Annotated in this window: 60 protein-coding genes, 2 tRNA genes and 1 pseudogene; 29 read left to right on the top strand and 34 right to left on the bottom strand. The window is 44.9% G+C overall.

Annotated elements, in window-relative coordinates; translation table 11 throughout:
- Positions 1-450: gliding motility lipoprotein GldJ (locus WD077_10965; protein ID MEX0967749.1), on the top strand; the 450-nt coding region annotated here is incomplete at its 5' end.
- 111 nt (positions 451-561) lie between these two features.
- On the top strand, positions 562-1,404 hold the full coding sequence (locus WD077_10960) for a porin family protein (protein MEX0967748.1): 843 nt from the start codon (positions 562-564) through the stop codon (positions 1,402-1,404).
- 70 nt (positions 1,405-1,474) lie between these two features.
- Here WD077_10960 and prfB read toward each other — a convergent pair.
- Both prfB and WD077_10950 read right to left on the bottom strand, forming a co-directional pair.
- A protein-coding gene (gene prfB / locus WD077_10955) for a peptide chain release factor 2 (protein MEX0967747.1) occupies positions 1,475-2,579 on the bottom strand; the annotation gives its coding sequence in 2 pieces (ribosomal slippage) (positions 1,475-2,518 and positions 2,520-2,579; 1,104 coding nt in all).
- A gap of 53 nt (positions 2,580-2,632) precedes the next feature.
- Complete coding sequence (locus WD077_10950) at positions 2,633-2,998, bottom strand: YraN family protein (protein MEX0967746.1); 366 nt, start codon at positions 2,996-2,998, stop codon at positions 2,633-2,635.
- Between the two features lie 179 nt (positions 2,999-3,177).
- On the opposite strand from WD077_10950, the gene WD077_10945 reads away from it, so the two are divergent.
- Complete coding sequence (locus WD077_10945) at positions 3,178-4,140, top strand: glycosyltransferase (protein ID MEX0967745.1); 963 nt, start codon at positions 3,178-3,180, stop codon at positions 4,138-4,140.
- Positions 4,141-4,271: 131 nt separating this feature from the next.
- Positions 4,272-5,090, top strand: coding sequence for a glycosyltransferase (locus WD077_10940; protein ID MEX0967744.1), 819 nt, complete (start codon positions 4,272-4,274; stop codon positions 5,088-5,090).
- A gap of 11 nt (positions 5,091-5,101) precedes the next feature.
- Here WD077_10940 and WD077_10935 read toward each other — a convergent pair whose 3' ends face one another.
- From WD077_10935 to WD077_10890, 10 genes are all read right to left on the bottom strand, one after another.
- Positions 5,102-5,809, bottom strand: coding sequence for a DUF4249 family protein (locus WD077_10935; GenBank protein ID MEX0967743.1), 708 nt, complete (start codon positions 5,807-5,809; stop codon positions 5,102-5,104).
- A 56-nt stretch (positions 5,810-5,865) separates the two neighbouring features.
- Positions 5,866-8,157, bottom strand: coding sequence for a TonB-dependent receptor (locus WD077_10930; GenBank protein ID MEX0967742.1), 2,292 nt, complete (start codon positions 8,155-8,157; stop codon positions 5,866-5,868).
- 123 nt (positions 8,158-8,280) lie between these two features.
- Positions 8,281-8,751 carry a 23S rRNA (pseudouridine(1915)-N(3))-methyltransferase RlmH gene (locus WD077_10925; GenBank protein MEX0967741.1) on the bottom strand — a complete coding sequence of 157 codons (471 nt, stop codon included), beginning with the start codon at positions 8,749-8,751 and terminating at the stop codon, positions 8,281-8,283.
- An 8-nt stretch (positions 8,752-8,759) separates the two neighbouring features.
- On the bottom strand, positions 8,760-9,236 hold the full coding sequence (locus WD077_10920) for a nucleoside deaminase (protein ID MEX0967740.1): 477 nt from the start codon (positions 9,234-9,236) through the stop codon (positions 8,760-8,762).
- Positions 9,233-9,748 (bottom strand): PaaI family thioesterase, encoded by a 516-nt coding sequence (locus tag WD077_10915; GenBank protein MEX0967739.1) that lies wholly within the window; start codon positions 9,746-9,748, stop codon positions 9,233-9,235. Before WD077_10915 ends, WD077_10920 begins: the two co-directional genes overlap by 4 nt.
- Entirely contained in the window at positions 9,720-10,529 is an 810-nt protein-coding gene (gene map, locus WD077_10910) for a type I methionyl aminopeptidase (GenBank protein MEX0967738.1), read from the bottom strand. The genes WD077_10915 and map overlap by 29 nt, the downstream gene beginning before the upstream one ends.
- 156 nt (positions 10,530-10,685) lie before the next feature.
- Positions 10,686-11,261 carry a plastocyanin/azurin family copper-binding protein gene (locus WD077_10905; protein MEX0967737.1) on the bottom strand — a complete coding sequence of 192 codons (576 nt, stop codon included), beginning with the start codon at positions 11,259-11,261 and terminating at the stop codon, positions 10,686-10,688.
- A gap of 33 nt (positions 11,262-11,294) precedes the next feature.
- On the bottom strand, positions 11,295-11,597 hold the full coding sequence (trxA, locus tag WD077_10900; protein ID MEX0967736.1) for a thioredoxin: 303 nt from the start codon (positions 11,595-11,597) through the stop codon (positions 11,295-11,297).
- 3 nt (positions 11,598-11,600) lie between these two features.
- Complete coding sequence (gene fabD / locus WD077_10895; protein MEX0967735.1) at positions 11,601-12,479, bottom strand: ACP S-malonyltransferase; 879 nt, start codon at positions 12,477-12,479, stop codon at positions 11,601-11,603.
- Positions 12,480-12,765: 286 nt separating this feature from the next.
- Complete coding sequence (locus WD077_10890; GenBank protein ID MEX0967734.1) at positions 12,766-13,230, bottom strand: hypothetical protein; 465 nt, start codon at positions 13,228-13,230, stop codon at positions 12,766-12,768.
- Between the two features lie 259 nt (positions 13,231-13,489).
- Here WD077_10890 and WD077_10885 point away from each other — a divergent pair, with 259 nt between their 5' ends.
- The gene (locus tag WD077_10885; GenBank protein ID MEX0967733.1) at positions 13,490-13,897 is read left to right on the top strand and encodes a MaoC family dehydratase; all 408 of its coding nucleotides are present in this window, start codon (positions 13,490-13,492) and stop codon (positions 13,895-13,897) included.
- Between the two features lie 60 nt (positions 13,898-13,957).
- On the opposite strand, the gene WD077_10880 is transcribed toward WD077_10885, so the two are convergent.
- From WD077_10880 to WD077_10855, 6 genes are all read right to left on the bottom strand, one after another.
- Positions 13,958-14,527 carry a T9SS type A sorting domain-containing protein gene (locus tag WD077_10880; GenBank protein ID MEX0967732.1) on the bottom strand — a complete coding sequence of 190 codons (570 nt, stop codon included), beginning with the start codon at positions 14,525-14,527 and terminating at the stop codon, positions 13,958-13,960.
- Positions 14,520-15,323, bottom strand: a complete 804-nt coding sequence (locus tag WD077_10875) for a hypothetical protein (GenBank protein MEX0967731.1) — start codon at positions 15,321-15,323, stop codon at positions 14,520-14,522. Before WD077_10875 ends, WD077_10880 begins: the two co-directional genes overlap by 8 nt.
- A 3-nt stretch (positions 15,324-15,326) precedes the next feature.
- Positions 15,327-15,938 carry a T9SS type A sorting domain-containing protein gene (locus tag WD077_10870; protein MEX0967730.1) on the bottom strand — a complete coding sequence of 204 codons (612 nt, stop codon included), beginning with the start codon at positions 15,936-15,938 and terminating at the stop codon, positions 15,327-15,329.
- A 63-nt stretch (positions 15,939-16,001) separates the two neighbouring features.
- Positions 16,002-16,697, bottom strand: a complete 696-nt coding sequence (locus tag WD077_10865) for a hypothetical protein (GenBank protein MEX0967729.1) — start codon at positions 16,695-16,697, stop codon at positions 16,002-16,004.
- Positions 16,698-17,170: 473 nt separating this feature from the next.
- The gene (locus tag WD077_10860) at positions 17,171-17,404 is read right to left on the bottom strand and encodes a hypothetical protein (GenBank protein ID MEX0967728.1); all 234 of its coding nucleotides are present in this window, start codon (positions 17,402-17,404) and stop codon (positions 17,171-17,173) included.
- Between the two features lie 36 nt (positions 17,405-17,440).
- Positions 17,441-17,656 carry a hypothetical protein gene (locus WD077_10855; protein ID MEX0967727.1) on the bottom strand — a complete coding sequence of 72 codons (216 nt, stop codon included), beginning with the start codon at positions 17,654-17,656 and terminating at the stop codon, positions 17,441-17,443.
- Positions 17,657-17,673: 17 nt separating this feature from the next.
- Here WD077_10855 and WD077_10850 point away from each other — a divergent pair, with 17 nt between their 5' ends.
- Together WD077_10850 and WD077_10845 are read left to right on the top strand one after the other, a co-directional pair.
- Positions 17,674-17,919, top strand: coding sequence for an AbrB/MazE/SpoVT family DNA-binding domain-containing protein (locus tag WD077_10850; protein MEX0967726.1), 246 nt, complete (start codon positions 17,674-17,676; stop codon positions 17,917-17,919).
- On the top strand, positions 17,907-18,230 hold the full coding sequence (locus tag WD077_10845) for a type II toxin-antitoxin system PemK/MazF family toxin (protein ID MEX0967725.1): 324 nt from the start codon (positions 17,907-17,909) through the stop codon (positions 18,228-18,230). Before WD077_10850 ends, WD077_10845 begins: the two co-directional genes overlap by 13 nt.
- A 106-nt stretch (positions 18,231-18,336) precedes the next feature.
- Here WD077_10845 and ffh read toward each other — a convergent pair whose 3' ends face one another.
- Together ffh and gcvP are read right to left on the bottom strand one after the other, a co-directional pair.
- On the bottom strand, positions 18,337-19,662 hold the full coding sequence (gene ffh / locus WD077_10840; protein MEX0967724.1) for a signal recognition particle protein: 1,326 nt from the start codon (positions 19,660-19,662) through the stop codon (positions 18,337-18,339).
- A gap of 229 nt (positions 19,663-19,891) precedes the next feature.
- Complete coding sequence (gene gcvP / locus WD077_10835) at positions 19,892-22,771, bottom strand: aminomethyl-transferring glycine dehydrogenase (GenBank protein ID MEX0967723.1); 2,880 nt, start codon at positions 22,769-22,771, stop codon at positions 19,892-19,894.
- Between the two features lie 205 nt (positions 22,772-22,976).
- On the opposite strand from gcvP, the gene WD077_10830 reads away from it, so the two are divergent.
- The gene (locus WD077_10830; protein MEX0967722.1) at positions 22,977-23,471 is read left to right on the top strand and encodes a Uma2 family endonuclease; all 495 of its coding nucleotides are present in this window, start codon (positions 22,977-22,979) and stop codon (positions 23,469-23,471) included.
- Position 23,472: 1 nt separating this feature from the next.
- On the opposite strand, the gene bshB1 is transcribed toward WD077_10830, so the two are convergent.
- A complete protein-coding gene (bshB1, locus tag WD077_10825; GenBank protein ID MEX0967721.1) occupies positions 23,473-24,189 on the bottom strand; it encodes a bacillithiol biosynthesis deacetylase BshB1 in 717 nt (238 codons plus the stop codon).
- Between the two features lie 111 nt (positions 24,190-24,300).
- Here bshB1 and WD077_10820 point away from each other — a divergent pair, with 111 nt between their 5' ends.
- Positions 24,301-24,999, top strand: a complete 699-nt coding sequence (locus WD077_10820) for an MBL fold metallo-hydrolase (protein ID MEX0967720.1) — start codon at positions 24,301-24,303, stop codon at positions 24,997-24,999.
- A 99-nt stretch (positions 25,000-25,098) separates the two neighbouring features.
- Here the strand turns inward: WD077_10820 and WD077_10815 are convergent, their stop codons facing one another.
- On the bottom strand, positions 25,099-26,577 hold the full coding sequence (locus WD077_10815) for a glyceraldehyde-3-phosphate dehydrogenase (GenBank protein MEX0967719.1): 1,479 nt from the start codon (positions 26,575-26,577) through the stop codon (positions 25,099-25,101).
- 170 nt (positions 26,578-26,747) lie between these two features.
- A complete protein-coding gene (locus WD077_10810) occupies positions 26,748-27,593 on the bottom strand; it encodes an MBL fold metallo-hydrolase (GenBank protein ID MEX0967718.1) in 846 nt (281 codons plus the stop codon).
- A 285-nt stretch (positions 27,594-27,878) separates the two neighbouring features.
- Here WD077_10810 and WD077_10805 point away from each other — a divergent pair, with 285 nt between their 5' ends.
- The 6 genes from WD077_10805 to WD077_10780 all read left to right on the top strand — a co-directional run bounded on the left by WD077_10805 (position 27,879) and on the right by WD077_10780 (position 32,543).
- On the top strand, positions 27,879-28,070 hold the full coding sequence (locus tag WD077_10805; protein ID MEX0967717.1) for a cold shock domain-containing protein: 192 nt from the start codon (positions 27,879-27,881) through the stop codon (positions 28,068-28,070).
- A 303-nt stretch (positions 28,071-28,373) separates the two neighbouring features.
- On the top strand, positions 28,374-29,708 hold the full coding sequence (locus WD077_10800) for an LEA type 2 family protein (protein ID MEX0967716.1): 1,335 nt from the start codon (positions 28,374-28,376) through the stop codon (positions 29,706-29,708).
- A 309-nt stretch (positions 29,709-30,017) separates the two neighbouring features.
- Positions 30,018-30,671: an FIST N-terminal domain-containing protein gene (locus WD077_10795; protein MEX0967715.1), complete on the top strand. Its 654-nt coding sequence runs from the start codon at positions 30,018-30,020 to the stop codon at positions 30,669-30,671.
- An 84-nt stretch (positions 30,672-30,755) separates the two neighbouring features.
- Positions 30,756-31,103, top strand: a complete 348-nt coding sequence (locus WD077_10790; protein MEX0967714.1) for an Hpt domain-containing protein — start codon at positions 30,756-30,758, stop codon at positions 31,101-31,103.
- 48 nt (positions 31,104-31,151) lie between these two features.
- Entirely contained in the window at positions 31,152-31,835 is a 684-nt protein-coding gene (ung, locus tag WD077_10785; protein ID MEX0967713.1) for a uracil-DNA glycosylase, read from the top strand.
- 111 nt (positions 31,836-31,946) lie between these two features.
- Entirely contained in the window at positions 31,947-32,543 is a 597-nt protein-coding gene (locus WD077_10780; GenBank protein MEX0967712.1) for an HD domain-containing protein, read from the top strand.
- A 59-nt stretch (positions 32,544-32,602) separates the two neighbouring features.
- Here WD077_10780 and WD077_10775 read toward each other — a convergent pair whose 3' ends face one another.
- Positions 32,603-34,183: a M20/M25/M40 family metallo-hydrolase gene (locus WD077_10775; GenBank protein MEX0967711.1), complete on the bottom strand. Its 1,581-nt coding sequence runs from the start codon at positions 34,181-34,183 to the stop codon at positions 32,603-32,605.
- A 460-nt stretch (positions 34,184-34,643) separates the two neighbouring features.
- Here WD077_10775 and WD077_10770 point away from each other — a divergent pair, with 460 nt between their 5' ends.
- The 3 genes from WD077_10770 (at position 34,644) to WD077_10760 (ending at position 37,044) form a co-directional block, all read left to right on the top strand.
- On the top strand, positions 34,644-36,215 hold the full coding sequence (locus WD077_10770; GenBank protein MEX0967710.1) for an acyl-CoA carboxylase subunit beta: 1,572 nt from the start codon (positions 34,644-34,646) through the stop codon (positions 36,213-36,215).
- A 207-nt stretch (positions 36,216-36,422) separates the two neighbouring features.
- Positions 36,423-36,650 (top strand): hypothetical protein, encoded by a 228-nt coding sequence (locus tag WD077_10765; GenBank protein MEX0967709.1) that lies wholly within the window; start codon positions 36,423-36,425, stop codon positions 36,648-36,650.
- Positions 36,631-37,044: a putative toxin-antitoxin system toxin component, PIN family gene (locus WD077_10760; protein MEX0967708.1), complete on the top strand. Its 414-nt coding sequence runs from the start codon at positions 36,631-36,633 to the stop codon at positions 37,042-37,044. The genes WD077_10765 and WD077_10760 overlap by 20 nt, the downstream gene beginning before the upstream one ends.
- 42 nt (positions 37,045-37,086) lie before the next feature.
- On the opposite strand, the pseudogene WD077_10755 reads toward WD077_10760, so the two are convergent.
- Positions 37,087-37,176 (bottom strand): annotated as a pseudogene (locus tag WD077_10755) (transposase).
- Between the two features lie 405 nt (positions 37,177-37,581).
- Here WD077_10755 and WD077_10750 point away from each other — a divergent pair.
- Positions 37,582-38,121 carry a hypothetical protein gene (locus WD077_10750; GenBank protein ID MEX0967707.1) on the top strand — a complete coding sequence of 180 codons (540 nt, stop codon included), beginning with the start codon at positions 37,582-37,584 and terminating at the stop codon, positions 38,119-38,121.
- Positions 38,122-38,347: 226 nt separating this feature from the next.
- On the opposite strand, the gene WD077_10745 is transcribed toward WD077_10750, so the two are convergent.
- On the bottom strand, positions 38,348-39,196 hold the full coding sequence (locus WD077_10745) for a DUF1571 domain-containing protein (GenBank protein ID MEX0967706.1): 849 nt from the start codon (positions 39,194-39,196) through the stop codon (positions 38,348-38,350).
- A 93-nt stretch (positions 39,197-39,289) separates the two neighbouring features.
- On the opposite strand from WD077_10745, the gene WD077_10740 reads away from it, so the two are divergent.
- The gene (locus WD077_10740; protein MEX0967705.1) at positions 39,290-39,961 is read left to right on the top strand and encodes a DUF2461 domain-containing protein; all 672 of its coding nucleotides are present in this window, start codon (positions 39,290-39,292) and stop codon (positions 39,959-39,961) included.
- 152 nt (positions 39,962-40,113) lie between these two features.
- Here the strand turns inward: WD077_10740 and WD077_10735 are convergent, their stop codons facing one another.
- From WD077_10735 to WD077_10720, 4 genes are read right to left on the bottom strand one after another with little or no spacing between them, the layout of a single operon-like run.
- A complete protein-coding gene (locus WD077_10735; protein MEX0967704.1) occupies positions 40,114-41,196 on the bottom strand; it encodes a DUF1972 domain-containing protein in 1,083 nt (360 codons plus the stop codon).
- Positions 41,193-42,269, bottom strand: coding sequence for a glycosyltransferase (locus WD077_10730; GenBank protein MEX0967703.1), 1,077 nt, complete (start codon positions 42,267-42,269; stop codon positions 41,193-41,195). The genes WD077_10735 and WD077_10730 overlap by 4 nt, the downstream gene beginning before the upstream one ends.
- On the bottom strand, positions 42,266-43,495 hold the full coding sequence (locus WD077_10725; protein ID MEX0967702.1) for a hypothetical protein: 1,230 nt from the start codon (positions 43,493-43,495) through the stop codon (positions 42,266-42,268). Before WD077_10725 ends, WD077_10730 begins: the two co-directional genes overlap by 4 nt.
- Entirely contained in the window at positions 43,464-44,375 is a 912-nt protein-coding gene (locus WD077_10720) for a glycosyltransferase family 2 protein (protein ID MEX0967701.1), read from the bottom strand. The genes WD077_10725 and WD077_10720 overlap by 32 nt, the downstream gene beginning before the upstream one ends.
- A 181-nt stretch (positions 44,376-44,556) precedes the next feature.
- On the opposite strand from WD077_10720, the gene WD077_10715 reads away from it, so the two are divergent.
- Positions 44,557-45,423, top strand: coding sequence for a hypothetical protein (locus WD077_10715; protein ID MEX0967700.1), 867 nt, complete (start codon positions 44,557-44,559; stop codon positions 45,421-45,423).
- Position 45,424: 1 nt separating this feature from the next.
- On the opposite strand, the gene WD077_10710 is transcribed toward WD077_10715, so the two are convergent.
- Entirely contained in the window at positions 45,425-47,356 is a 1,932-nt protein-coding gene (locus tag WD077_10710) for a T9SS type A sorting domain-containing protein (GenBank protein ID MEX0967699.1), read from the bottom strand.
- Positions 47,357-47,537: 181 nt separating this feature from the next.
- Entirely contained in the window at positions 47,538-50,066 is a 2,529-nt protein-coding gene (locus WD077_10705) for an FtsX-like permease family protein (GenBank protein MEX0967698.1), read from the bottom strand.
- Between the two features lie 198 nt (positions 50,067-50,264).
- Here WD077_10705 and WD077_10700 point away from each other — a divergent pair, with 198 nt between their 5' ends.
- The 6 genes from WD077_10700 to WD077_10675 all read left to right on the top strand — a co-directional run bounded on the left by WD077_10700 (position 50,265) and on the right by WD077_10675 (position 53,704).
- Positions 50,265-51,044, top strand: a complete 780-nt coding sequence (locus tag WD077_10700; protein ID MEX0967697.1) for a TatD family hydrolase — start codon at positions 50,265-50,267, stop codon at positions 51,042-51,044.
- Between the two features lie 267 nt (positions 51,045-51,311).
- A tRNA-Ser gene (locus WD077_10695) sits at positions 51,312-51,402 on the top strand.
- A gap of 127 nt (positions 51,403-51,529) precedes the next feature.
- Positions 51,530-52,372, top strand: coding sequence for a MotA/TolQ/ExbB proton channel family protein (locus WD077_10690; protein ID MEX0967696.1), 843 nt, complete (start codon positions 51,530-51,532; stop codon positions 52,370-52,372).
- Entirely contained in the window at positions 52,365-52,691 is a 327-nt protein-coding gene (locus tag WD077_10685; GenBank protein MEX0967695.1) for a hypothetical protein, read from the top strand. Before WD077_10690 ends, WD077_10685 begins: the two co-directional genes overlap by 8 nt.
- On the top strand, positions 52,692-53,234 hold the full coding sequence (locus WD077_10680; protein ID MEX0967694.1) for a biopolymer transporter ExbD: 543 nt from the start codon (positions 52,692-52,694) through the stop codon (positions 53,232-53,234).
- 2 nt (positions 53,235-53,236) lie between these two features.
- Positions 53,237-53,704: a biopolymer transporter ExbD gene (locus tag WD077_10675; protein ID MEX0967693.1), complete on the top strand. Its 468-nt coding sequence runs from the start codon at positions 53,237-53,239 to the stop codon at positions 53,702-53,704.
- Here WD077_10675 and WD077_10670 read toward each other — a convergent pair whose 3' ends face one another.
- Positions 53,705-54,550, bottom strand: a complete 846-nt coding sequence (locus WD077_10670) for a prolyl oligopeptidase family serine peptidase (protein MEX0967692.1) — start codon at positions 54,548-54,550, stop codon at positions 53,705-53,707.
- A gap of 127 nt (positions 54,551-54,677) precedes the next feature.
- Between WD077_10670 and WD077_10665 the strand changes: the two genes are divergently transcribed.
- Positions 54,678-55,652 carry a polyprenyl synthetase family protein gene (locus WD077_10665; GenBank protein MEX0967691.1) on the top strand — a complete coding sequence of 325 codons (975 nt, stop codon included), beginning with the start codon at positions 54,678-54,680 and terminating at the stop codon, positions 55,650-55,652.
- Between the two features lie 7 nt (positions 55,653-55,659).
- On the opposite strand, the gene gap is transcribed toward WD077_10665, so the two are convergent.
- Positions 55,660-56,682, bottom strand: coding sequence for a type I glyceraldehyde-3-phosphate dehydrogenase (gene gap, locus WD077_10660; GenBank protein MEX0967690.1), 1,023 nt, complete (start codon positions 56,680-56,682; stop codon positions 55,660-55,662).
- Positions 56,683-56,820: 138 nt separating this feature from the next.
- On the opposite strand from gap, the gene WD077_10655 reads away from it, so the two are divergent.
- Positions 56,821-56,892: transfer RNA gene (locus WD077_10655), tRNA-Glu, on the top strand.
- The last annotated feature ends 163 nt before the right edge of the window (positions 56,893-57,055 follow it).

Below are 57,055 nucleotides of genomic sequence, written 5' to 3'. Positions count from 1 at the left end.
TGCAATGTAAGAGAATGGGTTATTGATGTTTACCGGCCACTTTACTTAGAAGATTTTCAGGACTTTAATTCATTCCGAGGTAATAATTTTCAGGTTCAGGAAAAAGACCCGGACGGATATTTAGTTGAGAAAGATAGCCTGGGACGTATCGTTTATCGCGATGTAACAATTGAGGAAAACGTAAACAGGCGTAACTATAAAGAAGCCGATAACAAAGGCTACATTGATCCAATGAGTTACAATAACGGTGAGCAGGGCTACGACTTCGGAGTTGCTTCTCTTGTAAATAATGAAGCCCGTGTATATAAAGGTGGCTCATGGAGAGACCGTGCATATTGGATAGCTCCTGGCGCCCGCAGATTTTTGGATCAGGAACAATCGCTGTCTACCCTGGGTTTCCGCTGTGCAATGACTCGTGTAGGCAGCCAGGCTGAATTCAAGCAGAAATAATAAATGACAATGGGAACTGCTTCCATTATATGATTCAACAGCCCTTCTCTCTTGAAGGGCTGTTTTCGTTAAATCTCTTATCTTTCGCCCCAAGTATTTTAAACTTAATTAATGATTGAAAAAATGATGACCCGGAGCAATAAAATGAAATCTGGATTTCTTTACTTTTTAGGTTGTTCACTTACCCTGTTGCTTACAATCCCTCAAAATCTAAATGCTCAATATTATCAGGGCTTGCAGGGCGGAATGAATATTTCAACTTTAATGGGGGGTGACCCACCCTTTCCTAATCCTGATTTTAAGCTTGGTCTCAATGGAGGCTTAGTCTTTGGCCTTGAGTTCTCTGATAAATTTGCCCTGGAAGCCGATTTGGGTATAATTACAAAGGGAGCAAATCAAGATTATACAGAGCCGCTGAGCGATGAACTCGAAATGCGGGTTGAATCTGAACTTAACCTGATTTATGGTCAGGGAGATCTGATTGCTAAATTCTCAACTCCGATAGACCGGATAGGCGTTATACCTTACGGGCCGTTTACCAGAAGAGTATTTTTAGATTTTTTCATAGGTGGCTACGGCTCCTATTTTCTCAGCGGAAATCTAAATAACCAGTATTCTGTATTTAATGCAGATTCTTTGATTAGCGACATGTCCTACGATTCCACAGAAGCTTTTAAATCAAATCAGGAACTCGGGCTTACTTCTATTGATTTCGGTGCCGTTGCAGGATTTGGAATTAAGATCAAGGTAGGGAAAGAAGAGAAAGGACGAATTTTCGCCAATTTCCGTTATGCTTTTGGAATGTACTCAATTGACAATTTACGCTGGCAAAGACTAGAATTCAACGATAAAGGTGACCCAATAATCGTGAGAAGTTCACTTACAAACCAGAGTATCATATTTTCGGTTGGCTATGCCTATTCATTTAAAGGAGGGCCGAACCGGATACAGTAAACTCCGGTTTTACGAATCTCAAAATACGAAGGTGGTTTCTACTATGGAATCACCTTTTTTTATGCTTTTTTCAGGATTGTGCTTCCGGCTTGCTGCCGGAATGTTCCATCAGGAAGATCTTTATGAATTCATCAAGACCACCATCCATTACCCCCTGCACATCAGAAGTTTCGTGGCCTGTACGCAGGTCTTTCACAAGCTTATACGGGTGAATTACATAATTCCGTATTTGAGAACCCCACTCAATTTTCTTCTTGGTTTTCTCCACCTTATCCTTCTCTTCATTCTGTTTCCGCAGTTCCATTTCGTAGAGCCGTGATTTCAGCAATGCCATCGCTTTATCTTTATTCTTTCCCTGCGAACGTTCCTGCTGGCATTCGACAATTATCCCCGAAGGCTCATGCTTTAACCTTACGGCAGTCTCCACCTTGTTCACGTTCTGTCCGCCTGCTCCTCCTGATCTGAATGTATCCCAACTAATATCAGCCGGATTGATCTCTATATCAATCGTATCATCAACCAATGGATAGACAAACACCGAAGCAAAGGAAGTATGCCTTCGGGCATTGGAATCGAAAGGTGAGATTCGTACGAGGCGATGCACACCTGATTCCGACTTCAGATGTCCAAAAGCAAAGGCACCCTCAAATTCCAGCGTTACCGATTTTATACCTGCCTCATCCCCTTCCTGGATATCAATTTCCTTTACTTTATAATCATTTTTTTCGCCCCACATAATGTACATGCGCATCAGCATGGCTGCCCAATCCTGGCTTTCAGTACCTCCTGCACCGGCATTAATATTCATTACGGCATCCATTTCATCGCCTTCTTCACCCAGCATGTTGCGGAATTCGAGCGCCTCAAGTTCGTGCAACATCTTTTGATATTGCTTCATCACTTCCTCCTCACTGGCCTCATCTTCCTGATAGAACTCATAGAGAACACCAAGATCATCAGCCATTGTCTGCAGTCTGTTAAAGCTGCCAGACCACATTTTCAGGGATTTAATTTGCTTGAGTACGACTTGAGCCGATTTCGGATCATTCCAGAAATCGGGCGCTACCGTGAGCTTTTCCAGCTCTTTAATCTGAGATTCTTTTCCAGCGATGTCAAAGATACCTCCTCAGGGACACGATCCGGTCCCTTGCATCGCGAAGCTGCTCTGTTGTTATCATAGCTGCAAAATTATCCAATATTTACCCCTTGCGCAATGCGGTTTCTCCTTTCATCCGCCAGGATAAAATGCATCCTCTATATGGTATATCTCTGAATTGCGACCCCGATACAAAATGGAAATCACATCAAAGCGAATTTCATTCTTCAGGCCATTGGAGAGAATATACTCCTCGGCCACCTCTCCAATCACCTCCTGTTTACGATCGTTCACCGCTTCCTCCGGGAATCCATGAACGTGGCTCCTTCGTGCCTTCACCTCCACAAAAATGATAAGGTCGTCCTTTTGGCAAATAATGTCCACTTCCGTTCTTCCAAAGCGAAAATTGGTAGTGCGAATTGTATAGCCTTTACGCACAAGGAAATCAATCGCCAGCCTCTCCCCGTCCCTGCCGGTATCCAAGTGATCTTTCTTCATCCTAAAATGTTCATGGAAGCACAAGATAGCAGAAAAAGAAATAGATTTGAAACCATCTCACCACAAGCGGGAGTAGCTTTTCACCCGAATAATAATCTTAATAATTTTAAGACGAGTTCCTGCAGCGTATTAAAATTTCTGATTCTTTTCTTTGCTTGCCGAAGTTTAATATTGTCCAAGTGAAAATACTTATAATATATAACGGAAAAATTCCGGTGCTACATTATGGCGGCACTCAGCGTGTGCTATGGTCTGAGGGAAAAGACTTGACAGCTTTGGGGCATAACGTTGTTTATCTTGCGGGAAAGGGTTCTGAATGCCCATTTGCCGAAGTAAGGATATATGATCCATCATTGCCGCTGAATAATCAAATTCCTCCAGATGTAGATGTAATACATTCCCATGTATTATTGAATACGCCAATCACGGAAAAACCGGTCATGTTCACCATTCATGGAAATGGTAAACCGAATGAAACATTTGATATTAATGCAGTCTTTGTTTCGCGAAATCATGCTGAACGACATGGATCAAACCAATTTGTTCCAAATGGACTTGATTTTAATCTGCTGGGAAAGGTGAATTTATCAACTCCCCGACAACATCTGCTCTTTTTAGGAAAAGCAAGTAGACGAGAAAAAAATCTAAGGGGCTGCATTAAATTAGCAAGAAGAGCGGATAAGAAACTCGCTGTAATCGGAGGAAGGGGATTTGACATTTGGGGCAGAACAAAATACTATGGAATGATAGGAGGCCATAAAAAGAATGAAGTCCTACAGAAAACCGATGCTCTTCTCTTCCCCGTCAGGTGGCATGAGCCTCAAGGATTAGCTATTTTAGAAAGCCTTTATTTCGGCTGTCCGGTATTTGGTACAACCTATGGCTCCCTGCCGGAGATTGTTCACGATGAAGTTGGCTTTCTTTCCAACAGCTACTCAGAGCTAGTCGAAGCCATAAAAAATAGTGGTGAATTTGATCGTAAAAAATGCCATGAATACATTGTAGAAAAATTTAATTCAATGAGAATGACCAAAAAATATATTTCTCTGTTTGAAAAGATCATAGCAGGAAAAACTCTTAACACCCAACTACCTAAAGCACTAATTCAAAAAAAGCAAGAGCTGCTTCCTATCCTGGATTAAGGAGGGTATGACAGAGTTGGCAGCCTTATCTTTCGCTTAAAACATATATCTTGAATCAATCAAAATTTTCTTAACTTAGATAGATTTAAAATTACAACTTTTAAAAACTTAAAATCATCAAGCCTAAATAGATGATCAGTATCATCACTTCTGTCCATAATCAGCTTGGAATGAATAAGCTGTTCCTTGAGAATCTCAGAGAGAAAACCAAACTTCCTTTTGAGCTTATTGTAGTAGATAATAACTCTACAGATGGCTCCAGGGAATATTTTACAGCAAATGCCGATAAAATAATTACAAACAATGCTAACTATAGCTATCCGCACTGTCAGAATCAAGGAATTGCAGTAGCTCAGTTTAACCATCTCGCATTTTTCAACAATGACATCATTGTAACCCGAAATTGGGATACTCGGATACTTAAGCTAATGGAGGATAACCAAATTGAAGTGGCTTCTTTTGCCACCAACGATCATTTGGAATCAAAAGAGGCCCATAAAATAATGAGCAGGAGATGGAAGCGTTCTAAAAATCCGATTCATAAAACCCTCGGTACAGGCTATCCTATGCTGAAATTAATGCTATGGTTAATGTATCGCGACCTCGATAAATTTGGAGAGCAACGCTTTGAAAAATTTGGCTATAATACCATAGAAGGCTATAGTGGCTCTTGCATTATAATGAAAAAGAATGTGCTTGATAAAATTGGCCACTGGGACAATCGGATATTGGGCAGCGACTTTGATCTTTTCAACCGGGTAAAAGTGAGATCTATTGAAAAAGGAGACATCAAACCAATTCAGCTTGCTATGGGTATTTATATACACCATTTCCAACGTTTAACACTGCGGTCAAATCGTGAACCCTTTGCAGATCAGGATAATTTTATTACCCTAGAAGAAAAATGGGGAGACCGTACAGCAACATTAAGAAGCGACATTATTGGGTAAAATTAAAATCTTCACTCTACCACTATAATTCTTAAGCTTAAGGAATAACCGGTAAAAATCCCGGTACCCCCAACTATATTTGATTGTAAAAAAGGAGGCTCTGTTATAGGTCGGTTATTTGACTCTTGCGCCATTTTATAGCTTCTTATGAACTCGTAATATTCCTTCGATATGGAGCTTACTTCAACGCCCAGTTCATCCCCCTTCTCATATCGGAAAGGAGACACATAAGGAGTGGAACTTCCATTATATTCTCCTTTAGAAAAATAGTCAATATGGCTTTGATCAGAGAATATATTCAAAAGAAAATACTCGCTATAGTGTGAAGTATCAGTAAAAAAAATAACAATTGCAGCTTCATCAGTTTGCCCATAAAATGTTTGCACAGAATCCACCACAGCAGGAGGAATTATACTAGTGCTACTTGAAATTCGTTCGCCTGTTGCTGTTTCTATTTCCAGGAAATACATATTGTCATAGTCCATTGGCACAGTATCGGCCGACTCATAAACCCCAGGGGTCGTTTCAAAAAGTATAATTTCGGTATTATTACTTTTAATCACCACAAAAGCACCCGATACCATTGCAAAAGGAACTGTATCAGAAAATGCCTGGGTTTTGGATAAAAACAACTGATACGGAAATCCCGGATTAAGATAACACTCTACCGCATACTGCTCCTGGTAATCCGGTAATTTAATTTCTACTTCCTGTTGCATTTCACAGGAGTTGAAAGATAAAATAATCAAAAATAATAGTATAGATCGCATTCGCATTAAAATTTTCGTTTATAGGTTATTGAAGGTATTAATGGTAATAACGATACTTTCTCGGCTCTAAAACCAGTAATTTGATTATTGTCATCACGTTGCGCTTTCATTAACAGATAAAAAGGATTTCTCCTATAGTAGACATTATAAATTGAAATTAATAATGAGCTTCTTTCAGAAAATTTCCGGTTTAGGCTGAGATCAAGATGATGGAAGGCTGGTAAGCGAATATTATTTATATCAGTATAAGTAATAATATAAGTACTCATGGCCCCATAAGGACGATTTCTACCAAATAGACTATACCTCCCCACCGGCAACGTTCCCGGATTGCCACTCGCAAATTCCCAGTTGATGCCAATTTCTGTGCGCTCATTTAACTCATAGCTCCCGGTGAGGTTGATTACGTGCCTGCGATCATAATTTGCGAAAAAGGTGCGGCCCAGGTTTTTCTCGACAAACTGCCGCTTAGCCCATGAGAGCGTGTAGGCCAGGCAGCCGGTCAGGCGGCCGCGCGATTTTTTCAGGAGGAATTCGTTGCCATAACTCCAGCCGGTGCCGGTCACCATTTGGCCCGCAAGGTCAGGCTGGAAAAGAATGTCGGCTCCGGGCGCATATTCCACTACGCCATTCATCCATTTATAATACACCTCTTCTGTAAGCAGCCATTGGCTACCCAATTTAATGTGGAATCCGGCTGAAACCTGGTCGGACCGCTGAAATGGAATTACGTCTGTAGCCGGATACCAAATATCAGTTGGGAAGGAGGTGCGCGAATTTGAGATGAGGTGCGAATACTGATTCATGCGCGCATACGCCATTTTGTAATATACCTTCTGGTGAAGCCGCATGCTTGTGCTGAGCCGTGGCTCCGGATTCAGATAGCGAGTACTGCCATAAGAATAAGCGCTAAGTCGCAGACCTCCGCTCAGTTCCAGCCACCGCAGCGCCTTCCATTGGTCATTTATATACACAGCAGCCGATTGGCTCCGGTGATCCGAGCCGGTAATCGAATGCACATTCAGCCCGGAGATTTCCACTTCTACCTCTTGCGGGAAAAAATGATGGTCAATTAATTCACCACCAAAAGAAATTTTATGATTTGAAAACGTGGTATTAAAAAATCCAACTTTTACTCCCAAATCAGAAATATTGGATTTTAATAATGATATATATCCATCCGTATTGCTCTCTATTGAGTAGCGGTAGCGGGTATTAAATACATCCACACGGGAACTCGTATTCTTGGAAATTTCACTTTTCCAGGCCAGCGAGATCATGGTATTTCCCCATTTATTAAAATAGTCCAACCCCTCTTCCGTACGCAGATAAAGATAATCATCACCATAATATCCATTGAACTGCAGTATATTTTTATCATTTAAATTAAATGAAAATTTCCCGTTCAAATCATGGAAATTATAATTTGGAAGCGGCTGGTAGGATTCTTTATTTCGGCTAAACCAATTGATAGAACGGGTCACAAGATCAGCGTAAGTTCTGCGTCCGGAAATCAGGAAATTGCTCTGGCCCTTTTTCAGCGGACCTTCCACGGTGAGTTTGGAGGCTATGAGGCCAACCGCTGCTGACGCCACCACCGAATCCCGATTTCCATCCCGTGTTTCTACGGCCATCACTGACGACAACCGGCCACCATATTGAGCAGGAAAATCGCCTTTGTATAACGTGACATTGTCTACGATATCTGCATTAAAAACGCTGAGCAATCCTAAAAGATGGTTCACCTGGTAGAGATGCACATTATCCAGCAAAAACAGATTCTGGTCGTGGCTGCCTCCGCGCACAAAAAAACCGGAACTGCCCTCTCCCCCGCCCTGCACACCCGGTAAGGTTTGCAGCGCTTTTATAACGTCAGGTTCGCCCAGGATGGATGGGATTTTCTCTACCTCTTTGCCTGCCATTTTTTCCATGCCCATTTGAGGAGCCTTTACCGGGTCTCCAATTCGCTTTCCGGATATTACCGCTTCCCGCAACTCATATTGCAGCGGTTCCAGCCTGAGAAGCAGAACCGTATCGCTGATTAATTTTAATTGAATATTAAAAGCTTTATGTTCTGACGATAACACCACAAGATTATAGGTACCGGCTTCCGCCCGCAACCTGAAATTTCCTTCTGCAGAACTGAAGGTAGTTTTATACTGAATATGCCGATCTTTCAGCAGAAGGATCTCTGCGTTCGCCAATATGCTGTCAGTGCCGGCTTCGAGTACTTTTCCCGAGATTGAATGGGTTTCTCCGGCCACTCCTGAAAAAGGAATTAAAAATATTAAAGGCAAGAAAACTTTTAAAATACAAAATCTCATTTGCCAAATATAAGGCGGGTATTTTCAATTAAATTTTATTACGCTCTATTCCGGTGGATCGTAGCACCTTCATGTTTTGCGTAAAAAACCACAGCCTCAATGATGATAGGGTTCATTTCCCAAAATGGAGAAAGCCCGGTAGAGCTGCTCTAAAAAGACTACCCGCACCAAATCGTGGGGCATCGTCATGGCTGAAAGCGCCAGCATCGCTTGTTTCCGCTCGTATAGTTGCTCGTGGAAGCCGTGGGCCCCGCCAGCAAGAAAGACCATGCGGCCGGAAACATGATTCAACAACTGCTGCAGGTATTGCGAAAACTGGCGTGAGGTATATTGATTTCCCCGTTCATCCAGCAGTACCAAATGATCTGTATTCTGCAACCGCTTCAGCACCGCATCCTTTTCGGTCTCCCGTACCTGCTCAGGATTTTGTGACCGCTTTTTACCTGCAATTATTATTTCCTGCATTTCAAAACTTGTGTAGCGGCCAATGCGCGCGGCATATTTTTCTATCCCTTCATTCAGATAATTATTTGCTGTAACGCCCGTTGCCCAAAAAGCTATTTTCATAGCGGAAATTAATAGGTGCGTTTTTCCTCAATCTGGCGCCATACCTCGAAAAGGTTCAGCGCTTCCGGCAGTGGCTGCAGGGTCATGTTCACCGATCTTTCTGAGGGCGGTTTCTGCATTTCATCCAGCAAAAGACGATCTATGAATCCGGCATTTTCGGCATCATGGCGGGTACTGCCATAAATCACCTTTGGAATGCGCGCCCAGTAAATAGCGCCAAGACACATGGGACAGGGTTCGCAGGTTGCGTACAAGGTGCAGTCGTCAAGATGATAGCGGCCGAGCACCCGGCAGGCCTTCCGGATCGCCTGAACTTCCGCATGGGCTGTGGGATCATTTTCCTGCAATACTGCATTTCCCGAAGCGGCTATTACCTCACCGTCTTTTATAATGATCGCTCCGAAAGGACCGCCAATTCCGGCCTCCATGGTTTGCAGCGCCACTTCGGCAGCCTGCCTCAAATACCGGAGTACTTCCCTACTCATTGGGTGCTGCCGTTGCTTCCCTGCTTATCTTTATTCCTGCTGTTCTCTCCGCGCTCTCGCGGTGTAAGCACAGCCATGATGGCACTGGCTTTTGCGATGACCTGCTCCCCGCCTTCCGCATCCACCACCAGTACCTCACCTTCGCAGAAATGGAGTTTTTTCCCCGGTTTTACAACCCATCCGCGTGCTTTTACTTTGACTCCGCGTCCGGGACTAAAGTAGGAGATTTTGAGATCTGCCGTTACCACGCACTGATGCGGCTCCACCAGGGAGAATGCAGCAAAACCGCAAACTATGTCAGCAAGTGTGGCCGTAACGCCACCATGCACCATTCCGTCCTGCTGCTGCAAGAATTTATGCAGTCCCACTTCGCCTTCAATATAGGCTTCGTTTATTTCTGTGAGTTCGAAACCAATGTGCCGCATAAACTCCTGGCCTTCGAGCTTTCTCGCAATAAGCGCTCTGAATTCCGGGTTTCTGCTTTTAAACCTGCGCTGCTCCGTGGACTGCATTTTCGATTTTTTCCTGATTATATTCTTCGTGTATATCTGTCAGTACCTCATTTCCATTTTCAGTAATCAAAATGGTATGTTCAAACTGTGCTGAGAGCTTTCCGTCAATCGTGCGTGCGGTCCACTTATCCTGCTTGTCCACCTTTGTACGGGCCTTTCCCTGGTTAATCATGGGTTCCACCGTAAAGATCATTCCCGGCTTCATCTTTTTTCCGCTGTCTTTTTCGGCCACAAATGGCACTTCCGGATCTTCGTGGAATTTCAGACCCACGCCATGTCCACAGAATTCGTAAACCACCCCATAATTACGGCTGGCAGCATACTCCTTTATTTTATACCCGATATTTCCAAAATAATTACCGGGATAACATTCACGGATTCCAATGTCAAGGCATTCTTTAGCAGCAGCAATAAGGTTTCCGGCATCTTCAGAAATCTCGCCTACCGTATACATCCGGCTGGTGTCGCCAAAATATCCGTTCAGGATGGGCGTGACATCAATATTCAGAATGTCACCGTCCTTCAGCGTCTGCGATCCGGGAATTCCATGACAAACCACTTCATTTAAAGAAATGCATGAAGCTGCCGGGTAGCCATTGTAATTGAGCGTTGCAGGCCGCGCACTATGCGCTTCCATATAATCTTCAATTTTCCGGTTCAGGAAAGCTGTCGTTACCCCTGGTTTCACGAATTCCTCTATATAATCCAGGATGTCGGCTGCCAGGATACAACTTTCCCTGATGCCTGCAACCTGTTTTTCGCTTTTAATAATAATTCCCATTTTTAATTTATTCTGAACGTAATCTTTAATTTTTGTAAAATAAGTCAAATCGACCATAAGCAAGGAAATCCGTTACATCCGATGAGCCGGACTTGAATTAATAATGATTCTGATCCTGTATTCCGGCCTGAGCTTTTTGAATTTCAGCAAATGCCGTTATTGCTCCTCCACGATGAAAATTCCCTGCATAGCCTGCCAATGGCCGGGATAAGTACAAACGAATTCATAAGTGCCTGGCTTTGGTGCGTTGAACGCCAGCGTGGTCGATTCTCCCGGGCCAATAACCTCTGAGAATGCCACCACATTTCTCGAATTTTGAGGAACATAACTGGTGCCGGCTGCTCTGGCGCCTTCTATTGATACCTCTTCTATCGAACCTCTCCGCACAATGACAATATTGTGCTGCATAAAGCTGTCAGTTGCTTCATTTCTGAGCGTTAGCATTATTTTACGCTTAGCCGGAACGCGCAGTGTATCCCTGTCATAACGCATTTCCTGCATGTTTTCTCCCTGCGCCAATACGATGAGAGCAAACTCTTCCTCATACGCCTCTCCCGTTACAAAATCCGGTTCAGGCCTGTCCTCAGGCCTCATTTCTGGCAGTGTGTCTCCTTCATGCTGTACGGTAACCTGCGGATCAGTCGCATTGTGCCGGTCATCCGGAGGCGTATTGCAGGCGCTCAGCATCAATAGAATAAAAGGCGCTAACATCAAATTTTTCTTCAGATTCATTGGATTCTGTTTTTCTGTTTATTAAATATTTGATCAGGAAAATTGATCGAGGGCTTTTGTGATCATACCGGCCGGAATAGCGCCTGATTCACGCCAAACCATTTTTCCTTCTTTAAAAATCATAAAGGTTGGAACCCCCCGCACCTGGTATTGATTTGCAATTTCAGGGTTTTTATCAATGTCTATTTTAATGACACGGGCCTTTCCGGAATATTTCCCGGCAATATCCTTTATTACCGGAGACATGGATTTGCACGGGCCGCACCACTCTGCATGAAAATCAATGAGTACCGGCTTCGGTCCCTCAATAAGGCTTTGAAAGGTGGTCTTAGGCATGGCTTAACCGATTGCGTCTACATTAACTGAGCGATCAATTTTCTTAACCAGCGATCGCAATACTTTGCCAGGCCCGACTTCCACAAAATCCGTAGCTCCGTCCTTGATCATTTGCTCTACGCTTTGCTTCCATTTAACCGGTGCGGTAAGCTGGCTCACAAGGTTTTTCTTTATCTGCTCCGGATCCGTCTCTCCTTTCGCAGAAAAATTCTGATACACCGGGCATGAGGGTGCTGTGAATTTGGTTTTTTCAATGGCCTCTGCCAGTTCCACCCGTGCCGGTTCCATGAGTGGAGAATGAAACGCTCCGCTCACATTAAGAATTATTGTTTTCTTTCCATGCTTTTCCAGGGCTTCACAGGCTTTTTTCACGCCTTCTGTAGTTCCGGAGATCACTACCTGGCCAGGTGAATTGTAATTGGCGGCCACCACGATGTCATCTACGTCATTACAAACCTGCTGTACGAGTTCATCGTCCGTGCCCAGAATCGCAGCCATGATGCTTTGCTCTGCATCGCAGGCTCTCTGCATGGCTTCGGCTCTGCGGGCTACCAGGAGCAGCGCATCCTCAAAGGGCATGGCTCCAACAGCCGCCAATGCAGACAACTCACCTAACGAATGGCCGGCTGCCATATCAGGTTTAAAGGATTCGCCAACTGACCGGGCCGCTGCCACCGAATGCAGGAAAATTGCCGGTTGGGTAACGCGCGTCTGTTTCAGGTCTTTGTCCTCGCCTTCAAACATTATATCAGTGATCCTGAAATTCAGGATCTGGTTTCCACGCTCAAAAATCTCCCGGGCTTCCTCATTTTGCTCATAAAGCTCATTGCCCATCCCTACAAACTGGCTGCCCTGGCCCGGAAATATATATGCTTTTTTCATCTTCCTGATTTAACTCAATCACCTCCCCAAAAGTTGAATTTTTGAGAAATGCGGTGCAAAGATAATTAGTCTGCAACGGGCATCCAGTGGCACAGCCTGAACGATTTCAATACGCTGTGAAATCATACGCCCTGTGATGCCCATGGGCGTTGGTAGCTTAAAGGCAAGTACCGACAAATTGAACATCAGGGTTTTAACCTATGCTCTTTTAGCAGCTAAAATGAAGATGCTTCGTACAGCTCTGCAGCGAAGTAATACCGATTTTAAGTTTTTAATCGGCATGTGCCTATTTCTGCTTCTTCGCTACCCATGCTAAGATCATCACCTTTTCGGCTTTACTTAGTTCACTGATAGTGCTTTGCCATTCGGCCACGGCTGCGTCATACGCCACAGCATCGCCTGCATCAGCGCTGGCTATCAGTTTCACAGCAACGTTTGAGAGCTTATCGGCTTTCTTCGTCATCAACACATTGCGCAGAAAGTGCTGCAGTTCCTGATTGGCAGCGATCTGCTCAGGGCTGGCAGATACCTCCCGGTTGGCTCTTTTTAGCCCGGCACAGTCACATTCCGCGTAAAAAATATTGCCGCTGCAGGTAAGCCCGCGATCGCCCTTTTGAGGCTGTACGCTGCAACTGCCGCCATAGGGGCTGCTGGCAGTGCAGTAGCCTGCCTCTTCATTTTCTGAATTTGAAAGATTAATAGTAAAAAAACTGAAAGCGCTTAAGATGAATGTGAGAAAAAGAAATTTCATGATTTTGGTTTAATTAATAGTTGAACGCAAATAAGAGGAAAAGAAGGAAGGTTTTGTTACAGCTATTGGTAAAAAAATCCCCTGATGGAGTTGCCTTTAAAAAACTTCGTGAGCCTTTGTGCCTTCGCGTCTTAGTGTCCATTTCTTAAAAAACCCTTTGTGCCACTTGGTGTGCTCAGTGCCTTTGTGGCAATTCTTAGTATGGCAATTCTTTTTGATTCACTTCCTTTGCAGCCCAATTCAAAAACTAACAACAATCATGGTAAACGTTGGCGATAACTTCACACACAAATTCTCTTACACCCAGGAAGACGTAGACAAGTTCGCTGAGGTAACAGGCGATACCAATCCCCTTCATATTGACGAAGAAGCGGGGAAGAACAGCATTTTCGGCAAGCGGGTAATGCACGGCTTCTTTGGCGGCAGCGTATTCACAAAGATCTTCGGAACGCTCTTCCATGCTGATGGCAATGTATACCTGAAGCAAAACATGACCTTTCGCAGGCCCATGTTTGTGGATACGGAGTACGAGGCCGTACTGACGGTAAAGGAAATTGACCGGGAGAAAAACCGGGCTTTGATTGAAACCAATATCCGGGATGTAGCAACCGGGGAAATAACAACGACCGGTGAGGCCCTGATGATGAACAAGAAAGCGTTCGTTTAGATTGCAGGCCCTTAGCCCTTTAAGGGATTAAATCCCTTGAAGGGTTTGTAGCTGAAAGCGTTACTGCTTCACAAATTTGAACGTATGGACTTCATGCTTTGAAGAAGCTTTCAAGAAATAAATACCCGGAGACAGCCCACTGACATTTATCTTATATTTCATTTCTCCGGAATCAATAGTGTATTCTGTGAGTTTTTGTCCGGTTATACTCAATATTTCCACTTTTCCATCTTTTATTCCAGAAAGATCAGCGATCAGAAAATCAACAACCGGATTTGGATAAACCTGTACAGGATTATGGGAATAGACAGGATGAGGTTCAATACCCGTAACCACCTCACCACAAGTATCTACAATATCCTTAAAGGCGATCTTGGCGATGTTGAAAACACTGTCACCATATAGGACGCGGTTACAAGCCACAAAGAGGCTGTCGTGGTACACTTCCATCTTAAGTATCCCGCCATCTACAGAATATATACCCGTACCACACCAGCGATTGCCATCCCATACAGCAATGCCGGAGGACGTAATGCCCCCGGCAAATTGAAATTGACCAGCGACATAGAGCTTGCCCTCATGTTCCAGGAAATCAGTAACAGTAGCATTGGAATTACCTATACTAAACACCCATCCCCACTGATTTCCAACGCTCACCATCCCATCGCTGCATAAAGCGTCCGGGGTTCTGGCCGCCTTCCTCATAAAACCAGCCCCCAATGTATATTTCATCCTGATAGGCAATAATAGTATTAAGGGAATCACCTCCCTTCAGACCGCCTCCTACGTCTTTCCATTCTGTGCCATCCCAGCGCATTACCTCCTCCAGACCATTGGGAAAATCAAAGTTGCCAGCGAGGTAAAGTTGATTCTTATACTTGCATATATCGAATATCCATAGGTCTGAATAACGTTGTATTGGAAGAGACTTGGTCAAATCCTCCCATTTCGTCCCATCAAATCTTGCAGCACCATTTGCCTGTATACCGGCAATGCTATCAAAAAGGCCGGCAACATATAGGGTATCATCTATCACTTCTAAAAAATTAAAAGTGTTACCAACCCAATCGCCAAGAATAGTCCATGTATTGCCGTCATATTTTGCAAGGCCGTAACCTCCGGCTACATATAATTCCCCTTTATATCTTGTTATGGCAGAAATGTCAAACCCTATAAGGGGTGTTAATAGTGTGTCCCAATTCCTTCCATCATACCAAATCAATCCATTAGCTCCTTTTCCTTCCACCTCGCGGAAATCACCACCTATGTAAAGTCTTCCATCAGTGGTGTCATTATAAAAAGCTAATACCCCGGGAGAAAGCTTGAAAGGGAGTTTTTCCCATTTTGTCTGAGCAGCGGATGGAAAGGCAATTATAACTAAGGCTGCAGTAATTGCAGCCGTGGTTATTTTTCTTACTATTTTCATCAGTTATTCCTTTACGAATTTGAGGGTATGGATTCCCTCAGAATTAGAAATCTTCACCAGATAAATTCCAGCACTGAGTCGGGATACATCTATTTCCGATCTTGAAATACGATTGTGAACCACAATGCTCGAAAGCTCCTGGCCTGTCAAAGATAAAATTTGTATTTGCCCCTTTATCAACGGTATATCTATAAAAAGGATATCAGCAACCGGATTTGGATAAACCTGTACAGGATTATTGGAATTTACAGGATGAGGGTCAATACCGGTAACCACCTCACCACAAGTATCCACAATGTCCTTGAAGGCAATTTTGGCAATAAAAAAAACGCTGTCACCATAGAGAACTTGGTTACAAGCCACGAAGAGGCTGTCATTGTAAACTTCCATCCTGAAAATACCACCATCTAAGGAATATATACCTGTACCGCACCATCGTGTGCCATCCCAAACAGCAATGCCGGAGGAGGTAATCCCATCCGCATACAGGAACTGCCCGGCCACATAGAGCTTGCCCTCATGTTCCAGGAAATCATAAACGGTAGCGTTGGTATTGCCCGGACCATAAACGCCAGCCCCTACGGTTTTCCATTGCTCGCCATCCCATCTTTGCATAAAGCGTCCCGGGTTCTGGCCACCTTCTTCGTAAAACCAACCCCCGATGTATATCTCGTCCTGCTAGGCAATGACAGAATTGAGGGAACCACCACCTTTGAGACCACCGCCTACATCTGTCCATTTGTTGCCATCCCAGCGCATAACCTCCTCAAGACCATTAGGAAAATCAAAGTTGCCTGCGAGAAAAAGTTGGCTATTATACTTGCATATACTGTATATCCATAGGTCCGTATAATCTTTTATTTGAAGGGCCTGTGTCAAATGGTGAAGCTCCTCCCATTTTGTTCCATCATACCGAGCAGCACCACTGGCCTGTATACCGGCAATGCTATCAAAAAGGCCGGCTACATAAAGGGTATCATCAATTACTTCTAAAAAGTTAAAAGTTTTACCAACCCAATCACCAAGAGTAGTCCATGTATTGCCGTCATATTTTGCAAGGCCGTAACCTCCGGCTACATATAATTCCCCTTTATATCTTGTTATGGCAGAAATGTCAAACCCTATAAGGGGTGTTAATAGTGTGTCCCAATTCTTTCCATCATACCAAATCAATCCATTAGCTCCTTTTCCTTCCACCTCGCGGAACCTGCCGCCTATGTAAAGTCGTCCATCAGTGGTGTCATTATAAAGGCCGCGTACTCCGAGTGTAAGCTTGAAAGGGAGCTTTTCCCAATTTTGGGAGAAAACTGGATCATAATTGAAAAGCAAGGCCACAAACAGGATGGCCTTGAGAGATATTTGATTTGGTCGCATATCGGTTATTTCTTTCTCGAATTTGGAACTTGAAGCTCTTCGATGTAAAAAACAGGTTAACGCCTTCTGGCATGCCTGCCATTTCGATGGTAAAGGTAGGCTGAAGATGGCTTTCCGATAAGATACGCGCCAGCTTGGGGACCGGTGAGGCGCTGATGATGAACATGAAGGCGTGCGTTTAGATTACAGGCCCTTAACCCTTCAATGGTTCGAAAACCCTTGAAGGGTTGTAGGTTCAAAGAACTTTCTTCATGGTCTCAAACGCCTTTTTAATTTTGAAGGATTGCGCCTACCATCCCAAATTGTCACATTGGAAACATCTTTAGGTCTACCTGCTTCAGGGTTTTCTTCTATAAACTTTATGGCGTCCTGAAATAAGGATAATAGCTTTTTACTGTAGCTTGTGGATCTATTCCTTTGGATCCAATAATCTAATATTTCCAGGCGGTCTTCAATTGCCTGCCTTGACCAAACTACCTTTTTCGCAGCCATTCTTCCGTTAGACGATGGGCCTGTTCATCAGTCATAAATTCCCCTCTTTTATACTGCTCACGCGCTTCTTCAACCATCATTCTCTGTTCATCCGAAAGCTTAAAAGGCGTAATTGTATCAGATTCAAATGCTATTGTTTCTAATAAATACTTCAATAGTTTTTCGTCTTCAATTTTGTTAATCTCGCTAATCAGTTTCTCTTTAAGCCCAATCATAAATTCTCGGTTTTTAATTGATGGATCAGAAGTTACTTACCCCATTCCCGGAATCTTCGGCAGTCCCTTGCCGCCCATCTTGTGCATGGACTTCATCATCTTTTTCATTTGGAGCATCTGCTGGATAAGTTGATTAATGTCCTGCACTTCCATTCCACTGCCTTTTGCAATCCTGCGCTTACGGGAGGCAATAATAACTGATTTATGGCAATCCGCCTTATTTGTTGTAACATTGTGATTACGATCATATATAAACAGGGCTATAAATTATGAGGACATCCATTAAGCGCATAGGCAATTCCAAGGGTATCATCATACCTGCGGGCATATTAAAACTATGCGGTTTTGAGGAGGAAGTTTCCCTGGAAATCAAGGGCAATACGCTGGTCATTTCTAATGCGAAAACGCCACGGGCAGGATGGGAAGAAGCTTTCGCAAAAGCCGGGGCCGGACAGGAAGGTTTGCTAATGGAGGAGTTTCCCAATGACTTTGACAAGAACGAATGGACGTGGTGAAGCGCTTTGAAGTACATCTGGTCTCCTCAGACCCTGCGGAAGGCTCCGAAATAAAAAAGACACGTCCCTGCCTCATCCTTTCGCCTGACGAGATGAACAATACACTTCGCACGGTGATGGTAGCACCCATGACCACCACTTTGCGTAATTTCCCTTCCAGGGTCAGGACAACTTTTCAAGGTACACAAGGAGACATTGCCCTGGACCAAATCCGGGCTGTGGACAAAAAACGGCTGGTAAAGAAGTTGGGCAGCATCACGGCAATTACAGGAGAGAAAGTCCTTGCCGTCCTGCAGGAGATGTTTAGCTAACCACCCGGGAGTAGCAATAGAAGAATCCGAAGGTACTGAAAACCAGATTGCAGGAACCTAAAGGGGTTTTCAATCGTAAATCGTACCGCTAAAATCGTCAATAAAATCACCCCATTCCCGGAATCTTAGGCATTCCCTTGCCGCCCATCTTGTTCATGGACTTCATCATCTTTTTCATCTGGAGCATCTGCTGGATAAGTTGGTTGATGTCCTGCACTTCCATGCCACTGCCTTTGGCGATTCTGCGTTTGCGGGAGGCATCAAGCAAATCGGGATTCTTACGCTCTGCGGGCGTCATGCTCAGGATAATGGCCTCGGTGTGTTTGAAGGTTTCGTCATCAATATCAATGTCCTTCACCATTTTGCCCACGCCCGGAATCATTCCCAGCAGGTCCTTCAGGTTGCCCATTTTCTTGATCTGGTTGAGCTGCGAAAGGAAATCCTCGAAATCGAATTCGGCCTTGCGGAATTTCTTCTGTAGCCTTGCCGCTTCTTTCTGGTCAATGTTTTCCTGGGCCTTCTCCACAAACGAAACGATGTCGCCCATTCCCAATATCCGGTTCGCCATCCGTTCTGGGTAGAATAGGTCAATCGCATCCAGCTTCTCCCCTGTCCCCACAAACTTGATGGGCTTGTTCACTTCTGAGCGGATAGAAAGCGCAGCACCACCGCGGGTATCGCCATCCAACTTGGTCAGCACGACACCATTGAAATCAAGCCGCTCATTAAATGCCTTTGCCGTGTTCACTGCATCCTGGCCTGTCATTGCATCCACAACAAACAGTGTTTCCTGTGGATTGAGGGCTTTCTTTAACCGGGAAATCTCATCCATCATCTGCTCGTCAACGCTCAGGCGACCGGCAGTATCCACGATGATGGCATTTTTCCCTTTTTCCTTTGCGTACTTCAGCGCATTCTGGGCAATTTCTACCGGGTTCTTATTTTCTATTTCTGAATAGACTTCCACGCCTACCTGCTCCCCGAGCACCTTTAACTGCTCAATGGCTGCGGGGCGGTATACGTCTCCGGCCACCAGGAGTACTTGCCTTGATTTCTTTCGCTTGAGGTAGTTGGCCAGCTTTCCGCTAAAGGTGGTTTTACCAGAGCCCTGCAATCCCGCAATGAGGATGATGGCAGGCTTTCCCTCCAGGTCAATGTCCTCCATTTTCCCGCCCATGAGTTGGGTAAGTTCGTCATTCACGATCTTCACCATCATCTGGCCTGGAGACACGGCTTTGATTACATTGCCACCAAGCGCCCTGTCCTTTATCCGGTCGGTAAAGTCCTTGGCTACTTTATAGTTTACATCCGCTTCTACAAGTGCCCTGCGCACTTCTTTGAGGGTGGAAGCAATATTTATTTCCGTTATTTTTCCCTGACCTCTAAGGTGTTGGAATGCGGTATCTAAACGGTCACTTAAGCTTTCAAACATGGATGTTTTGTTTTGCCACTAATGCACTAAGTACACTAAGGGGCACAAAGGTTTATTAAAATTAAGATAGACACAAAGACTCGAAGTCGCTAAGGGTAATTAAAATAGACACAAAGACTCAAAGTCACAAAGGGACACAAAAGGTTTTTAATTAAGATGGACACAAAGTGGAAGTCACTAAGGAGCACGAAGGGTTTTTAATTTAGAATTCAAAATTTAGAATTTAGAATTAAACTAAGGCTTCCTCGTATTCCTCTATGGGTGGACAAGTACACATTAAATTGCGATCTCCGAAAGGATTGTTCACGCGGCCTACTGAGGGCCAGAACTTGGAGTGCTTGAGCCAGGGAAGCGGATATGCTGCTTTTTGGCGGCTGTAGGGCAACGTCCATTCATCAGCCGTTACCACCATTGCTGTATGTGGAGCATTTTTCAGCACGTTCACTTCCTTGTCAGCAGTACCGGCTTCAATTTCCGCTATCTCATTTTTGATGCTGATCATGGCCTCAATAAAGCGGTCGAGTTCTGCTTTCGATTCGCTCTCGGTCGGTTCAATCATCAATGTGCCCGGCACCGGGAACGAAACGGTGGGCGCGTGGAAACCGTAGTCAATAAGTCGCTTGGCAATATCCTCTACTTCTACCCCTGCTGATTGTTTAAAACCCCGTGGGTCCAGAATCAGTTCGTGCGCTACCCGGCCATTCTTGCCGCTGTACAACACGTTGTAATGTCCGTCAAGCCTTGCCTTGAGGTAATTGGCGCCCAGGATGGCAAACTGCGTGGCTTCTGTCAATCCCTTCGTTCCCATCATCTTGATATAAATATAGGAGATGAGCAGAATATTGGCGCTGCCCCACGGAGCCGCTGAAATAGCTGAAATGGCCTTTTCGCCTCCCATTTTAATCACCGAATGACCGGGAAGAAATGGGGTGAGATGTTTTGCCACCCCTATTGGGCCCATGCCCGGACCGCCACCTCCATGAGGAATGCAGAAGGTTTTGTGCAAGTTGAGATGGCATACATCCGCGTTAATAAGTCCGGGATTCGTCAATCCAACCTGTGCGTTCATGTTTGCGCCATCCATATATACCTGTCCTCCGTGCTCATGAATGGTTTTGCACACTTCACGGATTTCGGTTTCATAAACCCCATGCGTACTTGGATAAGTCACCATGAGGCAGGCAAGATCATTCTTATGCTCCTCAGCTTTCTTGTGGAGGTCATCAAGGTCAATATTTCCCTGGTCATCGCAGCGCACCACAACTACCTTCATCCCAGCCATTACCGCACTTGCAGGATTTGTCCCGTGTGCCGACTGAGGAATAAGGGCAATGTTCCGGTGCCCGTCTCCCCTGCTGAGGTGATATTCGCGAATTACCATTAACCCAGCGTACTCACCTTGCGCCCCAGAATTAGGTTGCAGCGACATGCCATGAAACCCGGTGATTTCCTTGAGTTCATCCTCCAGTTCAGCAATAATTTGATGATACCCAGCGGCCTGTTCCACCGGTACAAACGGGTGCATTTGGCTGAACTGGGGCCAACTCACCGGCATCAGTTCCGTAGCTGCATTCAGCTTCATGGTGCAGGAGCCGAGTGCAATCATGGAATGCACCAGCGAAAGGTCTTTATTTTCCAGGCTCTTCATGTACCGCATCAGTTCAGTCTCGCTGTGATGGGTGTTAAAGACTGGATGCGTGAGAATTTCATCAGTGCGCAGATGCGCTGCCGGCAACGAATGTTCTTTCAATTCCAGTTTACTGCGGTCGAAGGTTTTGCCTCCTGCGGCAGCAAAGGCAGAAAGCATGTCTGCAACATCGCCCACAATGGTAGTCTCATCCACCGAAATCCCAATGGTTCCGCCACCAATGTACCGGAAGTTGATCTCGCGCTTTTCAGATTCAGCACGGATGGCATCTTCAGAAACTCCTCCCAGGTCAATATGCAGGGTATCGAAGAATTGCTCATTTAATTGGTTAAAACCTAATTTATTCAACTCGTTTGACAACAGCTTTGCAGTGGAGTGAATCTGGCTTGCAATCCGCCTCAAACCTTTTGGGCCGTGATACACGCCATACATGCCTGCCATTACGGCCAGCAGCACCTGTGCCGTGCAAATATTGCTGGTGGCCTTTTCCCTGCGGATGTGTTGCTCCCGCGTTTGCAGCGCCATGCGCAGCGCCTGGTTTCCCTGAGCATCAACTGATACTCCGATGATCCGGCCTGGGATTGAGCGTTTATATTCTTCCTTAGTAGCGAAATAGGCTGCATGAGGGCCACCGTATCCGAGCGGAACACCAAAGCGCTGGGTATTTCCTACGGCCACATCAGCACCCCAATTGCCCGGAGGTGTCAGCAGCACAAGGCTCATCAGATCGGCCGCTACAGCCACAAAAGCACCGTGCGAATGCGCCTGTTTGCAGAGGTCGTGATAGTCGCGGATGTTCCCATGCCCATCAGGATATTGCATTAAAACCCCATATACTTCGTCAGTAAATTCAATATCGTCAATGGGTGCAATCTTCAGATCAATGCCCATTGGGATGGCGCGCGTTTTCAGCACATCCAGGGTTTGTTCAAAGCATTTGTCAGATACATAAAAGGTATTTCCCTTGTGCTTTTTCTTTAAGCTATGAAGCATGGCCATTGCCTCGGCAGCCGCAGTGGCTTCGTCAAGCAATGATGCATTTGCGATCTCCATTCCTGTGAGGTCAGAAACCATCGTCTGGAAATTCAGAAGGGCCTCCAACCTTCCTTGTGCCACCTCACTTTGGTAAGGCGTATACGCAGTGTACCAGCCCGGGTTCTCAAAAATATTTCGTTGGATGGCGCTGGGCGTGATGGTATTGTAGTAGCCCATGCCAATATAGCTGCGGTAAACCTTGTTTTTGGATGCCACCTGTTTCAGCATCCTTAGCAGTTCAAATTCACTGAGGGCAGGCTGAAGGTTCAACTCACCTTCCAGCCGAATTTTGGCAGGAATGGTTTCGCTGATGAGTTGATCGAGCGAATCCACCCCAACGGCTGTTAGCATCTCCTTTGTTTCCTGCTCATCAGGGCCTATGTGGCGGTTGCGGAATTTATCTGAAAAACTCGCGTGAGAATTCATTTGAAATTTGAAATTGAAAAGGTGAAAAATTTGCCGCAAAAGTAAGGTGAATTAAGGTTTGGGCAATGTATGTCATAGGCCGGAAAAATGGCTTCAGTTGAACCTGAAAGGCTTATTATCTTTGTAATATAAAACCTCAACCGGGGATGGACAATTCAGCCAGATTAAAGCATTTGCCTCATTATACTTATGAGGACTACAAGCAATGGGAAGGCCGGTGGGAGCTGATTTATGGGATACCATTTGCCATGGCCCCGGCCCGTGTTATAAACATCAATTTGTTGTCGCAAAATTGATGGTTCATCTCCACCTCGCTGTGGAATCTTTTAGTAGTTGCGAGGTGCTGCTCTCGCCCTTTGACTGGAAGATTAACGAGGACACCATTGTGGAACCTGATCTAATGGTAATATGCTACTTCTTGGGCGATGTATTGTTTCTGGAAAAACCGCCCGAACTGGTAGTAGAAATTCTTTCTCCTCACAACCGGGAAAAGGACCTGGTCACCAAATTTGACCTTTACCGAAAGCAGAAAGTAAAATATTATCTGGTGGTAGATGCCGATAAAAAAGAGGTGACCATTTTTGAATATAAAAATGATTCATATCAGAAGGTTGGGGAACTTAGCATGGACAGCTTCGATTTTGAACTCAGCGCCTGCAATTTCTCCCTTGACTTTAGCCGGATATGGCCGGATTTCTAAATTAAGCCAAATCAAATAAGCTCCTCACTGCAAGCTTCTGATCCGCAATAAAACCTTCCCCCGCATAAGCACCTATGCGAAAACCCCAATCAAGATTACGCGCTTTGATCTGCTCTAAGAAATGCCTGGAGGTGAGAATGGTATCGGGTTCTTTGCTCGCAGGATCGTGGAATTGGGATTTGAATGCACGGATTGCCTCAAGCTTTTTGTCCAGATGCGCTGAAATATCCACAATAATGTCCGGCTCTATATAATTGAACTGGACGAACTTGTACATCCGTGCTGGCCGCCATTCTCGTTGCGGCTCTCCCTCCCACTCCGTTTCTATACGCCTGAGCCCGGACAGAAAGCAGGCCTCAGACACCAGATCCGAAGCACGGCCATGGTCAGGATGCCTGTCATGGGGAGCGTTGCTGATAACAATCTCCGGCTGGAAGCGCCTGACCTGCTGCATAACTTTAAGCCGGTGAGCATCATCATTCTTGAAAAAGCCATCCGCAAAACCCAGGTTCTCGCGAAAGCTGATGCCCATAATTTTTCCGGCTTCCTCTGCCTCCTTTAAGCGGATTTTTGCTGTGCCGCGTGTACCGAGTTCTCCTTGGGTAAGGTCCACAATGCCAACAGATTTTCCTGCACTCGTGTGGGCGATGATGGTCCCGCCACAGCATAATTCTGCATCGTCAGGATGGGCAGTTATTACAAGTAAATCAACTTTCATTTCCCTGATTTTTAAACAGGGCAAAGCTACTGCCTCGCACTTTTAAATGCCGGGCCTCAAACTTTTGGGAAGTTCTTTTCTTTGCGGCCATAAAATCTAAACCCGGATAAGATGGAAATCAAATTTATCGGCACAGGGGGCGCATTCGACTATGAGTATCTTAATTCCTCGGCTTTGCTAACGATGGAAGGCCGTACGCTCCTGATTGACTGCGGCCATGCTATATATCCTGCACTGCGAAAAGCAAACAAAGCCAACGAGGTAACCCACCTCCTGGTAACGCACACGCATGACGACCACGTGGGAAGCCTGTCTGTGCTCATCCTGCATCACCATTATTTTGCCCCGAAAAAATTGACGCTGTTATATCAGGATGAGGATTTTTTGAACACATTGAAATCCTTCTTTTCCCATACGCTGGGAGATATTTCCGAATATGTGGAATTGCAGCCGCTGTCAGAGGTTGACGGTATTACAGCCATTGAAACCACAAAGCACCATGTGGACTACCTCCGCACTTTCGCATTCATTTTTGAGGAAAACGGGCAACGGATTGCTTACTCTGGTGATCTAGGCGATGCTTCAATACTCTTCGAAGTTTTGGATAAACTCCCCGAAAAAGACACTACTGTTTTTCATGATATTTTCTTCGAGAAAAATATTTCCACACATACTTATTATAAGCAATTGGAAAAATACCTGAATCGGTATGCCATTTTCGGTTACCATTGCGACCCCCGAAAAAATCCACAGGATAATCCTATACCGCTTGTGCAAAATGAACCGGAATTTCTTCTTCGAGGTACGTGAGCGAGACAAATCCACTTTATTAACTCAGGGTTTTTAAATAAAAAAGCCCCAGACTATTTTACTCTAATCCGGGGCTTTCCTGCGATTTCGCTCTTTATGTTAATAATAGGTCATCCTGCGAACGCCTGCCAGGTGTTTGGCAAATCGGATTACCTGGTGTGTGTAGCCAAATTCATTGTCATACCAAATGTATATCACAGCATGGTTGCCACTTGGTGAAACAATGGTAGCCGCGCCATCCACCACGCTGGGATGATGATTTCCCACAATGTCAGATGATACGAGTTCGTAGCTTTCAGAAAACTCTATCTGTTCCACGAGGTCACCAAAAAGTGAAGCATTTCTGAGCATTTCATTTACCGCTTCTTTGGTAGTGGTTTTCTTAAATGTCAGATTGAGAATGGCCAGCGAACCATTGGGTGTGGGAACCCGCACGGCATTTCCTGTGAGCTTCCCTTTCAGTTCCGGTAGCGCCTTCGCCACCGCTGAGCCTGCTCCCGTTTCGGTAATGACCAGGTTGAGCGCAGCCGCGCGGCCTCTGCGGTATTTCTTATGGATGTTGTCCAGCAAATTCTGATCATTGGTGTAGCTATGTACCGTTTCAATATGGCCGAATTCTATACCGAGATTATCTTCCAGCACCTTGAGCACGGGAACTATCGCATTGGTAGTACAGGATGCCGCACTCACGATCTTTTCCTTATCCGGAACGGAGTCATGATTAATTCCATAAACTACATTAGGCAAGTCTCCTTTTCCGGGTGCGGTCAGAAGTACGCGGTCAGCACCTTTTGCCTGTAAATGGCGGCTCAATCCTTCACGATCGCGAAAAACGCCTGTATTGTCTATAATCAATGCATCATGAATATCATATGCTGTGTAATCCACGTCTTCCGGTTTGTCAGCAGAAATGATCTTTACCGGCTGTCCGTTTATGATCAGGCATTCATTTTCAGCATCTATCGTGATGCTTCCTCTGAAGGGACCATGAATGGAATCATTGCGCAGTAATTCGGCCCGCTTCTCCAGTTGGTCTGTGCCATTGCTTCGTGCCACTATTGCCCGGAGGCGAAGCTGTTTGCCAGTTCCTGTCTGGGAAATTAAGCCTCGGGCGGCCAGCCTGCCAATGCGGCCAAAGCCATAGAGCACTACGTCCTTTGGTGCGAAAGTGCATTTATCATCGCCAAGAAAGTTTTTGAGTTTCTCATTTAAGAATCCATTCATATCCTCATACTTTTCCTGTTCATTCAGCCATTCGTTTCCAAGCCTGCCCAGGTCAAGACGGGAAGGTGCAATATCCATAGCGGCAATGGCCTGCGCCAGGGCCAGCGTAAGGCCTACAGAAAGCTCCCGTTTAATGATGATCTTAGCCCGCATGTGATGATTCAAAATTTCATTCGGACTCGAATCAATAAGCCTTCTGCGAAAAATTACCAGTTCCACCGATCTGTCAAACCAAAGTTCACCTGTAATGCTCAACAGGTCAACGGCCTGCCTTTCCTTTTTGATCCAGTTATTCAGCCCTTGCTCAAACTGATTCTCCACTTCAGGCAATCCATTCTGCGATTTATAATCCATTTGATAAAATATTATTGAATTTAATGCTTAAAAAATGAGGTGCAAAATTATCCTTTTAACCGATTATTTAAAGATCAGAAGGCATCTAAAACCGTTGCTTTCTTACCAGATAAAATAGTTTCCTTGAACCGGCTTTCGGAGAACCGCACTAAAAGCGTGCATTAAATAATTCACTTTCCTTCAATGTCCGCAAGCGAAAAGGTTTCCCTGATCCTGATTCCTTTGTCCGTTTTTTCCACTGTACAACATTCGACTTTCGGATCGTGCTCAAAAAAGAGGATGAAGTTTTTCTCGGCTGCTTCTGTTAATAGATTCGCTTTCTCCTTCATCGTTTCCAAAGGACGAATATCGTATCCCATAACCCATGCAGTTGGAATATGCGCAGCAGAAGGGATGAGGTCTGCTACATATATTATGGTGTGACTTCCAAAGCGGATCACGGGGAGCATCTGGCTGTCAGTGTGTCCATTCACCAGGATAAACGAAAATCCAGGGAAAACCTCATCCGGTTCTTCAAGCAGTTCCAGCCTGCGGGCATCTTGTATGGGTTCCAGGTTTTCTTCCAGGAAGGAGGCTTTTTCACGGGCATTAGGATGCATGGCGTGATACCAATGGCGTTTGTGGCTCCAGTAAGTTGCCTTTGGAAATGTGAGTTCATAGCCGGTATGGTCGTCTTTCCATTTCACAGCGCCTCCCACATGATCAAAATGCAGATGCGTCAGGAAATTATCAGTGATATCCTCCGGTGCAAAGCCTGCCTTTTCCAGGCTTTCGATCAGTTTAGGTCCGTGCGGCTCGTAATAGCTAAAAAATTTATCGCTCTGCTTATTTCCCAGGCCGCTGTCAATCAGCACCCGTTTTTCATCATATTCCACCAGGAGTAGCCGCGTGTCCCAGGTGCAGAGATTATTTTCATCAGGCGGGTTTTTCTTCTCCCATAGTTTTTTTGGAACTACGCCATGCATAGCGCCTCCGTCCAATTTAAAATATCCGGCATGTATTGCGTGTAACTTCATCTTACAATTTTAAACTGTAGACTTCGGAATTACGATTTTTGTTCAATAGAACTCACACCGGGACTGAAATAAAGGCTTTTTGATTTCCTGCGTCTTTTAATATTATTTCATTTGCTCCTTTAAAAGGATTAAAAATGGAAACCCGAGTGCCTTCAGGACAGGGCAGGATGCGACCGGCAAAAACCCTGATATAGATTGATCCTTAACGGTGATTAATTGCTCTCTGGTTGTGGCAACGATTAATTTGTTTATCTTTGCCCCTCATTATAATTTTTTTTTAGTACGATGAAAAACGGAACAGTTAAGTTTTTTAACTCCACAAAGGGGTATGGCTTCATTAAAGATGACGCAACAGACGAAGAAATTTTTGTACACGCTTCAGGTCTTATTGACGAAGTGAAGCAAGGTGACCAAGTGACTTTTGAAACCACGGAAGGACGCAAAGGAACAAACGCCATCAATGTAAGATTGGCATAAGCAACAAAGTTTTTTCCCCGATTACAGCCCCGGTTTCTACATGAAGCCGGGGCTTTTTTATGCAGGTATCCGAGGTTGTCAATGATCATCAAAACCTTGAAAAAAATATGAATGATCATTTAATGGCCATATTCACCTTTTTTATTTTATGAAGGCTGAATTATCTTATAAATTAAACCCATCCGAATCTTTTGCGGTATTCAATAATTATTTTAGGCTGCCTTACTTTGCAACCTTGCTTAGAGGCTTCCTCAAGGCAACAGTTGATGTTACATTTGATATACAGGAAAAACTAAGGTACTGGTGAGTAAAAGACCTTCCCGAAATACCATCCGCTGGATCAGGCGGATCATTTACCTTGCCTTCGCAGCAATTGTCGTTTGGATGACAATATATATTTACAACTATGTTTCAGGAAAAAGCCTGGGTGAAAAGATCTCCCCACAGATTGACTCTCTGGATGTTCACATCAGCCGTGAGGAGCCTGATCTTCTTCGAGGCAACCTGTACCTGAGCATATACAATTTCCTGCCGGTGAATGTATACCTGGACAGCCTTCTGTACATCGTTTCGCTGGAAGATACCTTATATGTGAACAACATGTTGCGCGAGCGGCTAAAGCTTTCGCGCCAGGAACGGCATGGCGGCCAGCTTCCGTTAACAATAAATTATACCCGGCTTGCTGAACAACTTAACAGCAATAAGCAGAAGGCAGCGCTTGAAATGGCTCTGGTGGCGTATCTTGATTTTCCGCTTATCGGGAAAAGAACCATCCGGTGGGACAAAACCAGGCACTTTAAACTGCGAAGTACGCCCAATATTAGCCTCGAATCAGTGGATGCAGAAATGGAAGGCACCGGAGACCGGCAACTGAGGACTACCTTCCGACTGGAGATGGAAAAAGAATTTCCGGAAGGAAGCATGATTGACAGCCTTGCCTATGAAATCAGCATTGACGACCAGCCATACATTACGGGCAAGCGAGTAAAGAATATTTCACTTCATAAAACTGCAGAAGGCGGCATTTTGCTTCCTGCGGTGATTGACGTGATGACCTTGCGGGAGCACATACGTTCAATCCAGGCCAATGACAGCATGTGGATCAACACAAAAGGGTATGCGGCCTTGTATTTCCCGGCCAGCCAGGGATTTCGCATTAATTTCAGCCTGGATCGTGAAATGCTCATACCCAAGCCACCGGAAATCCAGATTACGGAAGTATCTGTGAGTTCTTTTGATATAAATAATTCCACTTTGGTAGTGGAATTAAAAGTAACGAATCAAAATCCATTTGGCCTTACTTTTAAAAAAATGAACTACGAGTTTTTTATAAACCGGAAGTTGATAGCGCTGCACACTCTGGAAAAGGTGCAAAGGGTAGACAGCAATTCGGTTTCTTACCTGCGGATACCGGTAAACCTTAAAGCGTATGAAGCAGGCTGGAAAGCGTTGAACATGCTCATATTTAAATCAGAGCCTAACTATACCCTGAGAGGCCAGTTCGTAATAGAATCAGATATTAAAGAAATTGGAGAAGTTCATCTCAACCTGGTAGGACGCGGCAAGCTGCGCAGCCAGGCCATGAAGTCTGATAGCGCGGTATCCTTCCGCGACCTCCTGCGAGAGATCGGTGAGTAATTCCATATTCCGCCTGCCTTCGTTTTGCGTCAATTCTTCATTTGCCATCTTAGCCTTTGTTGGTATTTCCGGCTAAGCTGATGCTGCCTTTACTTCTCCGCTACATTCTGTAAATCCGTATTCAGGCTTACGGTTGGGATTCCGGTTTTCATGCTAGTAACAGCGAATCTTACAATTGACACGCTCCCATCCATCTTCTTTTCATTGCTTTAGCGGGTACAGATAATTTTGACCCCGGAAAAACAGGAAAGCCTTTGTCCTGTGGTGGACAAAGGGCATTGGAAAATTCTAACAACTAAAGCATTACGCATGAGAGTAGATCAACTATCAAGAAGGGAAAACGGAGACATCTTTTTTCACACATTCAACACTTCGGAGCCGCGAAAGGCAAAGTTGCTTTTGGTAAACGGCAGCAAAGACCTGACGGAAGACTGGGACTGGTACATAGACCTGAAGCTCATTTATCCTAAGGCGCACATCATTTCTGCATCCAGCAATTTCAGCAACAATGAGAACGCCTACAGGCACTACCTGGAGGCAACCGCCATTGAAGCTGACGATGCACAACTGGAAGCATGGGCCATTAATTTGAATCATGGTGCTGATGTTTCAGAAGTCGGAAGAAAACTGGCTGAAAACGTGGATCGAGACCGGCTGCAACATTTAATGGTTTATACCAATGGCAACAGTTCTGTTTGCCGCAGGGTCAAGGAAAGCATCAATGAATACTTCGAGGATAAAACTATTTATACCGGTGGCCTGGCATGGAGCAGCTATAGCGGTGGCAAAGGTTTTATTGGTCTGGACGAAGATATTCGCGAAGGCAATCTGGTGGCCATTGCTTTCTATGGCGAAGAAGGCAAGGGTATCAATCCGGAACTCAATAAACTTATCAACTTTGTAGGGCGGCAACTGCTTCCTCAGCAACAGAACGGGGAGTATCCCCTGATGAGAGCTTCTTAGTCAATGAATGAAGGAGTGAGGAAATGGAGGAGTGAAGCTCCAGATTGTGTTTTAAATTGTTTTAAGATTATTACGTTGTAAATAATGATAAAGGTTTTAGACCTCTCTGCATTTCAGGAACTTTTTGAAGATGAGGCAGATTTCCAGGAAGAGATCCTGACCCTGTTCCTGGAAGAAACGCCAAAGAAACTGGAAAGGATGCAACAGGCTTATGCCTCTGGAGATATGCACACCGTTTCTCAAATTGCGCATTCGCTGAAATCACCATTCTCCACTCTTGGCGGAACAGCCATGATGGAGATGGTGACGAAGCTGGAACACAACAGCGACCTGGAACCTGCCATGCTGCGACAGGTGCTGGATGAGCTTACAAACAGCCTCAGCCAGGGTTATAAGGAAGTGCGTGTCGCCTTACAGCAATTGTCCGCTTAAATTCTTTCATGGATGAGTGACTTCCATTAATTTCGGAATCAAAAAAGGATGAGCGAAACCGTAAATCCGCAAATGCATGAAAGCTGGAGACAGGCACTCAGTGGTGAGTTTAGCCAACCCTACTTTTTACAATTGAAGAACTTTCTGCAAAAGGAAAAGTCTCAGGGTAAAAAGATATTCCCTCCGGGCAAACTCATTTTTTCGGCTTTCAACCATACTCCTTTTGATAAAGTAAAAGTGGTAATACTCGGCCAGGATCCTTATCATGGCCTGAAGCAGGCTAACGGCCTTTGCTTCTCTGTAAGCGATGGCATTACCGCTCCGCCAAGTCTGCTGAACATCTTCAAGGAAATCCGCAATGACTTAGGAATTCCTGTTCCCCACCACGGCAATCTGGAAAAATGGGCCCGGCAGGGAGTCTTGTTACTCAATGCCATCCTCACTGTGCGCGCCCACTTGGCAGGCTCACATCAAAACCGGGGCTGGGAATCTTTCACAGATGCCGTGATCAAAAAAATTTCCGAGGAAAGAGCAGGAGTTGTATTCTTGCTCTGGGGAAAATTTGCCCAATCGAAGAAAGCCTTGATCAATGAAGAAAAACATACAGTTCTCACGGCTCCACACCCCTCTCCATTTTCAGCAGACCGGGGGTTTTTTGGTTGCCGCCACTTTTCCCGTACCAACAAAATTTTAGAAAACCAGGGCTTAGAAGCCATTGACTGGTCACTCTGATTTATTCTTACTATATATGGAGTTATTATTTCTTATAATCTTTGTGGCTTCATGGTGGCCGCTAAACCCAATGATTTTATTAGCTTTCCCCCCTGATTTATTTCCTGGTAAATGAATTTGAAACAAGTAGAAGCATTCATCCTGAAAAAGCTTGAGAATGAGCTATCCCCTAAACTCACCTATCATGGGGTGCATCATACGGTGGATGTATACAATGCCACCCTCATGCTTGCTGAACGGGAAAAAGTGACCGGCAAAGACCTGGATCTTCTCAAAGCTGCTACCTTCCTGCATGATACCGGCTTTTTATTTACATACCGGGACCATGAAAAAGCCGGTTGCGAGTATGCTCAGAAAATTCTGCCTTCACTTGGCTTTGATGAAAATGATCTTGAAACAATCTGCTCTATGATCATGGCGACCAGGCTTCCGCAAAGTCCAAATAACAAGGCTGAAGAGATTCTATGCGATGCAGACCTCGATTATCTGGGCCGCGATGACTTTTGGCCCATTGCCAACTCGCTTTACCAGGAATTCCTGGCTTTTGGTATTATTCAAAATGCGGTGGAGTGGAACAGGTTGCAGGTCAGTTTCCTGGAAAAACATCACTACTTTACGCCTACTGCCAAAAAGCTGCGTGAAAAGATGAAGCAAAAACATCTGAAAGAAGTGAAAGAGCAGCTTGCCATTCTTGAATCTCAGGATTAAACGCAGCCAAAATCTCACCCATTGGCAGCGCAAATTATTTGCTCCAAATCGGTCCCGCGCTAAGGCACCCATATCTTTTTAGATAAGATCCTTCCATCTTCATTTTGAACCTTCAGGATATAAATACCTGAACTGAGCGGATTATTCAGCGAAACTTGCATGACCGGTGCTCCTTTCAAATTTTCCTGTTTCAGAACAAAGCGGCCGGCATGGTCCACCATTTCCACCTTTAGCATCCCTGGAAGGCATTTTTTATTAAATGAAAGCCTCATCGAATTTCTTCCGCGCTGCGCTTCCGCAAATAATTCGCAGTTCCATTCATCGCCTCTCCTGCCCAGCGGATCCTGAATAGCCGCAACTTTTGCATCGCTGTGGCGCGGGCCGGCAAGTGCTGCGGCTGTGGCAACGGTAGCCTTTACCACGTTGGTCATAAAAGTAAAATCAAGAGAATCAATAACATCCGTGGCTGAATGATAATTGGGATTTCTAAAGTTGCCGCCATCTGTAATCATTATCGCTTTGTAGCCGGCATCCCAAAAGCTGGCATGGTCGCTTCTGCGGAAATCAGGAGCGATAGATCCATCACCAGGCAAGACTAAATCAATTACCTTAAGTTGCGGAACAAACTTCTGGGCATTTGTACGAAATGAATCATTCAGCGAACGGGAATTTGAATTGGCTATTGATGCTATGAAATTTCCACGAAAGTTGTCAGCCTGCAGCTCTGCATAGGCATCAGGGAAAAGCACGTTGAATCCGGCAGGTACTGATTGGGAATTGGGCCTCTCATTCTTGTATCCTATCATCTCAAAATTCAGCACACCGAAAATATTTTCCCCAGGTAAAATCCCACCACTTTCAACGTATTTGTCGCTGCCAATTAATCCTTCCTCCTCCAGGTCGAAGGCAATGAATCGGATGCTGCGATCAAAATTGTATTTTGCAAGAATCCTTGCGCATTCAAGCATTCCCGCCACTCCAGAAGCATTGTCATCCGCACCTGGCGAATGCGAAACCCCATCGTAGTGTGCATCAAGAATAATCGTGATCTCCTCATCCAGGATACCTGGAATTTTTCCGGTTATATTCTGGCCTGGCAATCCTGAATCCTCGAAGTGATGTATCCAGGGCAATAGTCCATATCGCGCAAATCTGTTGTACACAGAATCACGGGTAGTTTGCAAAAGCAGCGCGCCTGCCGTCAGGTGCCGGATGCCTTGCATAAATTCCACATTAGAATAAAGTTGAAGGCTGTCTACCTGATCTGCCAATTCCTGTATATCAACGGATTTGCGGTCAGTAGCTTCGAGTAAAACCATATATTCAGAAAAATCTGTAATTGAATCCGGGTATTCCCAAACTATCATTTTGTCCGTCCCGGGCGTTACCGGAAAGCCTATGTGCCCTGAAACATTTTGAGCAGAGATGAAAAAGGTCTTTCCATCATCTAAGGAAATTTTCAGGTTTACCTCAAGCGGATCGGATTCCTGATCCTCCACGTTATAATGAATATTCACAACTTTCTGCTGATGATCAACTGTAGCCGTCAGTTCACTGATGGACGGCACCTGGTTTTGCGCAAATGAACAACTCAGGGCCACCGTACAAAAGCAGATGAGTAAAATTGAGATATACTTCATGTTTTTGGGAATTTTGAATTTTAGCACTAAATAGAATTGTATTCCGGAAAGAAGGATCATTAAGCCTTAATCATATTATTATTTAATAAAACCTTCCAATGCCGGTACGCTCTGAAAAAGACAATATTAAAGTTTAAAGCAAGGAATTAAAAAGAGGTCAATTCTCCCCGACTATTCGCAAGTGCTCGCAGCGGCAAGGTCTCAATTGCCTGTTCGAGTACTTTATTAAAATCCAAAAGTAAAAAATTCCCGCAATGTCATTCTTACTATTTGTATAGAGAGAGCAAATTTTTCGTGCATCCTGATCACCGTAGCAACGGATTTATGGGAATTACCATAATTCATTTTGATGATAGATTTCAGGGTAATTTGAAGGAGGAAGCCTATGCCGCAGGAATAAGTGAGTTCCCCCGCCTTCATCCCTATCATTTACTTTTGCATCCCTTAAAAAAGTTGAAAGATGAAAAACAAAGATCTTGTGGCTAAGTCCGAAAACCCTGTTCAAAAGCTGGAGGAACTACGCGAGAAAGCCAGGCTTGGCGGTGGCAAAGAGCGCATTAAAGCCCAGCATAACAAAGGAAAGCTCACAGCCCGCGAACGGGTTCATTTCCTGTTGGACGAAGGTTCATTCCAGGAGATTGGCGCAATGGTAATGCACCGGGCAAAGGACTTTGGTATGGAGGAGCAGAAAGTACTTGGCGATGGTGTAGTGACAGGCTACGGCAAAATTCATGGCCGCCTGGTCTATGTCTTTTCTCAGGACTTTACAGTATTTGGCGGCTCACTTTCTGAGACGCATGCGGAGAAGATCTGCAAGATCATGGACCTGGCGATGAAGAATGGTGCCCCCGTCATTGGCCTGAATGATTCCGGGGGTGCGCGCATACAGGAAGGCGTGGTTTCACTTGCCGGGTACGCTGACATCTTTTTCCGGAATACACGTGCTTCAGGCGTGGTGCCGCAAATTTCAGCCATTATGGGTCCTTGCGCAGGCGGAGCGGTATATTCTCCCGCCATCACAGATTTTATTCTCATGGTGGAAAAAACAAGCTACATGTTCGTAACGGGACCTAATGTCGTAAAAACCGTTACGCATGAGCAGGTGAGTTCCGAAGAACTGGGGGGTGCAATGGCCCACGCATCCAAAAGCGGTGTAACGCATTTTGCCTGTAAAAACGAGCTGGAATGCCTGGAAAACATCCGCAGGCTCCTAGGCTATATGCCCCAAAATTGTGAGGGCGATGCGCCATCACTCCCTTACGAAGAGCAGGGCGAAGAAAAACGACCTGAGTTGAACGACATTATTCCTAACAATCCTAATCAGCCTTACGATATACGCGATGTGATAAATGGCAGCATTGACAAGGATTCGTTTATGGAAGTGCATGAAAATTATGCAGAAAATATTGTGGTAGGTTTTGCCCGTATGGGAGGCAGAAGCATCGGGATAGTGGCCAATCAGCCGGCTTTTCTTGCGGGCGTGCTGGACAATGATTCTTCCATTAAGGGAGCGCGGTTTGTGCGCTTCTGCGATTGCTTCAACATTCCTTTGCTAGTATTCGAGGATGTACCGGGTTTCCTGCCTGGTACAGATCAGGAGTGGAATGGAATTATAAAGAATGGTGCGAAGTTGCTCTATGCATTTTCTGAAGCCACCGTTCCCCGCATTACCGTGATTACCCGCAAAGCTTATGGCGGAGCTTATGACGTGATGAACAGCAAGCACATCGGGGCCGACCTGAACTTTGCCTGGCCCACAGCCGAGATTGCCGTAATGGGCCCCAAAGGCGCAGCGGAAATAATCTTTAAGCGCGAAATCGCTGCGGCTGAAGATCCGGAAACCCGCCTACAGGAAAAGGTAGACGAGTATACGCTGATGTTCGCCAATCCGTACAAAGCGGCTGAACGCGGATTTATTGATGAGGTTATTAAACCGGAGGAAACGCGCATCCGCCTTATCCGTGGTTTTGAGATGCTGGAAAACAAGGTGGATAACCTGCCGCGGAAGAAGCATGGGAATATTCCGTTGTGAGTTGTACGTAAAAGAGTTCAACGTTCAGCGGTGGGTACGCATCACCTTATCGCTAAGTTGGATCAGGTGAGTGCAAAATCCCATGAGAATATGGAAATTTGAAAGTGTTGAAAGTAACAAAAGTGTGATTTTATCACACATATATGAGTTGTGGGAATACGGGAAAACTGCCGGAAATTCGTAAATTTGACTTAAATAACCGAGAATATGAAGACTGTAAACATTCAGATATCCGATCTTGAATTTGATCAACTTGGCCTCAAAAAAAGCAACTTGTCTTTTTCTGAGTTCATTGAGATTGTAGGAAAGCATATCACTAAGCAGACTTTGGAAAAAAGCATTCGACTTTCCGAAAAGTATGGACTTTCAAATATGACAATGAATCAAATAAACGATGAAATCAAGGCTTTAAGGGATGCAAAAACTGATTCTTGACACTAACGTTGTCATTTCATCACTAATTCAGAAGAACTTTCCCTATTTGATTCTTGAGTACTGCTTTGACGGAAAAGCCATTATTTGTCTTTCAAATCCAATTCTACAGGAATACTTTGAAGTTGTTAGAAGACCAAAATTCGCTCGTTTCCCCGATTTCTTGAGTAATGCGGAGTTTTTATTAACCAGACTCCAAGAATATTCCGAATTCTATGACCCATCAGACAAAATTGACTTAATTGCTGATGAGCCAGACAATCGACTTTTAGAATTGGCAAGACAAAGCAAAGCAAATTTTATTGTGACTGGGAATACCAACGACTTTAAAATGAGCTCTTTTGAAACGACCAAAATTGTTTCTCCGAGGGAATTTTGGACCGAACATAAGAAATAAAAAAAGTACCTTTTCAATATCTTTGAACAGGGTCATAACCTGTTCCCTAACGAATACATCCATCCAATAGACCGTGGCAAAGCTTATGACGTGAAGTCCTTCTTTGTTGTGAAAATTGTATTTTCTGCTCATTCCGTTTAATTTTGCTAAAGATAATTTACTCTGTTTAAACTGATCAGGTCAAATATTCCATTGTAGATATAATATACTGGTTATTGTAAAATCAAAATAAGCTGTGAGGAGATTTCTCAGGACTTTTATTTGTTATACTGATCAATTAGCCAACTGCCGGACACGGGATTTTCACCCTCTGGAAATTTAGGTATCTTCCATACCTTTGCCAGTAAACACAGTACCTAAGAAAACATGAGGCGAACATTGGTTTCCACAAGGTTCGTTCTTTGTTGCTACCTTTGTCGCAGGCGGGCAGGAAAATGCTTCGAAAGCCCCGCGTTTCTTGGCTGCGGAAAGTTGTGGCTGATTTGAAAAATAATGAAACTAAAACAGAAATACTATTTATCGAAAAAGTCATTCGAATTGACAGACCGAAAAGTGTTGATAAAGGAAAATTCAGCTTTTGATGATCAGGAATGGGAAGCTCGATATAATGAACTCGGACTTGATTTGGTAAAAATTAAATCACGAGAAGGTATTGGAAATGCTGTTCTATTCGGTGGACTTTTAATAGTTACTTCCTTTATGACCTTTAAAGCGTTTACTGACGGGACAGATTATAAACTCGCTTTTTTATTCTTATTCTTCTGTTTTATGTGGGGGACATTTTTTTGGTGGAGTATCCAAAAATACTTTGCTGCTCATTTTGTTCTACGTGGCGGACAAAAAGCCTTGACCTTCTTCATTAATAGCCCCAATGAAGAGACTGTTATGAAATTCATTAACCAAATAAGAGAAAGAACAAAATCAAGACTCAAGGAAGAACTTACACATTTTGACCCTGATTTAAGCTATGAAGACCAACTAAGTAATTTGAAATATTTAAAGAACATAGACGTAATCGACCAAACCGAATTTGAAAGAATAAGAGAAGACTTGAGAGAACGACATTTGATTAAATAAAAAATTAGCCACAATATGAGTAGCCTCGCTGGTGCGAATTTAGCGACAACGTAACTCATACCAAGCAGACAACGCATACTTTAAATGTAAACCGTTAAAACGGTTATGTTCTATTTTATCCCATTTTTCCCGGTTGAAACCGGAGGCTATGGAGCAAGTACCGCCAACCTTCCCGTTGGTGTATCTGATTACTTCCATAATTCGCCAGTCGGAATATTGAAGTCCATTAAAACCCATAATCCGGATAATTTTCGGTAAACTCATCCTCCCGGAAAGGCGGGTTCACTTTTACATTGTGATACCGGTATTCTTCATAAAGACCCTTGTCATCATAAACCCGCAGAAGTACCGGGAGTCGGCTCTGTTTATTTATGAAAATTTCCATCTTCCGGGCATAATCCACCGGGATGGTGATCTCCATTCCTGGTTCACCATCATCAAAATCATAGAGGTCAGCATTAGCTTCCAGTATCTGGTATTCACCGATGTGAAATTTGCGGGCTATATCCTTCAGGCTTTCTCCGGGCTGTATGGTGTATTTCCGGTATCCGAAATTAGGATTGTCGAATAATATACGGTGGCAGGCCACTCCGTCCACTTCTGCTTCTCCCTTATATACTACAAGTCGCGGTAGATCATCCTCGTATTTTTTCATCAGGTTTTCAAGGATAGCGATAAAATATCCGAAGCCTGATTGAAATATCGTGTGGTGCTGATCCTTCCTCATCTGTCCGCCCAGCGGATCGAGGCTCACGTTGATCCAGGGAAAGCCATTCGGATTGATGAGCGCCTTACCGTTATTCTTTCCCGTTACGTACAGCACTTCGAGACCCTCTTCCGGACTTTGCTGGCGGATATAAACCTTCAGCGGCTCTGATTGCATTTTGGTGGTGGAGACCTGCGAAACCATTTTACCATCAATTCGCTCTTTTTTAGCCATTGTATATTGCAAGGTCTCCACTTTATGCGCTGCCGTAAACATATTCCTCACAATGGATATCGCATTCTGTGCCGCCAGTTCCTGATCTGCAATCAATATAAGCAGGAATGAAACAATGATCCTCAGTATAAGCATATTATTTAATAATTCTGATAGTTAATATTAAGACAACCGAAACCTTTGCTTCCCTCAAAGAATTTGCGAAATTGCTCCGAAAAATAAATTGCCATGTCATACTTCAGCAAAGATTTTATCGCTTTTTTCCTCGAACTGGAAAAGAACAATCACAAAGCCTGGTTTGATGAAAACCGGAAACGATATGAGACCTCAGTCAAAAAACCTTTCCAAAGCTTTGTTCAGGAAATGATAAAGCGAATCCAGGCCGTGGACCCCGAAATTCAACTGGAGCCAAAGAACGCAATTTTCCGCATCAACCGCGACATCCGGTTTTCGCAGGATAAGTCACTCTATAAAACGCACATGGCTGCTATCATTTCCCCGCAAGGCCGAAAGGATCATCAACACCCCGGTCTTTATTTTCAGTTTGGGGGTGAAAAAGCATGGATAGGCGGAGGTGCCTACCAATTGGAAAAAGACACGCTGCAAAAATTACGGGAACATATAGCTACCCATCCCGGAAAACTGGAAAAGCTTTCAAACCAAAAGGAGTTCAAAGCAAAATTTGGAGAACTGAAAGGCGAGAAAAACAAGGTGCTGCCAAAGGAATTTAAAGATGCCGCACAGGAACAACCGCTGCTTTTCAATAAACAGTTTTACTACATGGTGGAAACGGATGCTGATATTATCCTCAAGCCGAACCTTCCGGAAATTATGATGGATTATTACATGACCGCGAAACCTGTGAATGATTATTTAAAAGAGGCAATGGGGATTGTTTAAATGCTTAGACATAAAGGCACTGAGAACACTAGGGGTCACAAAGTTTTTTATTTTTAGACACAAAGACTCCAAGCACTCGAAGGGGCACTAAGTTTTTTATATTTGACCTTTAGGTGCTAAGAGCACGAAGAATCACAAAGTGTTTATTTAATTCACAATTCATCACTCATAATTAAATTGTACCCATTAATAATTTTTTCTAAGGAATATTCATTTTGAATTTTTACCAGGTTATTTTTAATATATTTTTTAAATATACGGTCATCCTTTTTTAGGATTAGTTGGGCAACTTCATTTGGGGTTTGGAAATATTGCGCGTCATTTCCTAAAACTGCGCGGTTAAAGGGATTATCGTGAGCTACGATGGAGGCTGATGAAGCCATTGCCTCAAGGAGCGAAGGGTTGGTGCCGCCCACGCTATGGCCGTGGAAATAGAGCCGGCTGTAGTAGCGAAGATTATTCAGCAACTGCTGATCGTAAATGCCGCCTACAAACCTGATCCGGCTTTCAGAAAACCGCTTCCGGAGAAACTTACCATATTTCCGGTCTGTGCCGCCTATCACTAAAAATGGGTGTGAAATATTCGCTTTTAAATATCCTTGTAAAATCATCTCAATATGGTTTTCCGGCTCCAGGCGGGCAATGAGCATATCATAATGATATGGACGCAAATTCAGCAGTTCCAGCATTTGCGGATCAGGATCTTCAAATACGGTGGCGGAATAAGGGATGGTTACCACCTGCCGGCTATATTTTTCCTGAAGATATTTTGCAATGGCACTGGAATCGGCAACCACTACATCACTGCTATTTACTGCCCATTTCTCCGCAAGTTTCAGGAAGCGTTTTACCGCTTGTCCGTATTTGGCCCGCTTCCATTCCAAGCCGTCCATGTTTGTGATGATCAGCGGCTTTTCAGGGTAAAATCTCCTCCAGGCGGAGCTGCTTGTGTAGCCCAGAAAGAGCAGCGCATCAAAATCCCGGTGGCGGCTATCGCGAATACAATTCAGATCGTAAATAAACTGCCCGGCCGTTCCCAGCCAAATTTCAGGATCGTAACAATGAATAATGTTTACACGGCCCAGCTTAGCTTCGTGGTAAGGATGCTGATGCGGAGAATAAACCCAAACCTGGTGTCCGCGCTCCGCAAGCCCGGCAGAGAGATATTCGGCAAACTGCTCGAAGCCGCCATAGCGGTTTGGAATGCCGCGGCTGCCAAGAATTCCAATCTTCATGACAAAGTAGTTTTATAAGCCTCCAGCGTAGCTTCGGCTGCTTTTTTCCAGGTATACCGTGCAAAAATCATATCGCGCAATCCGGGGCTCGCTTGCCGGGAATGCGCATCCAGCACGGCTTGCCGGATACTTTCCACACTTTCAGGTTCGCAGTAGGTTGCCAAATCTCCAAAATATTCAAATGCATCACCTTTGCGGGTGATCACTATATTGCAACCCATTGCCGCTGCTTCGAGCGAAGAAAGCCCGGTGGTCTCAAACCAGCTTGGCAGTACGTGTACTTTAGCCTGGCGGTAACATTTCACCAACTCCTCCTGCGCCAGAAAATTAACAAATCTGATATTGCCGCCTGCCTGCCTTCTGCATTGTTCGTAATAGGATTTACCGTTCAAGGTAGGTTTACCAATAATCGTCAGCGGTAAATCCGTTTTATTCATTGCGCGGATCAGGTTCAGTTGATTTTTAAGTCCGTGAATTTGCCCTACGCATATTACGCCATTCCGCTTCTTTTCAGGTGTGTTTTGTTCTTTAAATATTTCAGTATCAATTCCATTTGGAATTACATTATATTTATTTCTAATATTATAATGATTAAATAAACGCATAATTTCACTTTCTGAATTTGGTAAAAGAAATGATGAATTTTTTATTAAATAACGAATTGATTTTTTATGACCCCAAAGCAGGTAATCGCGGCTGCGGATCATTTCCTTGTTAACAGCCATTCGGGCTATGGCTTTAAGATATTCGAGAAAATCATTGCTTACAAGGCGAGCTAATGATCCGGCAATTCCTTTTCGTGCTTTTTTATCAAATTCAGAATAATCCACAAAAATGGGCGAGATGACAAACGGAAGTTTTGATTTTTCAATATGAGGAAGAATGTCTGCCGGCCGTATGATATTGAAAAAGTGGATCAGTTGATATTCGGAATAATCAATGCTTTCGCTGGTCAATTTCAGATCAACCTCAACTCCTGCATGCCGCAGATAGCGCGCTGTAGCCCGCGCCTGGATGGTGTCGCCTCCCTGCACGTCAAAAGCTGTGGCACGAATAAGCATCAGTACATTCATAGTGCTTCCATTTCCTTAGCGGGCCGGTCGAACTGCGGAAAGCAACTGCAAAACGCCAGTGCCCAGATAGTATATTCAGCCACATTCGTGAGAAAGCTTCCGGTAAATTGATACACGAAAATTGTGAAAAACAACAATGTCCGGAAGTAATTATTAAACACCCGTGTTTTTATAAATAAATAAATTTCAAGGATCAATCTGCCTGCTGCACCCAGGATACCAAAAGTTGCGATGGTTTCGGCAAAAGCATTCGGAATTCGCACCACCGGAATATCCCCAATATGGTAATTGTAATAGTTTCGTATCACCTCTTCTCCGAAGATTTTGATTTGGCCAATGCCAATCCCAAACCAGATATTTTTTTCGGTGGCGAAACGTGTAGCGAAAAAGTAAGCTTCCGTCAGTCGGCCTTTAGCAGAAAGATCTTTGCCCTCCAAAATATTTATAAGCCGCTGAAACAGCACGTTCTCCGGAAGAAAAACGAGCAGAAAGAGGAATGAAATGATCATAAGGATCGCGACCGCGGTAATCAGGTTTGCTACGCTGCGTTTCAGCAGCAATTGTCTGCGGTTCATCAGAAGCAAAATGGCGGTGGCTATTATCAGGCAACTGAGAATGCCGAGCGAAAATGACAGTATGAGTGGCAATCCGGCCATAAGCAGGATGAGCCACCGCGGATTTTGTGTTTTTCCCAAAACTAGCTTTAATCCGAAGAAACCCACAAGCGGAACCAGCAACGTGGAATAATATGAAGCCTCGTAAGTAAACAGGCTAAGCCTGGGAAACTCCCTGAAGTTCCCGGTGAGATTGGTTCGAAACCACATCCACTCTGAAACCGGAGTAAATATCAGGATCAGCGCAATGAGGGTGAGCACAAAATTTAAAATCAGGATCCTGAAGAAAATATATTCAAGCCTGTCATACCACTTAAAAAAAGTATGGGCGGCCCTGACGTATATAAAAACTGAAAACAACAGTATGGTTGAAATAAGATAGCTATTCCCGTCAACTCCTCCTGCAAAATGAATGATGGCAAAAGGAGCAAGCAACAATAGAAAATTGCGCAACATATTTCGTTGTCCATGCCGGGCAGCCCAAACATAGAGGAAGGGCGCTAACAGCGTGGTGTATAACAATCCTTCCGGTAGCCCCAACGAATTGAAGAAAAAGCAGAGCACCGCAAAGAGCAGGTATTTATTTACGGTGAGCGAGTAAGCGGTCTGCATTGGGTTTTCGGCCAGTGATGAAATGGAATGTCGAAAGTAAGATAGCCCGCGCATTTTTCAGCTTTCCTCCTGCCAGGCGCTTAATGATGCGGCCGCAATTAGCCGCCATTGCCAGCGGAAGCGCCCACGGATAAAATCTGTGCAGAAAACGAAGTCCATTGTATGAATAAAAATAATCGGCTAAATATCCTTTGCCAATGGTGGTGCTGCCTTTGTCGTAGCAAATAGCCTTATGGCAAACCTGCAAGCGGTATTGCTGCAGCCGCGCCTGGTAGCACCACTCGGTATCTTCCCAATAAATAAAATAATCTTCGGGGAATAAACCCACTTCAGCGAAGGCAGCGGTGGCGGCAAAAAGACATCCGCCAGAAATAGCGAAAAGCTCATTTTCCTGCGCCTCGTTACGGATAAAGCGAATGGTGCCGGACCAGGCATTTAAGCGATAACCGCCCAGATAAAGCAGTGCGGCTGGGGTTGTTGCGGAATATACCTTGCAACCAAAAATCACCTTTCCGGTGGATCTTTCTGCGCAGGCCATCAGTGCTGCCAGCGTTTCCGGCTCCACCATTATGTCAGGATTGAGCAACCAGGCGTAACCCTTTTCACTGGAGATCTTTGGCAGCACGAGATTAACGGCTGCACCATATCCGCGATTCGAGGTGTTGACGATATTCAGCGTTTCCCATTCGTGGACCGGAGAATCGTTAAATTCAGTATTTGTAAAAATGCGGGCGCTGGGCAAAGCGTCCGCAACGGGCCGGTTTTCGCCATTATTTATTATTACAATCCTGAATTTATTAAAATGAGAATTTAACAAAGACTGAACGCACGATGCAGTGTCGTGCCAATTATTATGATTTACGATCAGGATATAGACCACAGGAATGGAGGCTGTAAAAAGTGCAAGTTTATACTGATCCGGAAAGGCTGAGCTTTAGCGGGTCGCCTTGGAATTCTGTATTCGCGGCAAATATTCAAATTTGCAAATTCAAAACTAAACACTAATCACTATTTTGCGGCCTATGGAACCGAATGAAGATTTACAGCGAAAAAGAAACGGTATGCGATCAGATGAAGAACTTGACCTGGGGCCGGTTATTAACTGGTTATCAAGGCAGTTGAAAAAGATGGGAGCGGGACTGGCCATTTTCTTCACCGGCATTGCCCGTTTCTTTTGGGTATTGATCCTGGCGGCAGGAGTTGGATTGGGAGCGGGCTGGCTGTTTCATCATTTCAGCCCGCCTGTATATTATTCTGATATGACGCTCTCGTCCTCTCATCTTTCCCGTGGCTACTATGAGGACTTTCTTCAAAACCTGGAGATATACCTGTTGGATGAAAATTTTGAAGGGCTGGCCAGGACGCTTGATATCCCGGCAACAGGTGCTGAGGGAATAAATAAAATCAAGCTGCTGGAAAGCAGACCCTCGAAAGACTCAACGATTATGGGAACCCTGCTGCGAATCCTGGTTGTGGCAAACGATCCGGCTGTATATGAATATCTGGGACCCAAATTGATGCAATACCTGGCAGGCAATACATTCGCGGTCAAGGTTCACGAAGTGCAGACCAGAAGGCTTAAGACTTCTATAGATGCGCTGGAAAACGAAATCATCCAACTGGACAGCCTGAAGCGGGTAGTCGAAAAAAGTATGCTGTCAGAAAGAATATCTCCCGGTTTGCTGTTTATGGAATCGCCCGATCCTATTCAGGTTTATGAAGAGCGAAACAAGCTTTTCCAAATGCAAAAGGATCAGGAAGCCAAGCTCCTGCTTTCCAGGAATCTGACCATGCTGGATGATTTTACACCCCGCACCGAACCTTCCGAACCGGTTCTCTCTGATTTTCTGAAAATCTTTGGGCTGGCTGCAATTGGCGCAGGCCTGGTAATAACCACCATTATGCAAGCCAGACTAAAAAAGGTATAACCTACCTGTTTATGATCAGCTTCTTCCGGGCAAAGTCACCTTTGGCGCTGATGGTTTCCACGAAGTAAATCCCATTCTTAAAGTGCTGCGTACCGATCCAGGTTTCGCTCTGGCCATTTGCTTCAAAGCTGTCCGAAAGGATCCTTCTGCCGGAGACATCATAAAGATTCACGGTATGCGCACCCGCACCAGTGGCTCTCACCCGGAAATGGTCGTTTGCCGGATTAGGATAAATTTCAAAGGAAAAGTTATCCTCGCGTTCTTCCACTGAGGAAGGCTGATCAATCAGAACGTTGTCAATATTTATGGCGCCACCAATTGCTGAGATATAAGAAAACCGGATAATCGCATCCGTCTCGCTGCTATATGCACTTAGATCTATCTTTTCAGTTCTCCATTCATCCTCTTCGGGATCCAGAAAAACTGAGGGCAGCGAAAGTGGATTGAGGATCGCTTCATCAAAGGTTTTCAATTCTTCGCCCCCTTTTTTATAGAGAACGGTATAAGTTGTACCACAATCCGTGGAGATGGCAATTTCAAGCGTGTCAGCAAACGTGGTATCTTCAGGAAAGTATGGCGGTGTATATTTATGGTAGTTATATGCCATGTCGAAACTCAGCTCAGGACTGCCGGTAGTGCTCAGGTCTAAAACGGGCGACATAATCTCTTCTCTGATTCCATACGTATTGAAAAGCAAGATGGTATTAAATGCCGCTATCGAATTCTGGCCATCTCTGCTCACGCCATCATCTACATACCATAAAAAGATGCTGCCGGTCTGGTTTTGAACCCAACCTGCAGGCGGCATTGCAATGCTTTCAAATCCCTCAGAGAGTGGCAAAGCCATGCCTGTTCCGGCTATTATAAAATCTTCCGAGTGTGTATTTCTGGTGGAAATAGTATCCGGTTGGCCGGAGTTAAGGCTAGTTATTTCCACCTCAAGCGTATGCGAACCTGCTGAAGGGTTCAGGCCCGGCAACGGTATCCAGGCATTCTCGTACGAACCCAGGTTTCCGCTCCATGTGTGGCTCTGGCTGGAGCCATTTACTTCGTATTCCAATTCTACTTCTGTTATATCCTGGCTTCCGGTATTTCTGATCAGGACTTGCGTGTTCACAGGAGAGCCGCAGGTTCTTTGTGGGGCATCAATTTTAATGATCTCCGCATCATAGGGCGCGGTTGCAGGATCTTCAAAAAACGGAATGGCGCCTTCCAGATGGCTGAAAGCTGCAACAGAGTGCCCAAGCCCGGGAACCGCTGCATGATATACTTTTCCGTTATTTTTTACCATCTCTTCGAATATTCGCTCAATTGACCAGAGGTAAAAAAAGTCTTCAGCACCATTCGTAATATGTACGGGAATCTGGGAGGCATTTGCGTAGTTATATTCAATTCCTGCCTGTGGATCGTTTTCGGCATCCAGAATACCTTGTATGGCGGGCGTATTGAGCAGCAGACCAAAAAATTCTCCGGGATTATCCAGTCCATATTTCAGGGCGCTTCTGCCACCCAGCGAAAATCCCTGAAGGATGACCCTGTCTGTGTCAATATGGTAGCGCTGCATGGTATAGCTTATTGCTTCACCGATTATTTCTTCATCATTTTCCGGTTCATAGAAATCTTTTCCCTGATCATTTCCTCCGTCAGGAAATACGAAAATGGTTTGCGGAAAATGGTTTCGCCAGTTCAGCGAGGTTATGAGTGCATTTCTATAATTCGTGCTATTATCTCCCAGGCCATGAAGCCCTACCATAAGTTGGTATTTCTTAGTAGAATCATAATCCTGGGGAACAAAATATGAAAGGGTCCGTGGTGAAGACATAAAGGTTATCGACTTTTCAAAAAGTCCTTTGTCCTGTGCCTGGAGTGGCTCTGTGCCGAATACGCACAGCAGAAAACTAAATGCGATAATAAAGAAGTTGCGATTATCCATGGGTTGTGTTTTTAAATACATAAAATTTTTCTTCAAATTTAAAATGTAAAATAAAATTACAAATAGTTTTTTCGGGAAATAGCCAGAAATAACTGCGTAAACTCAAGAGCTAAAGGCAAGAAACCCCATAAAATATTCTTTGTGAAACTGAATGGCCTAAAGTGGCATTCATCTTTGGCCTTCATACTTCAGTTCGAAGGACTTCCAGCGGAGGCTTATTGAGAACGTTCCGGCTGTTCAGGAGGCCCAGTGCTACGGTGATGGCGGTAATAATGAAATAGATGAAAAGTGCGGGAAGCAGGTCTGGAATAAACGCCATTTCAAAGCTAAAAACCGCAAGCGCCCATGTCGCAAGCAATGACAGTAATATTCCTGTAATACAGGCAATACTGCTCAGGAGAAAATATTCCATGGCATTAATGAGCAGGATTTGCCTGCGACTGGCCCCCAGGGTTCGCAGCAATACGCTCTCGCGGATGCGCTGGAACTTGCTGATAATGATAGAGCTGATGAGCACCAGGATTCCGGTAAAAATGCTGAACATTGCCATGAACCGGATCACAAATGAGATCTTACCCAGAATATCATCCAGCGTTTCCTTTATAAGGGTAATATCAATGACTGAGATCGTAGGAAATTCATTTACCATAGCGCTTTGAAAAACGGCCGCAACGCTGTCAGTGGGAGTGCGGGTCATAATGACCTCAAACCGGGGAGCATCTTCCAGCACTCCTTCCGGGAAAATAACCACGAAGTTGGTCTGAATACGATTCCACTCAATTTCGCGCAAACCGCTGATGTAGGTGTGCATCAATGTTCCCTGCACATTGAAAAGCAACTCATCTCCGATACCTGAATGCATCCGTTCTGCAAATCCTTCTTCTAAGGAAATCGGTATCCTGTTCTGTGCATCTTTTTCTGCCGGCCATTCCCCTGCCACCAGTTCTTCCGAATCGGTGAGATGGTCGCGATAGGTAACGCGATACTCCCGGTCAAATACTCCGCTTGAAATATCGGAGGTGGTGTCGCTGGCATATTCCTGCTTGTCTTTTCCTTTAAGTTCTACGAGGCGCATAGTGACAATGGGAACCTGTTGCAGCACCGGCAAGTCATACGCCTCCACCAGCTTTTTCACGGATTCGGCCTGGTGGGGCTGAATATCGAAAAGCACCATGTTGGGCTGTGCGCCACTGGTGGACATTTTCACCTGGTCAAGCAACAGGTTTTGCGTAAAGAACAGCGTAGAAAGGAGCATCGTACCCATTCCGATAGTCACGGTCAGCATTAACGTCTGGTTATTGGGGCGATACAGGTTTGCGAGTCCCTGCCTTGCGACATAGCTCCATCCCACTGGAAAAAATCTGCGTGTGATCCACATGATGAGCATTCCTGTTCCGGCAAGCAATAAAAAAACAAGGGCAAGAGAGCCGGAAAAGACAAGGGCCTCCATCCAGTTCTGAGCCTGGCTCCAGGCAAACCCGGCAACAAAAAGTGCCACCAGCAGGTAACCCAGCCATCGCCAGGGATCGCGGTCGCTTTTAGGAGATTCAACCGAGGAGCGCAAAGTGTGCAGCGGAGAAATCCTGCGGATGCGCAGCAAAGGCAGTAGCGCAAAAAGTACCGAAATCCCAACGCCCGTGGCCACTCCGCTAAAAATAGCGCTCCACGAGATGCTGAGGCTGATCTCTATCGGCACAAAATCCTGAAGCACCTGGGGCAGCACAGTCTGCATAAGGCTGCCAAGCACAGCACCTGCCACCGACCCCATAAATCCCATGATGATGATTTGAAGCAGGAAAATGAGAAAAGCCATCGTACCGCTTGCGCCCAGGCAGCGAATTATAGCTACGGTTTCAATCTTCTCTTTTATGTATACATGGACCGCACTTGCCACGCCCACGCAGCCCAGCAGCAGTGCAATAAAGGCCACCAGGTTGAGGAACCGGCTCAGGTTTTCAAATGTGCGGCTGATGGATCGCTTGCGGTCTTCTACCGTTACAAAATCCAGATCGGTATCTTTCAATGCTTCCTGCATCTGTTCCTTCAGTTTTTCTGCATCTACCTGTTCCGGCAGCTTATAGTAATATTCATAGCGGATGCGGCTGCCCACCTGCACCAATCCGGTTTTTTGCAGGTACTGCATAGGAATGTAGACTGAAGGCGCCACAGCCAAACTGAACCCGGTCTGCCCCGGCACCTGAAGCAAAGCGCCCTCTATAATAAAGTATGATTCCCCAACCTGCACCGTATCGCCAATTTTGGCATCGAATTGCAGCATCAGGGTCTCATCCACGAGTGCCCCCCTTTTATTCCTGAAGGACATCCCGGCTGAAGGTGGTGCAGTTTCCAGCGCACCATAAAAGGGAAAATTCCCTTCCAGCGCCCTTACCTGTACCAGCCGTGAACTGCCCCCTTTTGGGAAAAGCACCATTGAAGGAAAACTGTATTCTCTTGCGCGCTCTCCGGGGATGGAATCAATTTGCCTGAAGATAGAGTCAGAAAGGGCCCGGTTGGTATGCACCTCGAAATCTGCACCCAGGAGTTCTTTTGCTTGTAAGTCAATATCGGATTGAAGGTTTTGGCTGAAGGAGTTGATAGCCACTAAAGCAGCTATCCCCAACACAATAGAAGAAATAAACAGCAACAAGCGGCCGCGATTCTTCTGGCTGTCGCGCCAGGCCATTTTCCAAAGCCACAAAAATTTATACATATAAATTGGATTCGGGGAAAAATTGCACGCGATAGGTCAATGAAAAATAAATGAGCCTGGTAATAACACCGGACATCTTATGCCAAACTTTCATGTTTAATTAAGATTCATTTAACAACATTTTAATATTTTGACTAAGCAACAGCGATAATTGGCGGTGGTTGTTCCTTTTATAATTTTGGCTGCTAAATTCAGAAAATGTATATTGATACGCATACCCACCTTTTTCTTGAGCAGTTTGAAGAGGACATTAAGGAAACGATGGATCGGGCAAAGGCAGAAGGTGTTTTGAAATGCTTTTTACCCAATATTGACGCCAGCACCATTTCTCCGCTAAAGGCACTGGCTGCACAATTTCCGGAACAATGCTTTCCCATGATGGGACTTCATCCATGCTCTGTAAAGGAAGACTGGAAGCAACAAATGCAGACGATTGAAAATGAACTGAGGAAAGGAAAATATTATGCGGTGGGCGAGGCAGGACTGGATTATTACTGGGATACGTCATTTAAGGCAGCACAACAGGAGGCGTTGCGCTATCAGGTAAGCCTTGCCCTCGAACTGGACTTACCCATCGTGCTGCACACCCGCGACAGCTTTGACGATAACCTTCGCATTATGCAGGAAATGCAGGATGGACGGCTCAGGGGCGTTTTCCATTGCTTTACAGGAAGTCCTGAAGAAGCTGTACAGGTTATTGATCTCGGCTTCTATCTGGGGATTGGAGGCGTTGTTACGTTTAAGAACAGTGGTTTGGACAAAACGCTGGAGCAAGTACCCTTGCAATCTCTTGTACTCGAAACCGATTCGCCTTATTTGGCACCGGTGCCTTTCAGGGGAAAAAGAAATGAGAGCAGCTACATTCCTTACATTGCCAGAAAGCTGGCGGAAATAAAAGACATGCCGGTAGAAACAATTGCCAGCGAAACCAGCCGGAATTCCATGAAACTTTTTAGCATAAAGAATGGCGGGAATTAAGCCAGGCAAAGGTTTGCAGAGGGCTATTTAATATATGAACCTTTAGGCTGGTATGTAAAAATGTGTAACTTGCGCAGCCGAAAAAAGGCTAAAAATTTTAGAAGAAAAAATGGCAATACCAGCATATTTATATGACTTTTGCCGCGATGTCTGAAAGAAAGTATGCTTGCGTTACAACAGGCCACCTGTTCTTATCTGAACAAAGGAGGTCGAAAGACGTAATTAGAACTTTCAAGGCAGAGAATTTAATGATCAACAAGCAATTACGGAGAGATGGCCGAGTGGTTTAAGGCGCACGCCTGGAAAGTGTGTATACCTCTAAAGGGTATCGCGGGTTCGAATCCCGCTCTCTCCGCCATAATGCTGATAAAGCAGCTAATTTTCTTTTACCCCGGTTATGGTTGCATCCCAGCCATTTATAAATTAAAGGTCTTAAATCAGAAATAATCAACTTTAAAAACGGTTTAACTAATTCAAAACAAGTTATGAAAAAATTAACTCTTCTATTGGCTGTATTCAGCTTGTGCATTTTGCCGAACACAGGTTTTGCGCAAAACGATACAGGTGCAGAAGTTACAGATACTATGGTAGCGGACAGCATAGTGGAAATGGATGAACAGGGACAAACAGATGTGGAGGAAGCGCCTATCGCAGAACCTGAAGAGGTAGAAGAAACGGAGGGTGCTCATAAAATTATTAAGGAAAAGTTTATACAAGGTGGTCCCTGGATGTGGCCGGTGCTTCTTTGCCTCATTATCGGACTGGCCGTGGCGATCGAACGGATTATTGTTTTGAACATGAAAACCGTGAATCGCGATAAATTCATGAAGCGCATAGAAACTGCCCTGAGTTCAGGAGGTATTGACAAGGCGAAAAGCGTTGCAAGAGATACGCGCGGACCGATAGCGTCAATATACTATCAGGGACTGGATCGCAGCCCTGAGGGTATTGATATAGTAGAAAAATCCATCGTCTCTTATGGCTCCGTTGAAATGGGAAGGCTTGAGCAAGGGCTCGTCTGGATTTCCCTTTTTATTGCCATTGCCCCTATGCTTGGTTTCATGGGTACCGTTATCGGGATGATTGATGCGTTTGATTCAATTGAAGCAGCCGGTGACATTTCACCTTCACTTGTAGCTGCCGGTATTAAAGTAGCCCTTCTTACAACTGTGGCGGGACTTATCGTTGCTATTATCCTCCAGGTATTTTATAATTATCTTGTTTCCAAAGTTGATTCAATGGTAAATGATATGGAAGATTCTTCCATTATGCTGGTGGACATGCTGATTAAATATAACGTTGTAAAAACATTTAAGGACAATGGATAATCTGGCAGACATCGGACTATACGTGGGCTACTTTCTTATTATCGTAGCCGTTCTTCTCACCCTGGGTGCCGGGATTGTACACATGTTCAGGCACTTCCGAAAAGACCAGGATATATTGTACGGACTGGCAGGCCTCATCATCATTATGGGACTCGCCTTTCTTATCTCAGATAATGAAGTCCTGAAAAGTTATGAAGCTTTTGACATTACCCCTTTCAAATCAAAAATGATCGGTAGCGGACTAATTGCAACTTATTTTCTTGGAGGCCTTGCTATAATAGGTATAGTAGCCGCAGAGATCATTTCAATGTTCAGATAAATGGCCAAAGCAAAAAGAACAATCCCGGAAATTAATGCAGCTTCTATGGCTGACATTGCATTTCTGTTGCTCATTTTCTTCCTTTTGGTAACAACTATTGATACTGATAAAGGGATCGCGAGGAAATTGCCGCCCATACCCCTGGAGCCGCCTCCTCCGCTCGAAGAACATGACAGGAACGTTCTTATTATTCTGGTGAACTCTGCAGACCAAATGCTGGTGGATGGAGAGCTGCTTCAGGTAGATGTCTTGAGGGAAACCACCAAAGAATTTGTAATGAATCCCTATAATAAGCCCACTCTTGCCGAAAGCCCGCAGGATGCCATCGTGTCGTTGAAAAATGACCGGGGAACAAGCTATGATATTTATATCCAGATCCAGAATGAACTGACTGCGGCCTACAATGAACTGAGGGATGAAGCCGCTTTGAGGCGTTTTGGGACTAATTTTAATGATTTGAACAGGCAACAGCAGAGCGAGATCAAGGAAATTATTCCAATGAAGATATCAGAAGCTGAGCCTGAAAATATCGGAGAACAGTAGTCATGGGAAAATTCAACAAAGACAGCAAAAGAGCATTACCGGCCATTTCCACTGCTTCCCTGCCGGATATTATCTTTATTCTCCTTTTCTTTTTTATGGTAACCACCGTATTACGGGATAAACAATTACTGGTAAAGCAGCAGTTGCCCTCTGCCACTGAAATTGAGAAACTTGAAAAGAAGTCGCTGGTAAGTTATATTTATATTGGTCCTCCCAGGGAAACCGACCGGTACGGTACGGCCCCGCGAATTCAGTTGAATGATGCCTTTGCCCCCGTTTCCCAGGTGCAGTCATTTGTATTGAGCGAGCGCAGGCAACGGGATGAGCGAATGATCCCTTTTATGACCTTCTCCCTTAAAGTGGACAAAACCACCAGAATGGGACTCGTAACGGATGTGAAACAGGAACTTAGAGAAGTGCAGCAACTCAAGATCAACTACTCCACAGTTGTCGCAAGGGAAGACGAGTAATCAGGATTCCAGGAAAAATTGAAGGCCGTCTTTGACCACCAACGCGGTATCAATAGGCAGCCTTTTTTCGTGGTACGGATGGTAGCTGCCAAATGTATGTCCGGCACTTGGGATCAGATTGAGTTTAACCTGCTTATTTACGCGCTTCATGGCAATGGCATGTTCGAAAGGTACCGATTCATCCTCCGTTCCATGAACCGCCATAAAAGGCACTGAAATCCGGGAAGCCGCAGCAATCACATCCAGCCGCTCCTTATTATTCTCCAGGTCCTCAATCAATTGGTATTTCAAAGGCATCTGCTGTCCGGTGCGGGAATTCTCAATCTGCATCACGCCCTTTGCCTTCCACTCCTTTCTCATGGCTGCGTTCCATTTCTCACCCAGATCGCCCACAGCAGCCCAGGTTACCAGCTTCTTTACCCTTTCATCTTCTGATGCTTTAATAATGGAGATCGCCCCGCCCCGGCTGTGGCCCAGCAGACAGATCTCCTCCTCTGCTCTCTCTGACTCAGGGATCAATGCATTGCTCAGCGACCAGGAAATAACCTGCTCCAGGTCATCAAGTTCGCGGGAAAAGTTATTCTTTGAGAACGCATCAAGATCAGTAAACTCGATAGGATTATCCAGGGAAACACCATTACAGGAAAAATTGAATTTGATAAAAATGAATCCTTCTCTTGCGAATTGCTCAGCGATCATATTAAAAGTACCCCAATCCTTAAAGCCCTTAAATCCATGCGAAAAAATGACCATAGGTTTGGGTTTGCCGTCATCCATAAAAAATACATCCGCCAGGAGCGGATGTGCATCGTCCGTAGAAATCGAAATATTTCTGATCTGTTCCATTTTCAGTTTAAAAGCATATTTATAGAAAAAAGTTGGGGATATTTAGCAGGGTAGTAAAAAGAGCCGCTGCTCTTGGTAGCTCTGAAATATCGGCTAATTTAGCGCAAATTTCAGAGGCCCTTCCTACATGTCCATTACGCTCGACCAAATCAAGCATCCGATAGCTGAAAACATAAAGGTATTTGAGAAAAAGTTCAGAGAATCAATGAAGACCAAAGTCTCATTGCTGGACAAGATCATGACCTATATTGTACGGCACAAGGGTAAACAGATCCGCCCCATGTTCGTATTTCTGAGCGCGGGTGTTTGCGGTGGCGTAAAAGAAGAAACTTATCGCGGGGCAGCGCTCGTGGAATTGCTGCATACCGCTACCCTCATCCATGATGATGTGGTGGACAGTGCCTTGCAGCGGAGGGGGTTTTTCTCCATCAATGCGCTGTGGCAAAATAAAATTGCCGTTCTGGTGGGCGATTACCTGCTATCGCGCGGTTTGCTCCTTTCTCTCGCCAATAATGATTTTGAGATGCTGAAGATCTGCTCAGAAGCCGTAAAGCTGATGAGTGAAGGAGAACTGCTGCAAATTGAAAAAGCCAGGAAACTGGATATTCAGGAGCATATTTATTTTGACATTATCCGGATGAAAACGGCTTCCCTCATTGCTTCCTGCTGCGCCATCGGATCTTACTCCACCGGCTCTTCCACGGAAGAAGTAGAAGTGATGAGGACCTTTGGCGAGAAGATAGGACTGGCTTTCCAGATAAAAGACGATCTGTTTGATTTCGGCAATGACGACATCGGCAAGCCGACCGGCATTGATATTAAGGAAAAGAAAATGACGCTGCCCCTGATCTATGCCCTGCAACAAGGCACACGCAGCGAGAAGCACAAGATCATCTCCATCGTAAAACGGCACAACACCAACGAAAAGAAGGTATCAGAGCTGATAGATTTTGTAAAAGCAAAAGGAGGCATTGAATACGCCCAGGAAAAAATGCTGAAATATCAGGATGAGGCATTTGCGCTCCTGCGGCAATTTCCTGACAGCACCTACCGCCAGTCGCTGGAAAACCTTGTGATCTTCACCACAGAGAGAAAAAAGTAGCGACCTGTCAGGTTACCTGAGCTTTGGCCGAAGCTTTCTGACGCACACGTTCTGCCACGTCAGCCAGGCGTGCTGAGTAGCCGGTTTCGTTATCATACCAGCCTACCACCTTCACCATCTTTCCACGCACTACCGTAAGCTGCGAATCAAAGATGCAACTGTGGTGATTCCCGGTGATATCCGATGATACGATCGGGGCATCCGTAAATTCAAGGATATTTAAAAGCCGACCCGAAGCTGCCGCTCTGAAAGCATCATTAATATCCCTGGCACTGACCTCTTTTTTGATCATGCAGGTAAAATCAGTTATAGAGCCATCCGGAACCGGAACGCGGTAGGAGATCCCATGCAAGCGCCCCTTCAAATGTGGTAATACGAGTTCTGTGGCCTGGGTAGCACCCGTAGTAGTAGGAATAATATTAACAGCGGCTGACCGCGCTCTTCGCAGATCCTTGTGAGGTGCGTCAATAAGATTCTGGTCAGAAGTATAGGCATGGATCGTGGCCAGGTATCCGGATTCTACACTGGCAAGATCATCAAGCACCTGCACCATAGGAGCCAGGCAATTTGTGGTACAAGAGGCATTGCTCAGCACCTGCCAGTCTTCATTCAGCAAATGATCATTCACGCCCAGCACCAGCGTTGGCGTATTATCATCAGAAGGAGCAGAGATGAGCACCCGTTTGGCTCCAGCTTCCAGATGCGCGGAAGCCGCTTCTGTCGTTCTGAACTTGCCCGAACATTCCAGGACCAGATCAACTGCCAAATCCCGCCAGGGCAAAAGATGCGGTTGCTTTTCACTGAAAACCGGAATGGCATTTTCTCCTGCAATCAGGTGCTTTTCATCAAAGCCAACATCACCGGGAAACCGGCCATGAACCGAATCATATTTCAGGAGATGTGCAAGGGTAGCAACATTGGTCAGATCATTAATCGCTGCCACTTCGATATTTGGATTGTTCAGCAGATGTCGCAGGGTAATCCGGCCAATTCGTCCAAAGCCGTTGATGGCTATTCTAATCTTGTTCATTCGAGCTTTCGTGTCAGTGATTTTATCGGGGTCAAAATTACAGAGAAAAATTTCGCACGCAGATTCAGTATGCTATCAAAAAAAATTTATTTTTGCACCCGCTTTAGCCAAAAGAGGCGTAGCACTTTCAGACATCCTGGCCCGTTCGTCTATCGGTTAGGACCCCAGGTTTTCAACCTGGTAAGAGGGGTTCGACTCCCCTACGGGCTACTTTCAAATCAGCAGAAAGCCTGAAGCAGCAATTGCTTCAGGCTTTTTTCGTTTTTGGTGGGTGAAGGTTTATGATGAAGGCGGATGAGATCGTCCAATAATGTGTTTGATGCGTCTGGCTTGCTCGAAACCTTGAGCGGGTCATCCTATAGGTGAAGTTGAG

Source organism: Bacteroidia bacterium, assembly GCA_040880525.1.
Classification (GTDB): Bacteria; Bacteroidota; Bacteroidia; order CAILMK01; family JBBDIG01; genus JBBDIG01.
Note: the sequence above shows the minus strand (reverse complement) of the source record. Positions and strands in the feature narration are given on the sequence as shown.

Bases quoted from the DNA above. Each gene is read 5' to 3' on its own strand.
- WD077_10960 (MEX0967748.1), top strand. From the start codon at position 562: ATGATTGAAAAAATGATGACCCGGAGCAATAAAATGAAATCTGGATTT.
- WD077_10950 (MEX0967746.1), bottom strand. From the start codon at position 2,998: ATGAAGAAAGATCACTTGGATACCGGCAGGGACGGGGAGAGGCTGGCG.
- WD077_10940 (MEX0967744.1), top strand. From the start codon at position 4,272: ATGATCAGTATCATCACTTCTGTCCATAATCAGCTTGGAATGAATAAG.
- WD077_10935 (MEX0967743.1), bottom strand. From the start codon at position 5,809: ATGCAACAGGAAGTAGAAATTAAATTACCGGATTACCAGGAGCAGTAT.
- WD077_10925 (MEX0967741.1), bottom strand. From the start codon at position 8,751: ATGAAAATAGCTTTTTGGGCAACGGGCGTTACAGCAAATAATTATCTG.
- WD077_10920 (MEX0967740.1), bottom strand. From the start codon at position 9,236: ATGAGTAGGGAAGTACTCCGGTATTTGAGGCAGGCTGCCGAAGTGGCG.
- WD077_10915 (MEX0967739.1), bottom strand. From the start codon at position 9,748: ATGCAGTCCACGGAGCAGCGCAGGTTTAAAAGCAGAAACCCGGAATTC.
- map (MEX0967738.1), bottom strand. From the start codon at position 10,529: ATGGGAATTATTATTAAAAGCGAAAAACAGGTTGCAGGCATCAGGGAA.
- WD077_10905 (MEX0967737.1), bottom strand. From the start codon at position 11,261: ATGAATCTGAAGAAAAATTTGATGTTAGCGCCTTTTATTCTATTGATG.
- trxA (MEX0967736.1), bottom strand. From the start codon at position 11,597: ATGCCTAAGACCACCTTTCAAAGCCTTATTGAGGGACCGAAGCCGGTA.
- fabD (MEX0967735.1), bottom strand. From the start codon at position 12,479: ATGAAAAAAGCATATATATTTCCGGGCCAGGGCAGCCAGTTTGTAGGG.
- WD077_10890 (MEX0967734.1), bottom strand. From the start codon at position 13,230: ATGAAATTTCTTTTTCTCACATTCATCTTAAGCGCTTTCAGTTTTTTT.
- WD077_10885 (MEX0967733.1), top strand. From the start codon at position 13,490: ATGGTAAACGTTGGCGATAACTTCACACACAAATTCTCTTACACCCAG.
- WD077_10875 (MEX0967731.1), bottom strand. From the start codon at position 15,323: ATGAAAATAGTAAGAAAAATAACCACGGCTGCAATTACTGCAGCCTTA.
- WD077_10870 (MEX0967730.1), bottom strand. From the start codon at position 15,938: ATGCAAAGATGGGATGGCGAGCAATGGAAAACCGTAGGGGCTGGCGTT.
- WD077_10865 (MEX0967729.1), bottom strand. From the start codon at position 16,697: ATGCGACCAAATCAAATATCTCTCAAGGCCATCCTGTTTGTGGCCTTG.
- WD077_10860 (MEX0967728.1), bottom strand. From the start codon at position 17,404: ATGATTGGGCTTAAAGAGAAACTGATTAGCGAGATTAACAAAATTGAA.
- WD077_10850 (MEX0967726.1), top strand. From the start codon at position 17,674: ATGAGGACATCCATTAAGCGCATAGGCAATTCCAAGGGTATCATCATA.
- WD077_10845 (MEX0967725.1), top strand. From the start codon at position 17,907: ATGGACGTGGTGAAGCGCTTTGAAGTACATCTGGTCTCCTCAGACCCT.
- ffh (MEX0967724.1), bottom strand. From the start codon at position 19,662: ATGTTTGAAAGCTTAAGTGACCGTTTAGATACCGCATTCCAACACCTT.
- gcvP (MEX0967723.1), bottom strand. From the start codon at position 22,771: ATGAATTCTCACGCGAGTTTTTCAGATAAATTCCGCAACCGCCACATA.
- WD077_10830 (MEX0967722.1), top strand. From the start codon at position 22,977: ATGGGAAGGCCGGTGGGAGCTGATTTATGGGATACCATTTGCCATGGC.
- bshB1 (MEX0967721.1), bottom strand. From the start codon at position 24,189: ATGAAAGTTGATTTACTTGTAATAACTGCCCATCCTGACGATGCAGAA.
- WD077_10820 (MEX0967720.1), top strand. From the start codon at position 24,301: ATGGAAATCAAATTTATCGGCACAGGGGGCGCATTCGACTATGAGTAT.
- WD077_10815 (MEX0967719.1), bottom strand. From the start codon at position 26,577: ATGGATTATAAATCGCAGAATGGATTGCCTGAAGTGGAGAATCAGTTT.
- WD077_10810 (MEX0967718.1), bottom strand. From the start codon at position 27,593: ATGAAGTTACACGCAATACATGCCGGATATTTTAAATTGGACGGAGGC.
- WD077_10805 (MEX0967717.1), top strand. From the start codon at position 27,879: ATGAAAAACGGAACAGTTAAGTTTTTTAACTCCACAAAGGGGTATGGC.
- WD077_10795 (MEX0967715.1), top strand. From the start codon at position 30,018: ATGAGAGTAGATCAACTATCAAGAAGGGAAAACGGAGACATCTTTTTT.
- WD077_10790 (MEX0967714.1), top strand. From the start codon at position 30,756: ATGATAAAGGTTTTAGACCTCTCTGCATTTCAGGAACTTTTTGAAGAT.
- ung (MEX0967713.1), top strand. From the start codon at position 31,152: ATGAGCGAAACCGTAAATCCGCAAATGCATGAAAGCTGGAGACAGGCA.
- WD077_10780 (MEX0967712.1), top strand. From the start codon at position 31,947: ATGAATTTGAAACAAGTAGAAGCATTCATCCTGAAAAAGCTTGAGAAT.
- WD077_10775 (MEX0967711.1), bottom strand. From the start codon at position 34,183: ATGAAGTATATCTCAATTTTACTCATCTGCTTTTGTACGGTGGCCCTG.
- WD077_10770 (MEX0967710.1), top strand. From the start codon at position 34,644: ATGAAAAACAAAGATCTTGTGGCTAAGTCCGAAAACCCTGTTCAAAAG.
- WD077_10765 (MEX0967709.1), top strand. From the start codon at position 36,423: ATGAAGACTGTAAACATTCAGATATCCGATCTTGAATTTGATCAACTT.
- WD077_10760 (MEX0967708.1), top strand. From the start codon at position 36,631: ATGCAAAAACTGATTCTTGACACTAACGTTGTCATTTCATCACTAATT.
- WD077_10745 (MEX0967706.1), bottom strand. From the start codon at position 39,196: ATGCTTATACTGAGGATCATTGTTTCATTCCTGCTTATATTGATTGCA.
- WD077_10740 (MEX0967705.1), top strand. From the start codon at position 39,290: ATGTCATACTTCAGCAAAGATTTTATCGCTTTTTTCCTCGAACTGGAA.
- WD077_10735 (MEX0967704.1), bottom strand. From the start codon at position 41,196: ATGAAGATTGGAATTCTTGGCAGCCGCGGCATTCCAAACCGCTATGGC.
- WD077_10730 (MEX0967703.1), bottom strand. From the start codon at position 42,269: ATGAATGTACTGATGCTTATTCGTGCCACAGCTTTTGACGTGCAGGGA.
- WD077_10725 (MEX0967702.1), bottom strand. From the start codon at position 43,495: ATGCAGACCGCTTACTCGCTCACCGTAAATAAATACCTGCTCTTTGCG.
- WD077_10715 (MEX0967700.1), top strand. From the start codon at position 44,557: ATGCGATCAGATGAAGAACTTGACCTGGGGCCGGTTATTAACTGGTTA.
- WD077_10710 (MEX0967699.1), bottom strand. From the start codon at position 47,356: ATGGATAATCGCAACTTCTTTATTATCGCATTTAGTTTTCTGCTGTGC.
- WD077_10705 (MEX0967698.1), bottom strand. From the start codon at position 50,066: ATGTATAAATTTTTGTGGCTTTGGAAAATGGCCTGGCGCGACAGCCAG.
- WD077_10700 (MEX0967697.1), top strand. From the start codon at position 50,265: ATGTATATTGATACGCATACCCACCTTTTTCTTGAGCAGTTTGAAGAG.
- WD077_10690 (MEX0967696.1), top strand. From the start codon at position 51,530: ATGAAAAAATTAACTCTTCTATTGGCTGTATTCAGCTTGTGCATTTTG.
- WD077_10685 (MEX0967695.1), top strand. From the start codon at position 52,365: ATGGATAATCTGGCAGACATCGGACTATACGTGGGCTACTTTCTTATT.
- WD077_10680 (MEX0967694.1), top strand. From the start codon at position 52,692: ATGGCCAAAGCAAAAAGAACAATCCCGGAAATTAATGCAGCTTCTATG.
- WD077_10675 (MEX0967693.1), top strand. From the start codon at position 53,237: ATGGGAAAATTCAACAAAGACAGCAAAAGAGCATTACCGGCCATTTCC.
- WD077_10670 (MEX0967692.1), bottom strand. From the start codon at position 54,550: ATGGAACAGATCAGAAATATTTCGATTTCTACGGACGATGCACATCCG.
- WD077_10665 (MEX0967691.1), top strand. From the start codon at position 54,678: ATGTCCATTACGCTCGACCAAATCAAGCATCCGATAGCTGAAAACATA.
- gap (MEX0967690.1), bottom strand. From the start codon at position 56,682: ATGAACAAGATTAGAATAGCCATCAACGGCTTTGGACGAATTGGCCGG.